The organism is Gracilimonas sp. (assembly GCF_014762685.1).
Taxonomy (GTDB): Bacteria; Bacteroidota; Rhodothermia; order Balneolales; family Balneolaceae; genus Gracilimonas.
On record NZ_JABURM010000005.1, the window covers coordinates 1,211,100 to 1,268,770 of the forward strand.

Annotated in this window: 48 protein-coding genes and 1 tRNA gene (2 of these 49 cut by a window edge); 9 read left to right on the forward strand and 40 right to left on the reverse strand. The window is 40.9% G+C overall.

The features are described 5' to 3' along the window. The 3 genes from HUJ22_RS05415 to HUJ22_RS05425 form a co-directional block, all read right to left on the reverse strand. On the reverse strand, nt 1–1,336 hold the 5' portion of the coding sequence (locus tag HUJ22_RS05415) for an FAD-dependent oxidoreductase (protein ID WP_290875003.1). It extends 215 nt beyond the left edge of the window; 1,336 of the gene's 1,551 nt are visible here — the first part of the coding sequence; the start codon lies at nt 1,334–1,336; its stop codon lies beyond the left edge, outside the window. A gap of 69 nt (nt 1,337–1,405) precedes the next feature. Further along, nucleotides 1,406–2,863, reverse strand: a complete 1,458-nt coding sequence (locus tag HUJ22_RS05420) for an ATP-binding protein (protein WP_290875005.1) — start codon at nt 2,861–2,863, stop codon at nt 1,406–1,408. A gap of 221 nt (nt 2,864–3,084) precedes the next feature. After that, nucleotides 3,085–4,005 carry a carbon-nitrogen hydrolase family protein gene (locus HUJ22_RS05425; protein ID WP_290875007.1) on the reverse strand — a complete coding sequence of 307 codons (921 nt, stop codon included), beginning with the start codon at nt 4,003–4,005 and terminating at the stop codon, nt 3,085–3,087. Nucleotides 4,006–4,306: 301 nt separating this feature from the next. On the opposite strand from HUJ22_RS05425, the gene HUJ22_RS05430 reads away from it, so the two are divergent. Further along, on the forward strand, nt 4,307–5,308 hold the full coding sequence (locus tag HUJ22_RS05430; protein ID WP_290875009.1) for a TIGR00341 family protein: 1,002 nt from the start codon (nt 4,307–4,309) through the stop codon (nt 5,306–5,308). Nucleotides 5,309–5,469: 161 nt separating this feature from the next. On the opposite strand, the gene HUJ22_RS05435 is transcribed toward HUJ22_RS05430, so the two are convergent. The 4 genes from HUJ22_RS05435 to HUJ22_RS05450 all read right to left on the reverse strand — a co-directional run bounded on the left by HUJ22_RS05435 (nt 5,470) and on the right by HUJ22_RS05450 (nt 11,403). Next, entirely contained in the window at nt 5,470–6,069 is a 600-nt protein-coding gene (locus tag HUJ22_RS05435) for a dihydrofolate reductase family protein (RefSeq protein ID WP_290875011.1), read from the reverse strand. Between the two features lie 205 nt (nt 6,070–6,274). Beyond that, entirely contained in the window at nt 6,275–8,113 is a 1,839-nt protein-coding gene (locus HUJ22_RS05440; RefSeq protein WP_290875013.1) for a family 43 glycosylhydrolase, read from the reverse strand. Nucleotides 8,114–8,272: 159 nt separating this feature from the next. Beyond that, on the reverse strand, nt 8,273–8,776 hold the full coding sequence (locus HUJ22_RS05445) for a hypothetical protein (RefSeq protein WP_290875015.1): 504 nt from the start codon (nt 8,774–8,776) through the stop codon (nt 8,273–8,275). Between the two features lie 131 nt (nt 8,777–8,907). Then, on the reverse strand, nt 8,908–11,403 hold the full coding sequence (locus tag HUJ22_RS05450; RefSeq protein WP_290875017.1) for an MMPL family transporter: 2,496 nt from the start codon (nt 11,401–11,403) through the stop codon (nt 8,908–8,910). 549 nt (nt 11,404–11,952) lie between these two features. Here HUJ22_RS05450 and HUJ22_RS05455 point away from each other — a divergent pair. Then, a complete protein-coding gene (locus HUJ22_RS05455) occupies nt 11,953–13,002 on the forward strand; it encodes a hypothetical protein (protein WP_290875019.1) in 1,050 nt (349 codons plus the stop codon). Between the two features lie 51 nt (nt 13,003–13,053). Here the strand turns inward: HUJ22_RS05455 and HUJ22_RS05460 are convergent, their stop codons facing one another. Both HUJ22_RS05460 and HUJ22_RS05465 read right to left on the reverse strand, forming a co-directional pair. Then, nucleotides 13,054–13,803, reverse strand: coding sequence for an NTP transferase domain-containing protein (locus tag HUJ22_RS05460; protein ID WP_290875021.1), 750 nt, complete (start codon nt 13,801–13,803; stop codon nt 13,054–13,056). An 8-nt stretch (nt 13,804–13,811) separates the two neighbouring features. Further along, nucleotides 13,812–15,131 carry an inositol-3-phosphate synthase gene (locus HUJ22_RS05465; protein ID WP_290875023.1) on the reverse strand — a complete coding sequence of 440 codons (1,320 nt, stop codon included), beginning with the start codon at nt 15,129–15,131 and terminating at the stop codon, nt 13,812–13,814. A 200-nt stretch (nt 15,132–15,331) separates the two neighbouring features. Here HUJ22_RS05465 and HUJ22_RS05470 point away from each other — a divergent pair, with 200 nt between their 5' ends. Beyond that, nucleotides 15,332–16,768 (forward strand): lipopolysaccharide biosynthesis protein, encoded by a 1,437-nt coding sequence (locus tag HUJ22_RS05470; RefSeq protein ID WP_290875025.1) that lies wholly within the window; start codon nt 15,332–15,334, stop codon nt 16,766–16,768. Nucleotides 16,769–16,784: 16 nt separating this feature from the next. Here the strand turns inward: HUJ22_RS05470 and HUJ22_RS05475 are convergent, their stop codons facing one another. The 4 genes from HUJ22_RS05475 to HUJ22_RS05490 form a co-directional block, all read right to left on the reverse strand. After that, nucleotides 16,785–17,681, reverse strand: coding sequence for a sulfotransferase (locus tag HUJ22_RS05475; RefSeq protein WP_290875026.1), 897 nt, complete (start codon nt 17,679–17,681; stop codon nt 16,785–16,787). A gap of 28 nt (nt 17,682–17,709) precedes the next feature. Beyond that, complete coding sequence (locus tag HUJ22_RS05480; RefSeq protein WP_290875028.1) at nt 17,710–18,711, reverse strand: sulfotransferase; 1,002 nt, start codon at nt 18,709–18,711, stop codon at nt 17,710–17,712. Nucleotides 18,712–18,746: 35 nt separating this feature from the next. Next, nucleotides 18,747–19,922, reverse strand: a complete 1,176-nt coding sequence (locus tag HUJ22_RS05485) for a CDP-glycerol glycerophosphotransferase family protein (RefSeq protein WP_290875030.1) — start codon at nt 19,920–19,922, stop codon at nt 18,747–18,749. Between the two features lie 248 nt (nt 19,923–20,170). Beyond that, nucleotides 20,171–20,818 (reverse strand): DUF3047 domain-containing protein, encoded by a 648-nt coding sequence (locus HUJ22_RS05490; RefSeq protein WP_290875032.1) that lies wholly within the window; start codon nt 20,816–20,818, stop codon nt 20,171–20,173. A 220-nt stretch (nt 20,819–21,038) separates the two neighbouring features. Between HUJ22_RS05490 and HUJ22_RS05495 the strand changes: the two genes are divergently transcribed. Both HUJ22_RS05495 and HUJ22_RS05500 read left to right on the forward strand, forming a co-directional pair. Continuing rightward, a complete protein-coding gene (locus HUJ22_RS05495) occupies nt 21,039–21,833 on the forward strand; it encodes a glycosyltransferase family 2 protein (RefSeq protein WP_290875034.1) in 795 nt (264 codons plus the stop codon). 12 nt (nt 21,834–21,845) lie between these two features. Next, nucleotides 21,846–22,688, forward strand: coding sequence for a sulfotransferase (locus HUJ22_RS05500; RefSeq protein WP_290875036.1), 843 nt, complete (start codon nt 21,846–21,848; stop codon nt 22,686–22,688). Between the two features lie 2 nt (nt 22,689–22,690). Here the strand turns inward: HUJ22_RS05500 and HUJ22_RS05505 are convergent, their stop codons facing one another. From HUJ22_RS05505 to HUJ22_RS05610, 22 genes are all read right to left on the reverse strand, one after another. Then, a complete protein-coding gene (locus tag HUJ22_RS05505) occupies nt 22,691–24,169 on the reverse strand; it encodes a capsule assembly Wzi family protein (RefSeq protein WP_290875038.1) in 1,479 nt (492 codons plus the stop codon). Continuing rightward, nucleotides 24,147–25,082 carry a hypothetical protein gene (locus tag HUJ22_RS05510; RefSeq protein WP_290875040.1) on the reverse strand — a complete coding sequence of 312 codons (936 nt, stop codon included), beginning with the start codon at nt 25,080–25,082 and terminating at the stop codon, nt 24,147–24,149. Before HUJ22_RS05510 ends, HUJ22_RS05505 begins: the two co-directional genes overlap by 23 nt. Further along, nucleotides 25,072–26,106 carry a hypothetical protein gene (locus HUJ22_RS05515; RefSeq protein ID WP_290875042.1) on the reverse strand — a complete coding sequence of 345 codons (1,035 nt, stop codon included), beginning with the start codon at nt 26,104–26,106 and terminating at the stop codon, nt 25,072–25,074. The genes HUJ22_RS05510 and HUJ22_RS05515 overlap by 11 nt, the downstream gene beginning before the upstream one ends. Nucleotides 26,107–26,150: 44 nt before the next feature. After that, nucleotides 26,151–26,744, reverse strand: coding sequence for a phospholipid-binding protein MlaC (locus tag HUJ22_RS05520; RefSeq protein WP_290875044.1), 594 nt, complete (start codon nt 26,742–26,744; stop codon nt 26,151–26,153). Nucleotides 26,745–26,762: 18 nt separating this feature from the next. Next, nucleotides 26,763–28,148, reverse strand: a complete 1,386-nt coding sequence (locus tag HUJ22_RS05525; RefSeq protein ID WP_290875046.1) for a TolC family protein — start codon at nt 28,146–28,148, stop codon at nt 26,763–26,765. Nucleotides 28,149–28,244: 96 nt separating this feature from the next. Then, a tRNA-Ser gene (locus HUJ22_RS05530) sits at nt 28,245–28,331 on the reverse strand. Next, nucleotides 28,331–29,227 (reverse strand): ATP synthase F1 subunit gamma, encoded by an 897-nt coding sequence (gene atpG / locus HUJ22_RS05535; RefSeq protein ID WP_290875048.1) that lies wholly within the window; start codon nt 29,225–29,227, stop codon nt 28,331–28,333. The genes HUJ22_RS05530 and atpG overlap by 1 nt, the downstream gene beginning before the upstream one ends. A 13-nt stretch (nt 29,228–29,240) precedes the next feature. After that, nucleotides 29,241–30,851, reverse strand: a complete 1,611-nt coding sequence (gene atpA / locus HUJ22_RS05540) for a F0F1 ATP synthase subunit alpha (RefSeq protein WP_290875050.1) — start codon at nt 30,849–30,851, stop codon at nt 29,241–29,243. 32 nt (nt 30,852–30,883) lie between these two features. Next, nucleotides 30,884–31,432 carry an ATP synthase F1 subunit delta gene (atpH, locus tag HUJ22_RS05545; protein ID WP_290875052.1) on the reverse strand — a complete coding sequence of 183 codons (549 nt, stop codon included), beginning with the start codon at nt 31,430–31,432 and terminating at the stop codon, nt 30,884–30,886. Nucleotides 31,433–31,442: 10 nt separating this feature from the next. Then, nucleotides 31,443–31,958, reverse strand: a complete 516-nt coding sequence (gene atpF / locus HUJ22_RS05550) for a F0F1 ATP synthase subunit B (protein ID WP_290875054.1) — start codon at nt 31,956–31,958, stop codon at nt 31,443–31,445. Between the two features lie 13 nt (nt 31,959–31,971). Next, nucleotides 31,972–32,193, reverse strand: coding sequence for an ATP synthase F0 subunit C (atpE, locus tag HUJ22_RS05555; protein ID WP_082894083.1), 222 nt, complete (start codon nt 32,191–32,193; stop codon nt 31,972–31,974). A gap of 34 nt (nt 32,194–32,227) precedes the next feature. Beyond that, nucleotides 32,228–33,304 carry a F0F1 ATP synthase subunit A gene (gene atpB, locus HUJ22_RS05560; protein ID WP_290875058.1) on the reverse strand — a complete coding sequence of 359 codons (1,077 nt, stop codon included), beginning with the start codon at nt 33,302–33,304 and terminating at the stop codon, nt 32,228–32,230. A gap of 9 nt (nt 33,305–33,313) precedes the next feature. Then, a complete protein-coding gene (locus HUJ22_RS05565; protein ID WP_290875060.1) occupies nt 33,314–33,691 on the reverse strand; it encodes a hypothetical protein in 378 nt (125 codons plus the stop codon). Next, a complete protein-coding gene (locus tag HUJ22_RS05570) occupies nt 33,684–33,905 on the reverse strand; it encodes an AtpZ/AtpI family protein (RefSeq protein WP_290875061.1) in 222 nt (73 codons plus the stop codon). Before HUJ22_RS05570 ends, HUJ22_RS05565 begins: the two co-directional genes overlap by 8 nt. Before the next feature lie 4 nt (nt 33,906–33,909). Beyond that, nucleotides 33,910–34,347, reverse strand: coding sequence for a polymer-forming cytoskeletal protein (locus HUJ22_RS05575; protein WP_290875063.1), 438 nt, complete (start codon nt 34,345–34,347; stop codon nt 33,910–33,912). 9 nt (nt 34,348–34,356) lie between these two features. After that, on the reverse strand, nt 34,357–35,211 hold the full coding sequence (locus tag HUJ22_RS05580) for a M23 family metallopeptidase (RefSeq protein WP_290875065.1): 855 nt from the start codon (nt 35,209–35,211) through the stop codon (nt 34,357–34,359). A 143-nt stretch (nt 35,212–35,354) separates the two neighbouring features. Beyond that, nucleotides 35,355–36,842, reverse strand: coding sequence for an IMP dehydrogenase (gene guaB / locus HUJ22_RS05585; protein WP_366870852.1), 1,488 nt, complete (start codon nt 36,840–36,842; stop codon nt 35,355–35,357). A gap of 104 nt (nt 36,843–36,946) precedes the next feature. After that, nucleotides 36,947–37,288, reverse strand: a complete 342-nt coding sequence (locus HUJ22_RS05590) for a hypothetical protein (RefSeq protein ID WP_290875069.1) — start codon at nt 37,286–37,288, stop codon at nt 36,947–36,949. A gap of 84 nt (nt 37,289–37,372) precedes the next feature. Further along, entirely contained in the window at nt 37,373–38,263 is an 891-nt protein-coding gene (folD, locus tag HUJ22_RS05595; protein WP_290875071.1) for a bifunctional methylenetetrahydrofolate dehydrogenase/methenyltetrahydrofolate cyclohydrolase FolD, read from the reverse strand. A gap of 1 nt (nt 38,264) precedes the next feature. Next, nucleotides 38,265–39,641 (reverse strand): sigma-54 dependent transcriptional regulator, encoded by a 1,377-nt coding sequence (locus HUJ22_RS05600; RefSeq protein ID WP_290875073.1) that lies wholly within the window; start codon nt 39,639–39,641, stop codon nt 38,265–38,267. A 12-nt stretch (nt 39,642–39,653) separates the two neighbouring features. Further along, nucleotides 39,654–41,090 (reverse strand): D-alanyl-D-alanine carboxypeptidase/D-alanyl-D-alanine-endopeptidase, encoded by a 1,437-nt coding sequence (gene dacB, locus HUJ22_RS05605; protein ID WP_290875075.1) that lies wholly within the window; start codon nt 41,088–41,090, stop codon nt 39,654–39,656. Continuing rightward, nucleotides 41,091–41,564 (reverse strand): PTS sugar transporter subunit IIA, encoded by a 474-nt coding sequence (locus HUJ22_RS05610; RefSeq protein WP_290875077.1) that lies wholly within the window; start codon nt 41,562–41,564, stop codon nt 41,091–41,093. Between the two features lie 386 nt (nt 41,565–41,950). On the opposite strand from HUJ22_RS05610, the gene HUJ22_RS05615 reads away from it, so the two are divergent. Genes HUJ22_RS05615 through HUJ22_RS05630 form a run of 4 tightly spaced genes read left to right on the forward strand, consistent with a single transcriptional unit; the run spans nt 41,951 to nt 45,949 of the window. Next, nucleotides 41,951–42,616, forward strand: a complete 666-nt coding sequence (locus tag HUJ22_RS05615; protein WP_290875079.1) for a heme exporter protein CcmB — start codon at nt 41,951–41,953, stop codon at nt 42,614–42,616. 51 nt (nt 42,617–42,667) lie between these two features. Beyond that, the gene (locus HUJ22_RS05620; protein ID WP_290875081.1) at nt 42,668–43,849 is read left to right on the forward strand and encodes a DNA polymerase III subunit delta' C-terminal domain-containing protein; all 1,182 of its coding nucleotides are present in this window, start codon (nt 42,668–42,670) and stop codon (nt 43,847–43,849) included. Continuing rightward, nucleotides 43,849–44,673 (forward strand): diaminopimelate epimerase, encoded by an 825-nt coding sequence (gene dapF, locus HUJ22_RS05625; RefSeq protein WP_290875083.1) that lies wholly within the window; start codon nt 43,849–43,851, stop codon nt 44,671–44,673. Before HUJ22_RS05620 ends, dapF begins: the two co-directional genes overlap by 1 nt. Beyond that, entirely contained in the window at nt 44,651–45,949 is a 1,299-nt protein-coding gene (locus tag HUJ22_RS05630) for a type IX secretion system plug protein domain-containing protein (protein ID WP_290875085.1), read from the forward strand. The genes dapF and HUJ22_RS05630 overlap by 23 nt, the downstream gene beginning before the upstream one ends. Nucleotides 45,950–45,951: 2 nt before the next feature. Here the strand turns inward: HUJ22_RS05630 and HUJ22_RS05635 are convergent, their stop codons facing one another. The 5 genes in view from HUJ22_RS05635 to HUJ22_RS05655 are tightly spaced (at most 19 nt apart) and all read right to left on the reverse strand, a layout consistent with a single transcriptional unit that may run on beyond the window. Continuing rightward, nucleotides 45,952–49,290, reverse strand: coding sequence for a peptidase MA family metallohydrolase (locus HUJ22_RS05635; RefSeq protein ID WP_290875087.1), 3,339 nt, complete (start codon nt 49,288–49,290; stop codon nt 45,952–45,954). Between the two features lie 19 nt (nt 49,291–49,309). Next, nucleotides 49,310–51,475: a ribonuclease R gene (gene rnr / locus HUJ22_RS05640; protein WP_290875088.1), complete on the reverse strand. Its 2,166-nt coding sequence runs from the start codon at nt 51,473–51,475 to the stop codon at nt 49,310–49,312. A 10-nt stretch (nt 51,476–51,485) separates the two neighbouring features. Continuing rightward, nucleotides 51,486–56,195, reverse strand: coding sequence for a hypothetical protein (locus HUJ22_RS05645; protein ID WP_290875091.1), 4,710 nt, complete (start codon nt 56,193–56,195; stop codon nt 51,486–51,488). Continuing rightward, entirely contained in the window at nt 56,195–57,286 is a 1,092-nt protein-coding gene (gene aroB, locus HUJ22_RS05650; RefSeq protein ID WP_290875093.1) for a 3-dehydroquinate synthase, read from the reverse strand. Before aroB ends, HUJ22_RS05645 begins: the two co-directional genes overlap by 1 nt. Beyond that, nucleotides 57,279–57,671, reverse strand: partial view of a shikimate kinase gene (locus tag HUJ22_RS05655; RefSeq protein WP_290875095.1) — the 3' portion only. 171 nt of this gene lie beyond the right edge of the window; only the last 393 of its 564 coding nucleotides appear in the window; its start codon lies off the right edge, out of view — the gene reads right to left on this strand; the stop codon is at nt 57,279–57,281. The genes aroB and HUJ22_RS05655 overlap by 8 nt, the downstream gene beginning before the upstream one ends.

Here is a 57,671-nt window from a genome sequence, read left to right on the forward strand (position 1 = left end):
TATCAAACTGAAGAAATCCTTCTTTCAGGCTTTTGTGAATAAAATCGGGGAGTACAGAACCGAGTTCGACAGAAGTAATGCCGGGGGCATAGGAAGTATTCGGTAAGTCTTCGGAGACTTTCCCTTTAATAAAATCACGCAGTCGTTGGGCCGGAGCGGTTTGTGTCTTCCCACCTTCCAGCCAGGCTTTTTGTTCGATGGACTTCTGAAATTCCATCGCCGCCAAAGGGCCGTGTTTGGCAAATGGTTTGAAATCTTCGGGACTTAACTCCACAACGATGCCTGAATTAGCCGTAGCACGTGCCCGCCGGGAGGAAGACCAACCGTTGGTCACAATCTCACCGGGGGCTGTGGCACAAGGCGCAATCACCCCGCCGGGACACATACAAAACGAATAAACCCCGCGATTCCCTGCTTGCTTGGCAATACTGTAAGCCGCCGGAGGCAGATAGTCTCCCCGGGATTCACAATTGTATTGAATGGAATCAATAAGTGCCTGTGGATGCTCAACCCTGACCCCAATCGCCAGCGGCTTCAGTTCAATGGCTATTCCTTTACGATGAAGCAGCTTGAAAATATCCCGCGCAGAATGCCCGGTTGCCAGAATCACATTATTAGCATAGAATTTGGTGCCATCTAGCGCCACTACTCCTTTGATTGCCGATGAATCAGTTATCAGGTCCGTAACCCGCGTGTTGAAATGAATTTCTCCCCCATTCTGCAAAATACATTCCCGCATATTGCCAACGATACCCGGTAATTTATTCGTCCCAATATGAGGATGCGCTTCCACCAAAATTTCTTTCACAGCTCCAAAGCCGACAAACAGTTCCAGCACCTTTCGGGTATTTCCCCTTTTTGTGGAACGGGTGTATAGCTTGCCGTCCGAATAAGTACCCGCTCCTCCTTCCCCAAAACAATAGTTCGAATCTTCGTTTACCAAATGATTTACGTTGATTCCCTTCAGATCGGCGATGCGTTCTTTGGCATCTTTTCCACGCTCAATGATCACCGGCTTCAGTCCTCTTTCCATCAGCTCCAATGCAGCAAACAGCCCGGCCGGACCGGCTCCGATGATAATTACCTCCTCCGCATTACTTACATCTGGATAATCCGGGAGCGATATTTCTTCCGACTCATATTCCTCATTGATATACAGGCGGATTTTCAGGTTTATATAAGCCTGCCGGGCCCGGGCATCAATGGAGCGCTTGAGGATTTCGATATGGTGAATATCTTCCGGGTCAAGCTTCTCTTTCTGAATAATGTAATCACGTAGCAATGGGCTTTGTCCGGCTACTTCCGGCAGCACCCTGATCTGTATTTCTTTCTGCATGTCCTGAAAATAAGGAATTGGATACTGCTAATTCACCCGGTTATGCCATTTTTATTTTCTCTAATCACCTTACTGACTCTCCTTGTTTTTGGGTAGTGTAAACGTAAAAACACTTCCATTGTCAGGCTCACTATTTACCCAAATCGTTCCCCCGTGCATTTCTGCAAAATCAATACACAGATCTAACCCAAGACCGGAACCTTTTTCTCCCTCAGTCCCGGGAGTCGTGTATGTACTTTTTTTATTTAATATTTTTTTCAGTGCATCCTCTTCAATTCCCACTCCCTCATCAATCACCGATATTTCTACCTCCTCACTTGTTTTCTTTGCCTGAACAACAACTTTACTCCCGGATTGAGAAAACTTAATACCATTTACAATAAGATTTCTCAGGATCGTTTTCACCATGTTTGCATCTGCATGTACGTAAATGGTATCAGGAACTTGATTTTCCAGCTCGATTTCTTTGGACTCAGCATTTGATCTTATAACATTGAATACGGAATCCGTAAGATCGGAAAGAGATAAATTTTCAAGATCCGTGGTTACTTCCTGGAATTGATTTTTTGACCAAGCGAGCAGATCCTCCAATAATTCATGAGTATTCTCTGTTCGTTTCTTCACTAATTTCAGGTATTCAAAAACTTCTTCTTTAGAGAGACCCTCAAAGTCCTCGAAGATCATATCATAAACACCCCGGGCACCGGCAACGGCATTTCTGAGATCGTGGGATATTACAGAAAAGAGTTTGTCTTTTTGCCTGTTCAATTCTTGTAGTTCTTTATTTTTCTCGGCAAGCTTATTTTCCGTTTGTTTCTGTTCTGTGATATCCATGAAGGTACTAACTACCCCATCTCGATATTTCACAACTTTGCTGTGATACCAGAATACCTCCCCCTGCTCATTAATGTGCTGATATTGAAACTCTACAGGAGAACCTTCAAGCACTACGGTTTTAAATTGATTCAATATTTTTTCTTTAGCCCTATCAGCAACTGCCGAAGTTATCCTCTGCCCAACAAGCTCTTTCTCCGATGCACCGGTTAAAATTTCCGCTGATTTATTAATTTGGGTAATTTCAAAATCAATAATGATATCCTCAGAATCCCTTACCGCATCAAACACCATAATTCCTCCCGGAGAGGTATTTAGGACGCTTCGAAGAAGCAATTCATGGTTTTTTCGATCTGTTATATTTCTTACGGCTCCTAAATATCGAGGAGCATCTCCGTTCTCAAACTTTGATAACACCGCATTATACCATTGAATTTTCCCCTTAGTCTCAATGCTATAGTCAAAATTATATTGTTTTTGACCTTGATCTAATTTGTGAAAAGCCTCATCTAGCTTTTTAGTTACATGAGGCGGCAATACTTCTTTATAGCTTTTTCCTAAAAAAGCTTCCTTAGGCAGAATTAATTCATCCTCGTGATTCGTAGCTATATAATCTTCTATTATCCCATCCGCAGTGAATACAAAGAGCAAGTCGTGAAAAGCATTCAATATGGATTTTAAATAATCAGTCATAATTAACCAATCTTTGAGGCCCTTCAACATTTCGCCCTTAAATAAATTCAAATGGATACTATCCTATATCCTACGATCCAATTTATTAAGAAGCTCAAGACCCGACCTTAAAGCAACCATCAGGCCAATGCTGAAATTGTTCTAAAATGTACCACGGAAAAGGATCATTTCGAAATCGGCAACCAGAAATCATTCTATACCGACGCTTTACGGTATTATTATCACTTGCCTCTATTTTTTACTCTAAACTCGAAAACATCCGGCCTTGCATAATGACCCACCACGTCAAACATTCGCTTAGCCGCTAAGATATCCTGAAGATTGATATCGGCGTATAAAATACCTTCCTCAGCTTCCAGAGGGCCTGCCAGCAATTGTCCGTTAGGTGCTACAATACAGCTGTTGCCCGTATTGATCCATTCTCTGCCTTCCGGGTACAGCTTTTTAAATTCGTATTCATCCGGTATATCCTCCATTTTCAGCGCCATGCAGGTGCTGATCACAAATAGTCCGCCTTCTCTTGCTACGTGCTGCATGGTTTGCAGCCAATTGGGGCTTTTATCCCATGTCGGGGAAGCTAATATCTGGGTTCCGCTTTCATAAATGGCATTCCTGGCTAAAGGCATAAAATTCTCCCAGCAAATAAGGCCGGCTATCGTTCCGGCTGAAGTGTCATAAGAACGCAAGCTGTCTCCTGCCCCCTGCGACCACACCAGTCGCTCCCCTCCCGTGGGAATAAGCTTTCGGTGTTTTCCTATAATCTTCCCTTTATCACTGATAAATAGCAGGCTGTTGAATAAGCTGGCACCGCTCGTTTCAGAATTCCGTTCATGCAGGCCCATCACCACATTGATACCGGCCGATTTAGCGGCCTTACAGAGCTTATCGGTAGTTACTTCGGGAATGGACACTGCATTTTCCACCAGCTTCACGTACAATTCATTCAAATCAGCACCTTTGCTGTTTGGGATCAGCCAAACCCAATCCGGGTATCCTGAAATAAATGCTTCGGGAAACACAACCAATTTCGCTCCCTTTTTGCCGGCCTCTGAGATGGCATTACATGCTTTTTCTACTGTTTTTCCCTTATTTAGGAATATGGGCGTAAGCTGTGCCGCAGCCACTTTTATATTTTGGATCATATTTTCACCTCTAATGATGATTATAACCGATCTTTTATGCCAACTATAACGGAGGAATAAACGTAAAGATGAGGATATAATGGAGAATTTGAACCTGACATCCTAATAGAAAAAGGTTCTTCAGACCGGTGTGTTATTAGGAATAATATCGTTTCTCAGTGCCCTCAATTAGAACGGGGTTATGAGTGATCTCACTGCCGGGGCAAGTTGATTGCAGCCGAAGTACATCGGCACTATTTATTGTTTCAATGACAAGGTTTTATATGTTATTATTATTGGACTAAATAATATAATTATACAGATGGCTTTACGACTTATAAAAATTTTACCGCCAAAGGGATTTAATGATCTTAAAAGCCTCATTAATGAGGATGATATTCTTGATTCCTGGATTGATAAATCTGAAGGAGATAAAACGGTCATCAATCTTTTGGCTGATGTAGAGCTCACAGAAAAAATTCTGGGAGATCTTGAAACAAAATTTACGGGAGAAGAAGATTATAGAATAGTCCTTCTCCCCATATCAGCTACACTTCCATCAAGAAAGGATGAGGAAAATGAAGACAAAACAACTGAGAAAGAAAAAGACGATGAACGGGTGCACCGAATTTCGAGGGAAGAACTGTACGAAGAGATAAAAAAGGTTGTTGATTTTTCCTGGGTATATCTTGTGTTAATTGCCTTGTCCTGCGTGGTGGCAGCAAACGGTTTAATCCGGGATAATGCAGCTATGGTGATTGGTGCCATGGTGATTGCACCTATTTTGGGGCCAAATGTAGGGCTGGCCCTGGCAACCACACTTGGAGATAAAGCACTCCTTAAAAGATCTCTGAAATCAATTTTATATGGGTTTTTACTGGGTTTAGGCCTTTCTTTTCTAATGGGGCTCGTCATTGATATTAATCCGGAGGTCTCAGAAATCAGTTCCCGGACCGTTGTGAGTTATGCAGACATAGCCTTGGGACTTGCAGCCGGAGTAGCGGGGTGTTTATCGTTTACCAGGGGGATTTCTGCCGCAGTGATTGGGGTTATGGTAGCTGTAGCATTACTTCCGCCGATGGTAACTACCGGGTTGCTATTGGGAAGCGGGATGTATGGACTTGCTTATGGTGCAGGATTATTAACGGTGACCTACATAATCTGTATAAACCTGGCAGGAGTACTTACATTTTTACTTCAGGGAATTAAGCCCCACAGTTTTACTGAACAAAGAGAAGGAGAAGAATTAAGCCGTTGGGCTATTTATATCTGGGTTAGTCTTTTAATTCTACTCTCTGTTATTATCTATTTTGAGTTTTTATGATGAGATGAAATGATCGCAATAAGAGGTTAGTAGAGCAACTTAGGTAAGAGGAAAAAAAATCCCGGAGTGTTATCAACACATAGCCACGCAGCTTCAACCCGTGGTGATAGTGGAATCAAGATCAGGCAAAGAATAATTGGGCCGGGTTGTTGGAAACGTGATTAACGTTTAGGTTCGGCCGTGCCTGTCTTTACTTTTCCGTCTCGCTTGTAATTGGCGATAATCACCCCGCTTGGGGTAACAGAACTCTCTGTTAATGTAAAAGCTGCCGGAACCGTGCCATTATCAAACAACTTCTTTCCGTAACCAAGAGTCAACGGATGAATTTTGAGGCGGAGTACGTCCACTAAATCATGCTGTAGCAGTAACTGAATGAGCTCACCACTACCCCATACTTGAATATCAGAACCTTCTGAATTTTTGAGGTCTTTAATTTCGGCCACACTTTTGAGGAACACCGAGTTTTTCCAATCTGACTTTTCCAAGGTCCTGGACATGACATATTTGGTACCGTCATTAATCCCCGGCCACATGTCCGCATGTTCTGGCCAGTAATCGGCCCATATCTCAAATGTTTTTCGGCCCAAAAGATAATCTGCAGGTTTCATCTCTTTTTCCAGGATCTTATCGTACACTTCGTCTCCATAGGGCGCAACCCAACCGCCATGCTCGAAACCGGCTGATGGATCTTCCTCCGGCCCGCCCGGTGCTTGCATTACTCCATCTAATGAAATCATTGATATGACGGTTATCTTCCTCATAATTTATACCGTTTTGTTTAATAAGATATCTCTGATATCCGAGTATATTGACTAAATAAATCCTCCACACGGTGGAAATGCGACATTATCACAGGGCATTTAGGACGTAAAATTCTTATTGAACATAATTCGGGTTATATAAAGACCCTGCGTATAAGCTGCGGTTCTCAAAATTACCACTCGATCATTTCACCTTAGATCCTTTCTATTCTGTAAAAACTATTTCACTTTTTTCTGATATGCCATTTTCATTAAAAGCTTCCACCTGGTAATAATACCCCTGGCCTGTATTAAGGGCCCTAAGTTCATAACCGGTTTCGCCATATATCATGGCCGATAGATTCAGGCTTTCTTCCTCAATCCCCCAATAGATCACATAGCCGGTAGCGTCGGGTACCGCTTCCCAGCTAAGCATGGCATTTCGAGCGTCATCCATTCTATTGACCGTAAAATTACCGGGGGTAACCGGTTTTTCCCCCTTTCCTTTCCCAAAAACCCGGAATTCTGAAACTGCCAGATGTTCATTCGTCAGATATTCATGATCGTAACGAATATATCGAGCCTCGACCGGCTCTTCCAACTCAATATAGGCATGGGGCATGTCTTTTGTATTCTCAGAAAAATCGGCTGCCGTTTGCCACTCTTCACCATCCGTAGATGTCTGAATCACAAATTGCTGTCTCAAGGTATCGGGGCGTCCGAAAATTTTACTGTTATAATCCTGAAAATTAATCTGTAGTGCATGGACATCCATGACCTCTTCCAAATCCACCTGAAAGTAAATGGAGTCATGATTGGCAGCCGATACCCAATAGGACCGGATTTCTTCATCATTGATCTTTCCAATATCAAAATCGACGATCTGTTCCTGCATGTAGCCGCTTTCACTTTCATCCACAACATTGATGGTGCCATCCACCGGGGGAGAATTTGTGGAAACCGGTTTTTGGTACGAGAGTAGCATCCAGCCGGTAAAACGCTCTTTATGATTATCTACATCGGATTCGGGTAAATAATGCGGATAATCACCGTAAGCGGTATTCACCCACATTTGTCCGTCATCTTCAAATCCGGCCGGATACATACCGATGCGGCGTTCAAATTTATAGTTGACCGAGATAGCCATGGTGGCATAATGCCAATAGTTGCCCCTATTGTCTCGGACGGTGCTGCCATGGCCACTGCCCTTGAGAAAGCCTCCCGGTTTATATGAAATCGGGTTGTAGGGAGCGTAGGTGAACGGGCCCAAAGGATTTTCACTGGTGTAAACCCCATCGGCATACACGTTCCATTGCGTCCCCGGAGCACCATACTCCAGGTAATACGTGTCGTTGTGTTTCATCATCCAGGGGCCTTCAATGTAAGGTTTTAAATCTGAGCGATGGTCCTGCCCAAACCTCTCCCACCCATGTTCTTCCGGCTTCAGATTGAAAAGATCTGTCTGTTCACCCATGGGGACAAAATAATTATCCGGATCCAGTTCTACCCCGCGAATCGGCCATAGGTTGGAGGATTCCTCATAGAGATAAACACGCCCATCATCGTCCACAAACAGGTCAGGATCTTGAATACCTCCCGGCGGATTAAGTACGGCATAGTTTGTTTGCCAGTCGCCCAGCCCGGGATTATCCGTTTCGATGACGGGGCCCCGGCCCGAAGGATCACCGTACGCGATGATCTTGTCTGTGTAAACGGCAGCCGCCGGGGCATTTGAGCCCTTAAAATACCAGCTTTGCGGATCAATAAACTGCCAGTTACTCATATCGTCAGACACCCAATAACCGTGAGAGCGGGTCACGAAGAGATAATATTTGCCTTGATAATTGACAACCGCCGGATCAGCACCGGAACGATATGAAACATTGCTCCGCGCACGATAGTGCGACATGTAGGAATAATCTATATCAATGGGATTACAATACGTTTCGTAGCTTTTAACATGACCGGCCTCCGTTACCGGGTTATCCATTCCCTGTTGTTCAGGCGAACAGCTTTGCAAAAAAAACAGGTTCGTTAATAAAAAGAAGAGGAATATTTTATTCATGAGCATCTCCTGATTTTTTATAACTAACTGATTCTCCGGATTTATTTCAACTATTGCCCTTAAACTCTCAGACTGTCAAGGAACATAAAGGCATATGGGGTACTAAATGGCAGGTAAGTAAAGTGACATGACGGCCCTCCCGTAGATAGTTTTATGTGATCAGTTAATTGTTACAGTATTTGCATGAACAGTGATGGGTTTTCCTTCCTCTGTTTTGGCTTCTATTACAAACTTCCATTTGCCATGCGGAACACTCCAATGCCAATTATTCCCACTTATATAAAGTTGATCATTGAACTGCATGGTATCATTTGGGGAGATACTATAGGTAATCAACTCATCCGGACAGATATAGTTCTCTGGCATTTTATTGTACCAAACCAGCTTTCGATCCTCTTCCGAAGTGGTGTACGCCATAACATTAAAAGCACATGGTCCGGTTTCAATTACTGCGGTTTCGGAGCCGGTATTTACCACCCATATCTTAGTTTTAAGTTTATCGGATGAATCTACCCAAGAAACTTCGCGGTGAAGCTGTAGCTCTCCTTCAGCGTGTAAACTATGGCGAGGCGGTGAAGGATAATCAAGTGTATTTCCAGACTTTTTGCATCCAGTTATTAAAACTGCAAAAAATAAACAAATCAACAGAAGCTTTCGTAGCATGATTTTAAGCGGTCTAATATAGTATTATCCAAACGGCCGTTCGCATTAGGTGTTCAGATAACATCCACTCAAGAAAGTGCAGAATTTCTCTCTAAAAAGAAAAATCAATTGTTTAGGGAAAAGAATAGCTCTTAAAACCGGATCCAGTCTTTATCTTCCAGCCATTGAATGAGGGCGGGCAAAAAGGTGATGGAGGTAAGCAGGGTCATCCCAATGCCAATAACGGCCATGACTCCGATAGATTGCAAGCCCGGATGATTGGTGAAGAGTAATCCCGCAAAACCCAGCATGGTAGTCACAGACCCCATGGTGATATGCTGCCCAGTACTCGAGAGAACCTGCCACATACTGTTCCTGCCCTCATCACGGTAGCGGTGAGCCAGGTGAACACCACTGTCCTCTCCTATCCCCAGAATAGCCGGTAACACCACCAGGTTGTAGAAGTTGAATTGCAGTCCAAAGATCATCATGATCCCGAACAGCCAGAGTAACCCCACCAGCAACGGCAGCATGGCAATCATAGACCAGCGAAACGAACGAAAAGAAAACAGCATAAAGAAGTAAATAAAAATGAAGGTAGCAGCAACCATATAGGGGCTTTCAGTCCGCATTAAATCCAGCATGGAAGCGGCCACAATGGAGGTACTGGAAGCATAGAACTCAGTTCCGCTATCCAGGGTAACTACACTTACATCATCTTTAAAAGCAATGGATTGCCGGCCGTCTGAGAGTCCTACTGACGGGTAAATAATCACAAATCGCCCCACTTCCCCGTCTTTGGTTATAAACCGGGATTTCAGGTAGTCCGGTATTTGGTCGAGTGAAACAGGTTCGGTGGTTTGAGAGGCACGGCGCAGTTTGTCAAGCTCTTCATCTTCGCGATCTACCAAAAACGGATCCTGCAGCAATTCTCGAACTTGAGCTATCTTCTGAAGCTTTTCCTTCTCTTCGGCCTCCGTAGTCGGAAATCGCTCTTGCAGGGTTTCTACACTTTCGATGGTCGGAGAAACCGTATCCACGCGGGCACGTTCTTTCAGGATATTGGCTATTTCTTCCACCTGCTCGTTGGTCTCGGCTACAATATAGGCGGGATTTCGCTTGTTGGAATCTTCAACCTGCCGGGCAAACGACCGGAATTCTTCATACTCAGGAAATTTAGGTTCCAACTCTCCGAAGTCGTATTGGAAGCTCAGGTTCCCGCTGAATCCCACTACAAAAGCAGAGGCTACCAATCCTACCGTGACTATAGTTCGTGCAAAGGGATAGCGGTGCACTCCGTCATATTCTTTCTTTTCTTTGTCACTGATCAGGATCCAATTCAGTCGTTCATCAAAAATAACCAGCAGCGCCGGGAGGATGTACAACATTCCGAAGAGGGCAAGTAAAATGCCGGTTCCGGAAATAAAGCCAAACTCTGAAAACCCGCGAAAGTCAGCAAACATCAGGATATAAAGAGCTGCAGCGGTAGTAAATGCTGAAACCACAATAGCCTCGCCTGTTTTCTCATTGGTTTGCACAATTGCTGCTTGTACGCTCAGGCCGGTGGAGCGCAACTCAATATATCGCGCATAAAAGTGGATGCCGTAATCAATACCCAAACCGAATAAAATCACAAACAGTACCGATGTCATTGTGTTCAGCATTCCCAGGTAGAAATAGGTAATGCCGAAAGTCCATGCCAAACTTATCAGCAACGGTAACCCGATAACAAGTACGGGCACGGGCATTCTTAAAATATGTGACCACACCGAATATTTGCCGCGACCGCCCGTGCCTTTACGATAATGCAGGTACTTCTTAATAAAGAAGTAGAACATGACCAATAAAATCACACTGCTGATACCTGTAGCAAAACTCCCTAAAACATCATTCATAATGGAGGTCAATTCTTCCAGATGACGCTTTAACCGTCCGCCGAAACGAACCTCCATTTCAGGATGATAAGCCGCCGGATTTAAAGAGGCCAACAGCTCATCATAATCTTTAAACATATCTTCAAGATACTTGATGTCGCTTTTGGACCCGGTGGGGAAAAATTTAACCACCATGATGGTGCTGTCTGCATTTACCGGATATTCGGATGGAACCAGGGTATTATAACTTTCTTCAAAATTCTCGGCCCTGTTATCTTCCTCTTCTTCATCGTCTCCTAAATCAAAATAAAAAGGATTGGCTTCTTCTTTAGCTTGTTCAATTTCATCCTCAAGCCAGCTGATAACGTCATTCAGCTCCGATTCACTGGCTAAATACAAAGCATTGTTTTGAGTGAATTCGGTTTCGCGGCGGAACTCGGCCCTATCAAAATAATAGTCATCATGGCGTGGATAGTAGAGCTCCAGGGTTTTTTCAATCAGGTCTTCCGCAAATACCTTGTTGGCTTCAAAGCTCGGGGAACTGATTACTACCTGCATTTCAGTCTCTCCCCCAACGGTTTCATTCAGCTTATCCAGGGCCATCACATTTGGATTATCTTCCGGAAGAAGATTTGCAATATCCGTGTCTACCCGCAGCTGAAGGGCATAAATACCACTTAACACGGCGAGAGAAATACAAACAAAAACTACCCAGAATGGATGTGAATAATTAAAATTGAGGACAGGCTTTAACAGCCTTAAAAGATGTGCCATGCAGTTAAGAAATTCTTATAAAATTATGATAATGAAATAGTAAATTTTGTTTTGAAGCCGTGGGTAAAGCACTTAAAAAATAATGAATTTGTCATTTGTAAACGGAATCTAAATAAGGAAATTATTTTCACGAACAAAACATTCATATACTCTGAAAATAATCCTACAACTCTACGCTGCTGTAGAATCAATTCTTTCAAAACTAATGTATTTTCGATTAAGTTTGAATCAGATTTTTAAAATTTCAGTTTCATTGAAAATATTATTATTTGAACTCATCCTTTAATCTATGTGTATTAATTTTTTTGAGATGAATTTTCAAACAACAATAGCTCGGATTTAGTGTTATGAGTTATATTTGCTTTAAAAAACAGTTCTAAATAAAAATTTTCGAAATGCCTGACTTCCTTCCCCGATCAGTTAATTCCGGCAAGGCTTTTTAATTATTTAAAACAAACAATATACCCCATTTGCAATAATTCAAAATAAAACCATGTGTGTAAGCTGCTTTAACTTAGCTCCCATTTGACAAAATTATTTTATTATTTAATGAATACAACAATTATTAAAATCCTGATCGCCTTTCTATTAATGTCAGCCGGCATTCAGGCTCAAAGTATTTCTTCCCCCAGCGGTCCTTTTCGGGATACAAATTCCGAAGATTTCCGCGCTAAAAACTTGTCTTCTAAGTTTTACAATGAGCTCTGGACCTATCACATAAACCTGGATAATGGTGTCCAGTTAATTTATACATTCTCGATTAATGATTTCGGTTCCTTCAAAAGCCGTGCTACCGGCGTGAAACTGTCTGTTTCCTGGACCGATGGTAAAACCTATGTGGTAAACAAAGAATATAGTCCTGAAACTTTCATTAACGAACCGGACAGTAATTACATGCGCCCCCACCCGGAACGGCCTTATTACGCAAAAGGTAATTTTAACAACAAACACAGGCTCTTTTTTCATAATACCAAAGACGGGGTTCAATACGATTTAGATCTTACTTTCTTTGATATTGCCCAGGGGAAAACAATTGGTGACGGTGTTTATAAAGTAGGAAACCATGAGATTGGTATATCTATACTTATGCCTCAAGCAAAAGTTAAAGGAATGGTAGCCATTAATGGGGATACCTTGAAGGTTAAAGGAGTGGGCTACATGGACCATATTTACCAAAATAATTTATCGACTAAACTCATTGACCGGAGCTATCGCATTAAAACCGGTGACGATGAAAATGGAATGTATATTCATTTTCTGATATTGAGAAATTCGGGATCCGATTACCCTATCGGCTACGGGGTTGGCTATAAAAACGGACTCGAATATATGCTTACTCCGTCCTCAATTAACCGGATCACCCGAGATAATAAAGTTCATCACCTAGATAAAGAGGTGGTGATTAAACCCTACCAAACCGATGCTCTTAACATAAAGGTTGACAAGCATTTTAATACTTATTCCTTACTCGACGAACTGGGTGGCATTAAAAAGTTTTTTGCTAAAAAAGCATTGGGAGGAGAGCTTATAGAAATGAATGGTACCGTTCAAATTAACGATGAGCAACCCGGATATTTTTATTACCTGGTTACAGACTAATCATATTCTAAGGGTTTAACTCTTATATTGAACCATTTCCTATAAAACGTGCTAAACTTTAGATACTTCCGAGCTTAGCATTTGCTCGGCATGATCAAGCATTTCCGGTGTGTCAACGTCTTGCCAAAAAGCATCTCCGATATTTAGTGTATTCATTTTTCCTTTTAAAGCAAGTGCTTGCACCCCATCAGATAAAGAAGCGTCCCCTTTTTTTTCAAAAACTCGCCGGATTTCAACCAACAAACTTTTTGTACAGACAAAAACACCGGTATCTATACAGTTATAATCGTTTATCTCCTTCCCGATTGATTTGATCTTCCCATTTTCCGAGTACACTTTGGTGGCATCTTCCATATCAAAAATATTTTCCACCTTATAATCTACCAATAACGTAGCACCATCAGGCTCAGGAACGTGCTTTTGAGCCAGTTTCATCATTGCATCAGAAAGAATATGATCTGCCATAGTGAGAATAAAATTTCCTTCAATAAAAGGTTCCGCAGCCAAAACAGAGATGCCGTTACTCAAATCAAAGTGTTCATTATGAGCAAATTCAATGGGGAGGTCACCGGTATAAGAATCCAGGATATCCTTCTTTATTTCTTCAAAACCAAAACCAAGAACAATCACCACCTTACTGCAGCCGGCTATTTTCAGGCTGCGAATGGTTCGATAGATAAGTGGCGTACCATTAACAGATGTGAGTGGTTTAAGGTCAGTATCGGTATCTGTTCCGGCCAGGCGTGAACCGAATCCAGCTGCTAAGATAACTCCTGTACTGTTTAAGTGACTGCTTGCCATAAAATAACTTATTGATAACTGTCGTAATTCTCGGAAAGATGCGTCACCGGCTCTTCTCCACCCATAACACGCAGCGTATTTTTAAGGCGAAAGTGTTGGATAAAAATATCATGCTCTTGAACATGACCGTCTTCAACCTGAGGGCTCTTGAAATAAAAACTCAGCCACTCTTGTATACCACCGTTACCCCTGCGCTTGGCTAAGTCCAGGAAGAGTGCCAGATCAAGTACAATGGGAGCAGCCAAAATGGAATCACGGCAAAGGAAATCTACCTTAATCTGCATGGGGTATCCCATCCATCCAAAGATATCGATATTATCCCATCCTTCTTTTTCATCCCCCCGGGGCGGGTAATAGTTGATGCGTACTTTGTGATATAAGTCCTGATATAAATCCTTGTAAGTTTCAGGTTGAAGGATGGTATCCAAAACACCGGACTTAGTAACTTCCTTCGATTTGAAACTTTCGGGGTCATCCAATACTTCACCGTCACGGTTTCCTAAAATATTGGTAGAGAACCATCCGCGAATGCCCAGCATTCTTGTTTTGAATCCGGGTGCTAAAATGGTCTTCATCAATGTCTGCCCGGTTTTGAAATCCTTACCCGCAATAGGCACTCCTTTCTCTTCGGCCAACTCAATTAACGCCGGAAAATCAGCAGAAAGGTTTGGAGCGCCGTTTGCATAGGGTACGCCTTCCATGATGGCAGCGTAGGCATAAAGCTGAGACGGGGCAATAGCTTCATCATTGTTTTCAAGTCCCTTTTCAAAAGCCTCTATTGACATATGGCACTTCGCCGGCGATTGATATACCTCGGTGGAACCGCACCAAACCATAACTGCCCGGGATGATCCGGTTTCTTTCATCTTATTACGAATGTCTGCTCTCAGTTGCTCAGCAAGATCTTTCTTTGTTTTAAATTCTTTCACATTAGGGCCATTCAACTTCTTCACATACTTTTGTTCAAAAGCAGCCGACATAGGTTTGATTTCTTTCAAAAAATCAGCAATAGGATCAATGTCCTGAGGCTTAAGCACTTGTGCATGAACGCATGCATCATATACGTTATCAGGTTTTACATCCCACCCGCCAAAAGTAAGATCATCAAGATCAGCTAACGGAAGGAAGTCTTTTATAAGCGGGCTTCTGTTTTCTGAGCGTGCCCCCAAACGAATGGTTTGCATTTGAGTTAATGAGCCAATTGGCTTTGAAAGCCCCTTTCTGATAGACTCAACTCCGGCAATAAAGGTGGTTCCTACCGCACCCATGCCCGGTGTTAAAACTAATAGTTTGCCATCTGCTGCTGCATTTTTACTCTTTGTAGACATTCGAAACTTTTTAGTGAAGATTTTTGCTGCGCAAAGATAATTAACTTGCCTAAGTTATGTTAGCATTTAATTATTAATTATGTAACAATCTGATAATAAGGTATTGATCCTTTCATTTCTATTCCTCTGAAGTTCTCCTATATTTGCACTCGCCTAAATTGAATCAATGAAAGAAGCTAATCCGATGATTTTCCACAGCTATGAGTGAAAATTCTTTTGCCAGAAGAGTGGCCTCATCGGTGCTTTATAGTGGTGCAGCCTCTGTTACTGCACGATTACTCAATGCCGGGGCTCTTTTCTACACCCTGAAAGTTATATCTGAAGAGCAATTTGGAATTGCAGCTCTTGCGCTCGCTTTTTTTAGTACCACAAAAGCATTGACTGAGCTTGGCCTGGGAACTGCCCTTATTCAGGAAAAAAGAATTGGTCGCATCCAGGTTGATTCTCTTTTCTGGACCAGTTTCTTGCTTTCTGTTGTGGTATATGCCCTGATTTACCTTACCGCTCCTTTTGTAGCCAATTTTTATGACACCCCGGTCCTCTCCTCCATGATTCGGGTATATATGATTGCGATCATCGCCTTTAGCTTTTATATGATATCAAGTAAGCTGCTGATGAGAGATCTTGAATTCAAGAAACTCGCCATTAGTGATAATGTGGCGTTGGCTTCTTCGGCAGCATTGATGATTTATCTTGCTTATGCCGGATGGGGCGCGTGGGCTATCATCTTAGCAGAACTGGCCAATAAAATAGGCCAAATGGCTTTTAGTATGCTTTACAAGCCCTATTTCCCCCGTTTCCAATACAGCTATAAGCAGGTGAAGCACCTTATTGAGTTTGGTTTATATACTACCGGCTCCAACTTCTTTCAAAAATTCTATATGAATGCCGACTACCTGATTATAGGAAAATTCTTTTCTATGGAACTCGTCGGTATCTATTCCTTTGCATACCGTCTTGTTTTTGATACCGTGAAAGAGTTGGCTAATGTAATAAATCGGGTCGCCTACCCGGCTTTTGCCAAACTTCAGTTCGACAATCCCAGGCTTAGAAACTACTTCTTTACAATGTCGAGAGCCAGTATGCTATTGGTGGGAACCGTTATGGTAATTATTGGAACCTATATTGATTGGTTTTTACCGTTAGTCGGTTATGAAAAATGGATGGATGCGGTTCCCTATATACGAATTTTTGTAGCCGTTGGTATTTTCCAGTGCTTGGTCACCTTATTGCCTAAGCTCATCAATGCCAAAGGAAAAGCAAAGTTTATCTTTTACTATATGTCGGCAAATGCCCTGTTGCTGCCCGTCGGGTTCCTCATTACTGCCCAGTACAGTATGATGGCTGTAGCTTTGGTATGGCTTACCATTTATCCTTTAGCTTCCATTGTAATCATCTATTTCGGAGCAAAACTTACCGAAACCAACGTATGGACCTTTGCATTTAAAAGTATTGCTGCCTTTGCAACTTTAATTCCTCTGGCCGGCTTTGCCTATGCCGTTCGTTATGCCATCACTTATACCATGGGGGAAGCAAATGTCTTAAGCGTGGCATTGGCCTCACTTTTTGTATTCAGTGTTACTGCCGTAGTTATTTGGTTTAAGGAAAAAGACGCGATTCAGGCTATCCGAAAATAATCTAAGTATTCAAGATTTAAACTTTGAATTCGTAATCCTTCAGGAAATCATATTTTTGACTTCTTTCAGCCACCTGATCAATCATCTCCTGCGTCCACTCGATTTTATTCCTGCTGTTTGAAGGTGATTTAAAAACTTTTTCGGCCGCCGCTTCGATGTAATCATCATAAGGCTCCACTTCCAAAAAGTTTATCAAGGTGGTCAAAGATTCTTTTGGATTATCTATAAATTCTTCGTGCGTCAATTCACACCATTCATCTTCTGCTACCTCACCCTTCAATCTGGCATTAGCTTCCACTCGCTTAAAATAATCGTCAATGGCTTCCTGAAGATTAGGCTTTACCGAATATTTTCGCTTATGGGTTGCGATATTATCCAATGGATGGCGCACAATGTGTATCAGTTTTATAGGCACTTGCACCTTCTCACGCAGCTTATCAATGATATCGGGCCTGGCTTGTAGATGTCGGGAAGAACCCCCTCCTTTTTTATCTCCAATCACCCTCAGTCTTCGGTAACGGCCTTGCCACAGCCCTTCCAGGGCATAGTCATAGCCGGTCCATTCGCGTCCTTTACCGGTGAATACTTTATCCTGATGTAAAATCAGGCTAAAAATCTGTTCCCGGCTAAAACCTGCCCTCAAAAACCGAAGGGCATCCAGCTCATGAGATATCACTACATCGGGATGAGCATCCAGTAATGAACCAACCAGGGTGTGTCCGCTTCGGGGGTAGCCTATAAACATACAATACCGTTCAATCTCATCATAATCCCATTTGAAATGAGTATTCAGCACTTTGCTTTTAACATAATCCCAAGGTACTCCAATATCTGCGCGTAAGTCTCTTCTTTCAAAACCAAGTGCATCGGAAAGAGCCGTTATTTGCTCACCGATTTTATTGAATACCGCCATATTATTTTTTCCTAACTAACTATTTTAATTAAAATTTAAATGTTTTTGAGTCTTTATAACCTTCATCTCTTTCATTACTGAGTGTGGCCCAAATTGACTTGCTGAAATCTACGCATTGATAGAACAATTTTTTTATAAAAGGAAGCGAATCTCCTTTTGATTGATAACCCATCTTATTCAAATACTCTCCTGCGATATCTTCAATTAAACTAACTTGCCATTTCTTCAATGCAAATTTCCATTCTTCATTTTTATCTTTCTGAATAGGTTTCAACGTTCCTTTTTTCCATGACTTCTCCCCTTTTGCAAATCCTTCTTCGTCCCTTTTATAATATTCCAGCATTTGTTTCTCAAAACTGACTCCGAGAAACGAGCAAATTTTATTAAGCACCCCTTCTGTATCTTCGATCAGGTCCGAGTATCGAAGCATCATATACTGATTTTCAGGTAATCCCGCTTTGAGTCGCTCATGTTTCTCAACATAGCTCCGCCATCTTCTGGTGGTCACAATTACAGATGGTGACCCGAAGCGTGCTTTAATCTCAGAATTGGCCGCCGCTCTCGGGTCCCGAAACATCGAAATGATTTTAGCTTCCGGATAAGCCTCTAAAATCTCATCGGTGTTCAAAATATGACGTGGGGTTTTTTCTCCTATAATCTCCTTCTCTCGTTCTTTTCGATACATTGTGAGTTGAAGATTAAACAATCCCACCGGATCCGTTATTTTCTCCCTCTCCGCCAATTCAAGAACTTGCTCTTTCGAAAACCCTAAATCCCGTATTCGGGTTTTATGATCGTACCAGAAATCAATCAGCATTCTGCTAAAATCTCTCTTTTCAACAGCTTTCCGGTATTTTTTTTGAATAGAATTGACAAAATGGAAAAAATGGGTTTCAGGGGGAACTACAACATCACTATGCACGCTCAACATACTTTGCAAAAGCGTAGAGCCGGACCGGCTGGTGCCCACGATAAAGAATATGCGGCTTTTTGTATCTCTGATGTCTTTTGAAGTGATCTCAGTACTCAAGAGTTAAGCATTTAGTTTGATTTGTTGACAGGAAGTTAACCTTCGCTTTCCACAAGTTTATTTATCGCTTGCCAGATTCGTTCACAGTTTTTGCCGTCTGCAGAAAGCATATGCTTATCTAAGTATTCCTGAGCGGCCTCTTTACAACACTCGGGGTTCTCAAGGCCGGTAATAATTTGATCTAACATGGTATCAAAATCCCGTGCCATCATCCCCCCGTTATCTTCCGGAGGATATTTCCAGATGAACCTGATAGAATCCACTTTTTTCTTACGGATTCCGAACAAAGTTTTATTTAACCACATAAATGATTCATCCTTACTTTTAACCGGATACACATGTACTGTGGGACGCTTTGTGGCGTAAAATAAATTGGCTATGCTGCTAAAATTAGTCACCAGCAAATCCGAAACCTGTAAATCCAAAAAATTATCAGGGTGATGGTCTTTAAACTTCAGCAGCACATTACTGTATTTCGTCTCCAGGTTTTGCAAAAACTCGAGGTAATGATGTTCAAATCGATACGAATCATGCAGGCGCAAAATCACATTTACATCACGCTCCTCAAGCTCCGAAAGAAGGGCGTTAAACAGTTCATCTTCATCCCCCCAGTGCGAAAACACCTCTCCATAGTGCCAGGTTGGAGCAATTAATACCGTTTTTTTATTTACCACGTCAAAAGGATAATATGGCTGTAAATCTTCTTTTGGCACTTCTCTCTGCAGATAATCGTGGCTAGCCGACCCAAGAGTGAGACAATTATCCGGGTGGAATCCACTGACTTTTGACCGATGTTCAAAATCAATGGGGCCAAAACACTGCCATTTTATATTTGGATTGGGCTCTTTCATATTTCCCCAGGTAAGACGGATATTCCGATGAATCCACTTAAACTCAACTTCATCATTTGGGCCTTTCCAGCCATATCCATGCCATAAAATTAACGCCTTGGGGCTGAGTTTGCGCAACGGTATGTTGTTATCCATTATCGTTAAATCCGGATCGAACCCTTTAATACCCCTCAACAAAGTTATATTATTGGTGCTGTGCAATTCAACATCCAAATCCCAAAAATCAAAAATGCCCTCAGCCTTAAATTTCTCGACGTCTTCCAATAACACTTTTACTTCAGAATCCGTCTCTTCTATTAAATATTTAGTAAAGCTCAACAAGTCTGCGCCAAAAGTAGTGGCGTAGATCAGTATTTTCATAAAATGCCCTTAAATTATAGTGCCTGAAAAAAATAAATGTAAGAAATAGAGCTGTCACCTAAAACCATTTAGATAACAATAGTTCGATTAGCTAAACTCATAAGTAATAGCAGAATGTCGAAATTTAATCTATAGGAATCCAATTCAGATAATCAGTGCTTATGCTAATTTTATTCTGAATTTTTCAACATCTTTTCAAAAACACAAAAAAATACAGCTCTGCAAAATGGTTCCTGTGTTAGCAAAGCTCACTTGGCAGGCTTTAGCATGATATCATCATAACCGGCAACTGCCGTTGATTTGGTTTTATCAGCGTCACTCAAAATTAATATGGCCATTGGCCTTTTTGGGGGCTTGTCTCCAAACATTCGTTTATAATCTTCTACAATATTACGCTCAAACCGAATCCATTTTCCCATTTCATCTTCCCCCGATTCCACCACTATAATTTTTTGATTTCCAAAAAATTTAGACAATTCAGTGCCTTTGGGAAGCGTACTGCTCCATGTGTAACGGATACTTTTGGGAACTTTCTTAAACAGTGCCACTCTTCCCATGTCGAATACAACATAAATACTCGCAGCCACATCATTTGGACCTTTGTCTTCATTGCCGCCCTCCGGAATTTTATCCACTCTCCATTTCCATGATAAAATTGGAGTTTCGCGAATATTGAGTCCTTCTCGTTTCAAAAGTGGGATATTCAGGTGTCGGGCATTGGTATCCTCATAATGCAGGTACTTATTCCCATTTTCTTCTTCAATGGTATAATCAAAAAGCTTTGCTTCTTCCGGGTGATTGGCTTTGCGTTCTACATCTCTGTTGTACCATCTTAACGGCAGCTGGCCAACGGTGTCTTGTTCAAAATCCTCAACAAGCCAACTGCCGTCAGGCATTTTTTCGAACGGCTCACTAACTTCATCTTGCTTAATTTGTGTATAAGCAGTTGTAAAACATAAAACAAAAGAAAGAAGAAAAACTAATCTCAATAATGATGAATTCATAAAATGATAAGTGAAAGGATATAAGTATCTAATATTTTATAATCGAGATTTACACCTCTCGTAATTTAACGGTATTTTCTGCTAAAATATTCCATTAATCCCCTGTTTTTAAATGCCTGAAGCAAGCCTTAGAGATCAACCAACTTTACCAAAAGTCAGCTGCCTTATGGTAACTGCCAATCGAAGAAATTTAGCCAGGCGTTCCGTTCAATGTTTTCTTAATCAAACCTATGGAAACAAAGAGTTGGTTATTGTTGATGACGGTGAAGAGGATTACAGTCCTATCCTGAAAGAAATCCCAAGCGAACAAGTAAAGTATTTGAAGCTGGAAAAAGAACCGGATTTTGTTTTGGGGAAACTCAGGAATCGGAGCCTGGAAGAAGCAACCGGTGATTACCTGGTTCAATGGGATGATGATGATTGGTATCATCCTGATCGTATTAAAATTCAGGCCGAAATTTTAGACAGCGGCTACGATGCTTGTTGCCTTGCTTCTGCCCTCATGCATCTGGATACAGATGAATTCATGAATCATCCCTATGTGGGAATACTTCCCGATGGCATTCCCGGCAGTATTATGCACCGCAGAAGTAATACCATTCGCTATCCTGAAACCCGCCGTTCCGAAGATACCGTATACCTTGAAGAGTGGATGAAACTGCGATATCATAAATTAGATCATGCATACAACTATCTATTCCTAAGAGCTTACCATGGAAATAATACCTGGGAACAAGACCACTTTAAACGCCGAATTCGTAATTCCCCTATTGCCCTGATTCAATACATTTGGCATGCGAAAATAAAGGGGGATCTGTTTGGCCATCCCCGGTTTCAGTTACATTCCAAAGCCGAAGATGCGTTTCAGCAATACATGGAAGAATCTAAGAAATTGGATCTTTTCTAAAGCCCCTGAATCATGAATAAGATATTTATTGTTGGATGCCCGCGTTCCGGAACCACCCTGCTGCAAAGCCTGTTGGCTTCCCATTCTCATATCGTTTCATTTCCGGAAACGCATCTCTTCTCCAGAACTGTTTCAATTAATCCTTTGGTTCAGGCTTTTACTGTTTATCGTAAGAAACATTATGAAACGGTAAACCGGATTCTTCATGATTTCGGGGTAGATTCAATAATTGAGCCTCAACAACAAATACCGATTTTCAGAACTAAACAATGGGTTAAGTATTTATTACCCCAATTAGATAAGATCGGAGAAGCATACCGAAGCGGCCATGAAAGTTTTCTGCTCGAAAAAACTCCCCGACATCTTCATTTCATAGACTTTCTCCACCAAGCTGACCCTTCTGCCTGTTTTATTCACCTTATCAGGAATGGAGAAGATGTGGTGGCCAGCTTGAGTGAGGCAACCGCCAATCATCCCGGAGACTGGGCCGGAAAAAGGTCTGTTAAAAAATCGGTGTTTTGGTGGAACCGTAGTATTCAACTATCTGAAAAATATATCGGAAAGAACCGGAATATTCACATTCGCTATGAGAACCTGGTAGATGAGACAGAAGCTGTGCTTAATTATCTCTGTGATGAAATTGGCATTCATTATGAAAAAAATATGACCGAGCAATATCATAATGTTGCAGCCTCATTAATCAATCAAGATGAAGCCTGGAAAGCTAAAAACACCAGAAAGGAAATCAGCACTACAGATAAATTCGCCGGTCTGCCCAAAAATGTGCGGCAGACAATCCAAAAAAGCTTACTTAACTTTGATTATCGTCGGATAGATATCAATCAATTTAAATAAATCTACTTCAACAGTTGGTATTCAAAGTTAAAGCCGACACCAAAACGATTTCCATAGAATTCTCCCAAATCCGAGGAGAGCGTCAGGCCGTAACTAAACCTTTCGTTTTGCGGCAGTACCGAACGCAGCTCCATCAGGAACGAATGGTTTAATTGTTTTACATTACTTAGCGGACGTAATTCGGCACAGATTTGCCCTTTTACAGCTCCGCATTGTTCCTGTGGCAGTCTCTGAATTATCTGATCTTCCCATGTCCCATAATTCCTGGAAAAGGTGTACAAAAATTTGTAATCAAGATTTGATAAAAGCTCGCCGGATAAACCCAAATGATGAGCAACAATAATGTTGTTATAAATCGGCCGGTTAATGGTTCCATCTGTGGTAATCATAGGATTCCCGATAACTCTTCCCTGATACGTCCATCCTGATCGATATAAAAAATTATTATAATAACTGGCTGACCCACGGGGTTCAAAATCGAAAGAATCTTGTCGTTTGGTATTTACGTGTTCCCATGTAATATTTTTCACCAGTTGAATATTCTTCGGCTTGATTGTCAACCCCCAAATACCATCCCACGGACTTCGGAATTGCGTGGAAACTTTGTCTTCAAGATAAAACAGGCGATAGGCCCGCAAATCAAACCGGTCGAAAAAGAGTCCAAGGCTGAAATCATAAGCTGCTACAGCGTTACCTACCGCATTTGACCTCTCTCCTCCCGGAGCATCAGCATCACTTGAACCGGTAGCTGTTATTACTTCCCAATAGGTCTGCCATCCTTCAGGTAACGCCCCCAGACTTTGGCTTTCCCCTGCCCACTGAACATTATGGACTATTCCTCCTACGGCATCAAAAAAATCGTATTTAATACTCAGGTAAAAATATTTTTCATGGAGATAGGCATTTTGCACATAACGGTCATTCTCAAGCCAACCATGAGCAAATAACCCATTGTATCTAATAATACCATTGGTTCCGGGCACCTCTGCAAAACCATCCGTAGAAAAAGCTATTTTTGGGATGGGAGTAGCATTCCGGCTGTACATAAATGACCCCGTAGATAGTTCCTCTTCTTTTTCCGCCAGCGGGTCAATATACCGTCCTGCCATAAATTTAAAATCATAGATATGAAGTTTTAAGTAGGCTTTATCAAAATATGATACCTGGGTATCTGCATAATCCCTCGACACAAAACTTGCCCCGGCTTCCACCTCAAAAACCGAGTTTTTAAAAATTTGCGAATAGCCTTCAACATAATGTAAAGCATTAGCCGAGTTTTGGTCGATTCGGCCGTCATTGTTTGCATGCATCCAAAAAGGAAGATCCTGGTCTAATCCTTGTGGATTCATGAAAAAAGTTGCTCCGGTTTTTAAATCTACAGTAGGTTTTTGGGTATCCTCCTGAGCCCAAAGCTGTAAGGGGGTAAAAGCTACAATAACAAGTAACAGGAATGCTTTCCTAAGTATGTTTATTAAAATCAATTTCTTCCTCTGTAGGTGTTAATTCATTTTTCTTTGCAAAAAAACGTGATATAAGATATGAAACTACATTTAAAATTCGCTTTAGTATAAGATTTGCTGTTAAAATCCCTACCAAAGCTTCTTTTGGCACTGAAACCATGCCGGACATTTCAAGTGCCACAGTCACAAATAAAGCATCTGTACTTGGCAGAAACGGTATTCGCGAAGCCAATATTTGTACGGCAGAGAAAGTGAACCAAACCGGGATTGCTATATCGGGGCGCGCTACATGCCACTGCAAAATCTGTATTACATTTATAAAAATAATTCTTCCGGCGTGCAGTGAAAAAATCTTCAGGCTATCTGATTTATTAAGAGATATAATTGCCTTCCGAAATCGATACACCAACCCCCCTGCAACAAGTACCCCAACAATGATTAGCAGCCACCCCAAGCGGTTAATTTCACCGATATAATCTGAAATGTTAATATATCCTTTAGATATAAAAAAGATCAGTAAAAATATAGTAACGATGCCGGAGGCCAGAGACGAAAGTACATTATTATCTTTGATAAAAATAAAAATCTCTTTTGCCGGGACACCAAAATACTTTTTGGCCCACAAATAAAGATAAACTTCCCCTGAATAACCCACCACGTCTGTGTTCAATACTTTCTTTTGGATAAAAACCGGCAAAGAATCTTTAAAAGAAATGGGCCATTTAATTTTATAAATAAAAACCTCTGCCAGAGGAAGTGAAAAATAAATTACAAAATACAAGAAATAGAACAGAGGGATGCGGGGCAGAGAGTCTAAAATCTCCGAAAGGCCAATTTCATATAATTGATACAGTAAATAGCCAATGATTGAGAACTGGATAAGAAACCGGACTGATTTCTTTACTATGTCTATCCATTTCCCGCTAAACTTCATTTGATGGAGATTCCCCCAATGAAGAAGTTTTACCGTCTTGCCGACTGTTAGCTTCGGTCAGACTTCTCTCCCAAATCCGTTCCGAAAATTCTAAAAAAGGCTGCTTCTCGTGGTACCATCCGAAGTGAAGACAAAAAGGAGTAACAATCATAAAATCCCCGTTTCCCGGAAAAATTGAAAAAAATCCAATCAGGATTTTCTTTATAAGATCACTTTTTAATCCTCTAAGGGAATACACAAAACGGTGGGAATAGTACTTACAGCTCACATATTCAAACTCTTCATCATGATCAGTAAGCATGCTTATAAAGTCCAGTTGTGGGCTGTTGTGTCCCTGAAGCCAGGGATAAACCGGTATTTTTAATTTTGCCATGGCCATTGCAAGACTCCATTCGCACGATTCTTCTGTACGGCCTTTCTCTTTTTTTCGGCTTTGAAAATGAGTTTCGGCTTTACGGTTCAGCATATCTTTTGCCAGTTCACAGGTTTTTTTGGTCAGAGCATAATCAGAGGCATACATAATTCCTGTTTGAGCCCGGCTGAGATAAGTAAGGCCAAATCGGTTTAAAGTTTTTCTGCGGCGACCCAGTATCATATCTTTTGCTACACCGATACTTTTGGGAGCACCAAAAAAATTATCTGCAGCAAGATTACCTGTTACTGTAAAATCAAAAGGTTTTAAAGACTGCCAGAGGGAATCAGGGTTTTTACACCAAATAATATCACTATCCAGAAAGAGGTTATTTTCGTAAAACAGGTAGTTATAGAAATTATGTTTAAACCCGACAATGGAAGCATGTTCTTCCGGCAATTCATAAATCAAATCAAAAAAACCGGAAAGGTTATTTTTTTTAATCAGACTTTGATGCTTTTTGGTACAAACAATTGCTACCGGGCGTTCGGTATCATACCGCCGCAAAGTTTCAACTGAAGCGATGACATGCTTCAGATATTTAGGGTGGCCGTAACTTACATATACGTACCCTTCTTTCCCAAGTTTTTCGTTTTTAACAGAAGTAAGCACGGTTTCCTTTTAGGTTAAAAGTATCCTTAAAAAATATAATAAGTTTATTCCCTTGCTGCTCTTTTTCTCAAGCTTTCCAGCAAGGCATCAAACCCTTTTTGATTGATAATACGCTGAAACTGACGGTGATAAGATGAAGCTGTAGAAACATCATCAATTTCCATATCCACTATAACCCATTCACCGTTTTTGAATTCCATTTCATAGTTTACAGGGGTACGAATATTATCCAATTCTGCAAGGGTTTCCACTCTTGCCTGATCTCCTTCTGTTTCTATCAGACGGTAGGTTATTTTGGCACGATAGATGTCCAGCTTATTTAAAGATTGGTCTCGAACAATGGTAGAAAATAAATCTACAAACTCGGTTCTTTCTGCGGAGGGTATGGTATCATAAGTAACGTCCAAAGCCTCTTTAGCCATGGCTTCAAAATCAATAATGCCATTTATAATTTCTTTGAGTTCGGCCCTCTGCCCTTCAGAATACTCTGTACCTTCCGGTCCCATCAACTCTTTAATTTGCTCATCGCGTTGTTCCAACATTGATCGAATTTCCTCGTCTGTCTGCTGAGCTAAACCTTGGTTTAAGCTAAAAAAGGTAATTAATAATAAAAGAGATGTAATTCTAAATAATTTCATAATTAAGTTTGTTAATAATCAGTTGGTGATCATAGTAGTTAACGGAATACCTGCCGATTTATTCAATTTAGCCAGTGAGGAATTGTATTCAAAAATTCGCTGCTTAAGCTGCAATTTCAGCTCGAGCTCTTTTTTCATAGCATCAATCAGGTCTTTTGCATCCCCCATACCAAAATCATGGTCGAGTTGTTCTTGCCGCAGCCATCTTTTCGAAGTTATTAACGCTTTATCGGTTTGTTTTACCTTTACATCAGCCAAAGACGCTGCCCTGTAATTATTATTTACTTCAAGTAAGATACCATCTTTAGCTGCATCTTGAGCATACGCAACTTTTCTCAACTCAATCTGACTTCGTTCCAAGGATGCCTTAATCGAAAAGAAATTCAGATTCTGGCGAATGGTAAAGCCAAAACCTCCGCTGAAAAGATTGGTATTATTCTGTATAAAAGGGTTTGACTGTCGAGGCCTGTTGGGAGTATTTGCAAAATTTACATACCCGCCTAAATATAAGCCGGGAAGGGTCTGTTTTTTTAAAGATGATATATAGGTCTCCGTAGCCTCTTCACCTGCTTCAAGAGCTTTTAGCTCCGGGCGATTATTAAATGCAGCCTGCTGATAAAAATCCACCGATTCAATTTCAGAAGCAACAGGATCTAAAAATCGTACTTCAGGTTCAAAAATTATGTCTTCATCATTTCGTAACACGTAATTCCATGTTTCCCGCACAAAAGCCATATTCTCAAAAACTTCAGCTTTCTGAATTTCAAACTCAGATTTAAAGATCTCAAATTTAAATACCTCCGAATCATCCAGACTGGCATCTCCCTCTTCCTGCATTTTGTTAATCTGACGTTCTACCTGATTAACTTTGTCTTGAGCCTCATTCAGTAATCGTTCTATCTCAAGGGCAAGTACATAGCTGAAGTACAGTTCAAACAGTCGTATTTCTAGATCAGCTTTCTTGGCGTCAAAGCTATGTTCAGCCGCTTCTGCACCTAATTTGGCTGCCTCTACTGCTTTATTAATAGCCCCCCACGTAAAAACCGGCTGAGCTGCAGATAGCTGGAACTTGGTATATATGGCCCAATCCTCCCAGTCGTTTCTTAAATTCGGATCCAGGTAATATTCATCTTCGGGTAAATTGGGGTTATCACTTTTCACTCCGGGAACCAATCCGTGCTGACTTTCAAATCGCACATTAGGCAGAATCCGTTGCGCCTTGGCTTGTGCTACCCTGTTCTCAGCCAGATCTATATTTTGTCTTTCATAGTCAATCTGCCCTGAATTATTAAGTGCTTTACTCAAGAATGCATCATAATCGATACTAAGTGTATCCTGAGCAATAGCTCCTGTATTTAAGGTAAATAAGATGAGTGCGGCTATATAAAAAATCCGTGCTGTCATAAAAGTTAGTTGGTTTGGAGCGTAAACGAATGCACGATGATAATATTTAAAACTGTTTTATAAAACAGAAATAGCCCCATATGGGGCTATTTATTGCGGAGAGCGAGGGATTCGAACCCCCGGAGACCGTGAGGCCTCAACGGTTTTCAAGACCGCCGCATTCGACCACTCTGCCAGCTCTCCTAATTTTCACTCAGTGCTTGCGCACCTGATACAATTTCAGAAATTTCAGTAGTAATTGCACTTTGACGAGCCTGGTTATATTTCAACTTCAGCTCTTTTTCTAAATCTTTCGCATTTTCGGTTGCACTGTCCATTGCCGTCATTCGTGCGCCCTGTTCAGAAGCATTCGACTCTAAAACTGCACGCCAAAGCTGCATGTTTAAATGCAAAGGCAGTAACCGATCTAATATTGCCTGTGAATTAGGCTCGTAAAGGTAATCAATAGCTTGTTCAGATGCATTATCAGAATTCTTTTTCGAAAATTTTTCAGTGTCAATAGGCAACACTTTCTGAACTTTTCGCTCCTGAGCTATAACCGACTTAAATTCATTGTAAGCAATATAAACTTCATCAAATTCATCGCTTATAAATTGTCGTATAGCAGTTTCCATAATTGATGATGTGGCATCATATTGAATATCATCAAAGAATCCCGGGAAACTTTCGATTACATCATACTTCCGTTTCTTAAAATATGCAGAAGCCTTTTTCCCGATAGTAACCATGGAAAGATTATCACTATCTAAATAATTCTGAAAATTATTATGCAGTTGTTTTTCAACCTCTTTGAACAAGTTATTGTTGAAACCACCGCACAATCCACGATCGGAACCGATAACTATAAACAAGACCTTCTTAACCGTTTCAGGCTTACGCATTACCGGGTTTGATACTTCACTGTACTCAACCAATCGTCCGGCTACTTCAGCAATTTTGGAAGCATATGGCCGGGTTTCAATCATGCGGTCCTGAGCTTTCCTAAGCTTCGCCGCAGCAACCATCTTCATAGCTTTGGTAATCTGCTGTGTATTATTTACAGATGAGATCCGGTTTCGTATGTCTCGGAGGTTAGCCATCGATACTTATTCCTTAGTTAGTTGCCGTAATTTGGTCAATTACTGATTTGGCAATTTCAATGAGCTTATCACCAAAAGTATCAGTTAATACTCCACTGGCAGCCAAGTCATTCATTTCTTTTTCGAATTTAATACCCACTGTTTCCAGGTATTGATTTTCGAACTCACCAATTTGTTCTACGGCAAGTTTGTCAAGTAAACCTACATCGTTAATCTTAAGCAATGCAATTTGCTGCTCTACCGGCAAAGGCTGGTATACATCCTGTTTCAGCAATTCTACCGTACGTTCACCTTTTCTCAGTTGAGCTTGGGTAGAAGCGTCAAGATCGGAACCGAATTTAGCAAAAGCTTCCAGCTCACGGTACTGAGCCAAATCAAGCTTCAATGTACCTGAAAGTTTTTTCATTGATTTCACCTGGGCAGAACCACCTACACGTGAAACAGAAGTACCTACATCAATTGCCGGGCGAATACCCTGATTGAATAAGTCGGTATCAAGGAAAATTTGTCCGTCAGTAATAGAAATTACGTTTGTGGGGATGTATGCAGAAACATCACCTGCTTGTGTCTCAATAACAGGAAGTGCTGTTAATGACCCACCACCCTTAACTTGTGGCCGGAGTTCATCCGGAATATTATTCATAGCCTGAGCTACTTTATCGTCATTAATAATTTTGGCAGCACGCTCCAATAAACGACTGTGCAGATAAAATACATCACCTGGATAAGCTTCTCGACCGGGGGGGCGCTTCAGCAATAATGAAAGTTCACGATAAGCTACCGCTTGTTTAGAAAGGTCATCATAAATCACCAAAGCATGACGACCGGTATCACGGAAATACTCACCGATAGTGGCACCCGCAAAAGGAGCAATATAGCGCATCGGAGCTGTGGCACTTGCCGGAGCAGCTACAATGGTAGTGTATTCCATGGCTCCGTTTTCTTCCAGTACCTTACGGATATTGGCTACTGTAGAACCTTTTTGACCTACGGCTACATAAATACAGTGAACAGGCTTATCAGTGTCTTGAGTGGCCTTTTGATTAATTATCGTATCAACCGCTACGGAAGTTTTACCGGTTTGGCGGTCACCTATAATAAGTTCACGCTGACCACGGCCAATAGGGATCAAAGAGTCAATAGACTTTAAGCCGGTTTGAAGAGGTTCAGCTACCGGTTCACGGTAAATAACACCCGGAGCCTTACGCTCAAGAGGCAAACGGATGGTTTTACCGCTGATCGACCCTTTGCCATCAATTGGCTCCCCAAGAGGATCAATTACACGACCAAGCAGGCCTTCACCCACATTGATTGATGCAATATCATTGGTTCGTTTCACCGTATGCCCTTCTTCAACAGCACTTGATGAACCGAAAAGAACAATTCCTACATTATCCTCTTCAAGGTTAAGTACCATGCCGGTTACAAATTGGCCTTTTTCGTCTTTTGAATCCGGTAATTCAACCAATTCACCTGCTTGTACTTTTGATAGCCCATAAACACGAGCAATACCGTCTCCTACCTCAAGAACGGTACCTACATCATAGGTATCAGCTTCGTTATCGAAGCCTGATAATTGTTTACGTAGTATGGCTGAAACTTCGTCTGGTCTGACTTGACTCATTGTATATATATGATTAAAAAAATGTTGTGATTTTATTCCCTGGCCGAGCTCAGGAATACATCTTCAAGCTGTTCTAATTTATGCTTAACTGTACCATTGATCACGGTATCGTCAATTTTAATGGCCATCCCGCCTATTAAATCTTCTTGCACAACCGTTGAAACATTCACCTTTTTGTCAGTGATTTTCTCCAACTTTTGCTGTACTTCAGCGAGTTGCTTGTCATCTAATTCTTTAGCTACAAACACTTCTGCTGAAATGATGCCGGCATAGTCATTGTATTTATCAACGAATGCAGTTACAATTTCATCCAGCATATTTTGCCTGTTTTTACGGGCAATCAACGTGATGTATCTATGCACAAGCTCGCTTACCTGATCAGCAAAAATGGCTTCAAGTGCAGCAACTTTTTTATCCGGCTTAATAACCGGGCTTCTCAGGAAAACCAGTAAATCACGAGAACTTTCGATCGTAGCCTTAATAAAAAAGACATCCTTAAGCGTCTGCTCAACAACATCATTTTCTTTGGCAAGCTCTAAAAGTGCAGTGGCGTAACGGTGTGCCGCTTTAGATACCAGCATAAATTATCGGTTAATTTTTTGAAAGGTCGGATAGAAAACTATCCACCAGCTTGTTATTCTTTTCATTATCAAGCTCAGCATCAATGATGATAGAAGCTGATTTTACGGCAAGTTTTGCCACTTCCTCTCTCAATTCAACTAAAGCTTGGTTCTTTTCTTGCTCAATAGAGGCTCTTGCCTGCTCAATAATTTGCGCAGCTTCCTCTTTGGCCTTGCCAATACGTTCAGTACGTATCAGTTCCGCTTGTTCAACGGCTTCCTTGCGTATTTGCTGAGCTTTAACTTCAGCTTCCCGCAGAGCTTTTTCATTGTCTTTAGAAATTTTTTCTGCTTTGGCTATAGCCTTTTCAGCAGACTCTAAAGATTCTTTGATGTTTTGCTCTCGTTCCTGGAGTGCCGTCATAATTGGCGGCACGGCATACTTCATCATCACATAAAGAAAAGCGATCAACGATATTAAAATCCAGATCGCAAATCCCGGATTGAATGACAGTAAGCCACCACCACCTGCTAAAAGAAAAGTCATAGATAATTACCTATTATTGACCAATTCCAAGAGCAAGAAGAATACAAATAACGGCACCAAGAAGGGCAACACCCTCAATAAAGGCTGCAGTTAAAATCATAGCACCGCGAATGTCTCCGGAGGCTTCCGGTTGGCGTGCAATACTTTCAGTAGCGCCTTTACCAATCATTCCGATTCCGATTCCGGCACCAAGTGCTACGATTCCGGCTCCAATACCAGCTGCTAATAATCCCATAGTTCTATACGTTTAGTTTATTATTGATTTATATTTAGTTAGATAAAGTTTCTTCGGCAATATGCTCAGTGTGATAACCTTCCTCGGAATGCTCATGATCTTCTGCTGCCATACCGATGAAAACGGCTGATAACAACGTGAAAATATATGCCTGCAATAAAGCGACGAACACTTTCAGGGCATATAGCACCACGGTTAATGAGACAGAAAATGCACTCACACCAACGCCTGCTACTGATCCAAACAAATCAGCAAAGATAAAAATCAATCCAAGGATGGCGATGATCATTATTTTTCCTGATAGCATGTTTGCAAAAAGACGAATAGCGAGTGCGAATGGCTTGGTGAAAATTCCAAGAATTTCTACCGGAGTTAAGATAAAACGAACCCACGTTGGGACTCCGGGAAACCAAAAGATATGCCCCCAATAATCTTTAGTCCCACTGAATTGAGTTACCAAGAATGTAACAAATGCCAGTGTTGCCGTCACTGTAAGATCTGCCGTTGCCGTTGCAGCCCAGGGCAACAATCCAAACAAATTCATAAATGAAATCCCCATGAACATGGTAAACAAGAAAGGCACGTACTTATCTGCCTTGTGGTCATCTATGTTTCCACGGGCAACATCATCACGGATAAAAACAAACAATACTTCAAAAAGATTGTGAAAGGCACCTTTTGGCTCTACGTTTTTACCAATTCCACTGTTATAGCGTTTAGCAGCCATTACTGTAAGAATGACTGCCAAGCCCATACCCATCCAGAAATATACCAAGTGGGAAGTAATGGAAAAATCGATAATCAGGTGCCCCCCTCCTGCAGGTACAATTGCACCTTCCTCATTTTCAATAAATTCACCTGACTCAAGAACAGATGGTGTACTTACAAAAGCACTTAAACTTTTTTCACCTTCAACATCTTCCCAGTAAAAAATCCGGGGCAAATATAATTTTCCAAAAGGTGTTTTAAAATAATCGTGATCTGCAACCGTACCCAAAACATCGAGTACCTGCCCATCATCTTCTTCAGAAGCATCAGCTGCGAATGTATTTGAGGTGCTAATCGATAAAAATAAAAGAGTTAGAAAAACTCGACGCAGGGTTTGAATCATTTTTAACCGCTACTCTTTTTGTAGAATTTTGTTAATAAAAATCATTTCCGTTACAGATTGGCAAAGATAGGAAATTATAAAACTAACTGTAAAGTAGAATTCATCAATTTTTGTTACTCCCAATAAAATTCCGAAGAGAGCCAGCACCAATAAAAACCTTATTCCCGTAGAGAAGAAAAAAACCTTGATGAACAAGCTGTTTTCAGCATTTTTAAATGCATCGAATATCCAGGCACTGCTGCTTACAAATATAGAACTGAGCATCACCCCTGCCAATACAGCAACCCCTACCTGCTCTCCCAACAAAAAAAAACCGACAGACATGAGCATTAACAGAGCAGAGAACTTTATCGTCCCTTTGAGAACAGAATCTCTTGATTTATTCATTGTTACCCTGATCGAGTTTTTTTGTAATTCGTGTTACCGTAAACCCAAAAGCAATCATAGCCAAAAGTACGCCAATCAAAATCAGTATAGGAGAAGTATCAAAATACTCATCCAAATAGTACCCGGTCAAAATTGGAATGATCAGGGATACCGCTATTTCGGCTCCCAGCCCCAGATACTCGGCATATTTTTCGGGAAGAAAATTATTCGACAATGAATCAGGAAGAGCTCTTTACTTTAGTATCGTTTGCGTAATCAACATCGCTTTTACCGGAAAGTGATTTGGCATCCGAGCCCATGCGACAAGATCCGTTGATTTGAGCACCTTCTTCCACTACCAAAGTTTTAGTATAGATGTCTCCATCAATAATTGCACTTTCTCTCAGGGTAAGTTTACTTGAGACTTTCAGCTTCCCTTCAACCCGGCCGGCTACATCAGCTTCAGAAGAAGTAATATCTCCTACAACTTTTCCATTCCCGGTTACAATAATTTTTCCTTTGGAGCTGGCTTCGCCTTCCACCGTACCGGCAATTCGAATATCGGTCTGGGAGTTAAGATCTCCCTTAAGTTTTGAACCTTCACTTAATATATTTACTGCAGGAGAGTGATTTGATTGATTAGACACGTTATTTGTATTTTTTTTTGAATTAAGCATAATTCGTTTTTATTTGATTAAATAGATTTCAGGGTTTTGAGGGACGCCATTTTTCCAAATTTCAAAATGAAGATGGGGTCCTGTACTTAATACTCCGGCATTTCCAATTTCACCCAGAATATCTCCTTTTAACACAAGGTCGCCTTCCTTCTTATTTAATTTTGAGAGGTGCTTATAAGTAGTTACCACACCCCCGCTATGTTGTATGGATATTACATATCCATTGTTAATTGTCCAACTACTATTAAAAACCGAACCATCCGCAACATTTATTACCGGTTCATTATTTTTAGTAGCTATATCAAGACCATAATGTTCCTCATCAGGAAGATACCTGCGGGTCAAAGATCCTTGAACAGGGTATTTTCCGGGGAAGTCCGGAGCTGAGTTGGATATATTTGAAAATAAAATTTCATTTTGCGTGAGTCGGTTAAATGAACCCGATTCTTCAAACGTTATAAAATCACTGTTTTGAAAATTCTCCTCATTAAAATAATCATCGAATCTCTGATCCATCGCCAGGGTCGTATCCACATTTAGGCGGATTACATCTTTCATCTCACTCAATTGTTGATCGCGTTGTTTCAGTGAGTCTTCAAGAGAAATAACTTTTTGAGTTACATCCATTATTTGAGCTCTTATTTCAGCGTCATCCGCACTGTATAACAACCCTCCCAATGGGGTTAGCATAAAAGCTAATGCAACAATGAGTGCGAAGGTACAAGAAATTGCCAATATCAAACCAAAAAGTCCATTAGGATAAACATGGTAGGAATTATCCTCATCAGGTTTGGAATCATCCAGTAACATCACCGTGATTTTTCTACGGCGTTGTTCAAATAATTTTTTTAGCAGTTCAATCATTATATCTCAAGTTAAACAATACGATCAAATTTTTAGGATGAAATTTCATCAAAAAAATTTGAAAGAGCATTTCGGGTCGCTTTCATCCTTTGGCAGAAAAATTAATCTCTAAAATAAGTGATTTTCTGTACTATAAAAGCGGATTAGGATACTGAGTAATTCGGTGCTTCTTTTGTTATTTGCACCGAATGAGGATGACTCTCTCTATAAGCAGCGGCAGAAATTTGTACAAATTCTGCTTTTTTCATCTCATCTATATTTGATGCTCCGGCATATCCCATGGCAGCTCTAAGTCCGCCGGTCATTTGATGAACGACTTCACTTAAATATCCTTTAAACGGAACCCTGCCTTCTATTCCTTCCGGAACCAGTTTGTTAATATCATCTTCCACATCCTGGAAATAGCGGTCTTTAGAACCTTTGTTCATCGCACCTATACTTCCCATTCCACGATATGATTTGTACTTACGGGATTCGTAAATAATGGTCTCGCCGGGACTTTCATCCACACCGGCAAACATAGATCCCATCATTACGGCATCGGCACCGCCTGCTATGGCTTTGGGGATATCTCCTGTTTGTTTGATCCCACCATCTGCAATGAGCCCAATTCCTTTTTCACGGGTATATTCTGCTACTTCCATAACTGCACTTAACTGCGGAACCCCAACTCCGGTCACCACTCGCGTAGTGCAGATAGATCCCGGGCCCACTCCCACTTTTACCACATCGGCACCGGCTTCCACCAGGGCCTCTGCCGCAGATCTGGTTGCAATATTTCCACCAATAATATTTAAATCAGGATAGGCCTTTTTAATTTTTTTAATGGTATCCAACACTCCTTGAGAATGCCCGTGAGCTGTATCTACTGTGATAGCATCCACACTGGCTGCAACCAAAGCTTCCACCCGGTCCATGGTATCAGGAGTTACCCCAACGGCAGCTCCTACTCTCAATCTTCCCATTTCATCCTTGCAAGCATGGGGAAAGTTCATCTTCTTCTCAATATCTTTAAAAGTAATAAGCCCAACCAGTTTATTGTTTTCATCTACAATAGGAAGCTTTTCTACTTTGTAATGCTGAAGGATTTGTTCAGCCTGCTTTAAATTGGTGCCTTCTTTGGCGGTTACCAAATTTTCATGCGTCATGATATCACCCAGTTTTTTACTCATCTCTGATTCAAAACGCAGGTCCCGGTTCGTAACAATCCCTACCAAAATTCCCTTGTCATCTACTATAGGAATACCCCCTATTTTTTGTTTCTTCATCAACGCCCGTGCTTCGCGAACCGTAGCACCTTCTTTAAGGGTCACGGGGTCAACAATCATACCGCTTTCACTTCTTTTCACTAAACGAACATGTTCAGCCTGATCTTCAATACTCATGTTTTTGTGCAACATGGCAATACCGCCTTCCCGTGCAAGTGCTATCGCCAGGCGATACTCAGATACGGTATCCATGGCGGCACTTATAATAGGCACATTCAGTTTGAGCGTGGGTGTGAGCTGCACTGTAGTATCTACATCACGCGGCAGCACTTGTGAGTAATTAGGAACCAAGAGCACATCATCATAGGTAAGTCCTTGGCGGGTAATACGTTCGAAGGGGGAAGAATTGTTCATTTTATACATCAATGAAAAAGTTTGGCTTGCAGTTTTTCAAAGATACGAACTTTCCCTTGGAACTACTTAATGAGATTTCTCAATTTTACGCATTCATAAAAAACAGAAATTTCTTAGAGTGTTTTAACCTTCAAGGCTTTGATCGCAGCTTCTAAACTGCAAATTCCATCCTGAAAACAACTTACCCAGTAGTGAATAGATTCACGGCGGCGCTTTACAAAGGGATCGCAGGATGAAAAACGGCCTTTCAGTTCTTCTACCATGAACCTGACATCATTATGAATCTCGATTTTCAGTTCATCGGGAAGCTCTGACCAACCCATCAGGTCGAAGGCCTGCTGCATTTCAGTATATTCTTCCCGGCTTTCTTTTTGGATACGCTTAAGTACCGGAACAGCGAATAGGGCCTGAGATTTACTGCGTTTTGGTGTAATTGAAAATGCGTTACTTGTCATGATCGTGTGGTTTTGTTTTTTGATTTACCCAATAATAATGACAAGCAGTGACAGCATAGTGTCACTCCAAAATAAAAAAAGATATTATTCCGGATAGATGCTCTTTTTAGCCGCAAGAAGGGTATTTTTCATCAGCATGGCAACCGTCATGGGACCCACTCCTCCCGGAACAGGGGTAATCCAGCTGGCTTTTTTGCTTACAGACTCAAAATCTACATCTCCGACTAATTGATATCCTTTTTTGGCCGTCTCATCTGCTATGCGGTTAATTCCTACGTCAATAACTACGGCTCCTTCTTTTATCATTTCGGCTTTTATCAAATGAGGCTGACCCGCTGCTGCAATTATTATATCTGCGGAAATGGTATGCTGCGTAAGGTCTTTGGTATATTTGTGGCAGATGGTAGTTGTAGCTTTTCCTGACGCATTTTCGCGGGATAACATAATTGCCATCGGAGAGCCTACAATATTACTGGCTCCCACCACCACGGCGTGCTTGGCCTTCACCGGAATGCTGTAATGCTTGAAAAGCTCCATGATACCGGCAGGTGTACAGCTTCGAAAGCAAGGCTGGTCAACAGTAAGCCGGCCCACATTCATAGGGTGAAACCCGTCCACATCTTTTCGGTGGTCAATGCTTTCTATCACATCGTGGGAAGAAAGGTGTGCCGGTAATGGAAGCTGTACCAAAATCCCATCCACCGAATCATTCTCATTGTATTTGCGGATGATAGACTTTAATTCCTTGGCAGAAATTGTATCCTGCAAAATTTCAGTATGCGTTTCGATGCCCACGTCTTCGCAAGCACGGGTCTTGGCCCCGGTATATACTTTCGAAGCCGGATCATCACCCACCAAAATCACTTGTAAAAAGGGAGCCCGGTTTCCTTTGGCTTTCCAATCATCCACATCCTCTCGAACTCGATTCCGAACCAATTCAGCTACTTTCTTTCCATCAATAATTTCTGCACTCATGCTATCGCTCTATATTATATTTTTTCATTTTATTGTAAATATGACTTCGCTGTATACCAACGGATTCGGCGGTCTGAGAAATATTCCACTCATTTTTTTCCAGTTGTTTAACCAAAAACAAACGTTCGGCGGTTTCCTTGAATTCCTGAAAATCGTTGGTTTTATCTGCCAGTTTTTCCAAATTATTGGTTTCTATTCTCCGGGACGTCAGTATATCTTCTACAATGTCTTGATCTATCACCCCGTCATCCCCGGCCATGATTCCAAGCCGTTCCACCGCGTTTTGAAGCTCCCGTACATTGCCGCTCCATTCTTTTTTCTGAAGGGCTTTGAGTCCATCCTTCGAAAATGAAACCGAAGAAAAACTGATATCCCGTTCCTGAAGATTTTTAAGACAGGCTTTAGCAATGGGCGGAATATCTTCCTTTCGGTCACGAAGCGGGGGCACTTTTATGGGTATCACGCTGATACGGTGAAATAAATCTTCCCGGAAATTACCTTCTTTAATTTCAGATTCCAGGTCTTTATTCGTCGCGGCTAAAATTCTTACATCCACTGAAATCGACTCACTTCCACCCACCCTTGTAATGGTGCTTTCTTGTAAAGCCCGCAACACTTTAGATTGAGCTTCCAAACTCATATCCCCGATTTCATCTAAAAATAATGTCCCCCCATCTGCCTGCTCAAATTTACCAACACGCTGACTTGATGCTCCTGTAAAGGCTCCTTCTTCATGCCCAAACATTTCACTTTCCAAAAGTTCAGTTGGGATGGCTGCGCAATTTACTTCCACAAATGGACCTGAATTCCTTGGGCTTTTTTCATGAATCCATTTGGCTACCAATTCTTTTCCGGTTCCATTTTCACCGGTAATAAGCACCCTTGATTGTGTAGGAGCAACTTTCTCAATTAAGGATTTAATTTTGGAAATAGCTTTGCTTTCTCCAATGATCTCCTGAATCTTCGGAAGCTTTTTCTTGATCTGTTTGTATTCCTTTTTCAGGTTTTCCTGAGACAAGGCATTGCGTACCGCAATTAGCAGGCGATTTAAATCCGGGGGTTTTTCAAGGAAATCATAAGCTCCCATTTTTGTAGCCTCTACTGCAATTTCAATGGTTCCGTGGCCTGAAATCATGATTACAGGAATTTCATGACCGGCCTCCCGAAGTTTTTTGAGCGTCTCTAATCCATCCATTCCCTGCATTTTAATGTCCAGAAACATCAAATCAATGGGATTTTCGGAAATGAAATCCAAAGCAGCCTGCCCGCTATCTACAGTGGAAACCTTATAGTTTTCAAATTGAAGAATTTCTTCCAGTGTATTTCGGATAGCCCTTTCGTCATCCGTTACCAAGATATGTGCTTTCTTTTCAGACATACGGGAAGCTAATCAATATTTATTATACAGATACATCAAAATCTGTTCATGAACCGAATCAACAGGCCGTACTTTTTCTGATATAAAATTATTGGTAGCAAGGCTTACAATAAGCTGCTTGCCCGACCTCGCCTCAAAATAACCACTTAACGTCCTCACTCCGGTCACAAATCCGGATTTACCTTTAAAATTATTATACAACGGAGTTCCTTTCATCCGGTGAGCCAATGTTCCGTCAATGCCCGCTGTCGACATGCTGTTATAATAGGCGTCGAATTCAGGATGATCCATCATTTTAAAGAGCAGATCCGAAATTAAGGACGTTTTGTTGAAGTTTCCCCCTGCCAAACCGGAACCATCCTTCATTTGCACAAAAGTTGTATCTATACCTATCCGAAATAAAAAACTTCTGATTTGGTCTATGCCGTCTTCAAATGTCCCGGGTTTATCATCCTTTGCTGCTGAAAGTGTTTTTGTCAACATTTCCGTATAAAAATTATCACTCTCTTTATTTGTCCATTTGATTAGCTCGGACATTGGTTTTGATCGATGGGTTGCCAATTCTTCCAGTACTTCTATGTTCTGTTCATCTTCTGAAACCACCAAAAACCCTTCCACTTCTATTCCATTACTGACCAAGAAATTTTTGAATGAATCCAGGAAAAACATAGGGGGGTTATTCACGGAAAGAGATTCGTCTTCGTAATAAGCTTGAGGAAGGGTACTTCCCAATACAATTCTATTTCCTCCCAGTTCACGACGATAATATTCATCGTAATCAATCCCGGGATGGGTAATTACTTGCTCATTAACAAATTCAACATAGTCAGTATTATCGGGAAACCAGGTAATTCGGGGTTTATCCCCAATCTCTCCTTCTGCAAAAACTTCTAAATCCACTGCATTATTGTTAAAAGAAAGCGGACTGATTTGTACTCCATAGTAAAATGAAAAATCATACCAATCCCACCCCTTCGGATACATTTGATCATCAAATAATGATACATCTGCAATCAGGTTACCCTCTATTTTCTCAATTCCTTTTTGCTTGAGCTGATCCAGGAATTTATTAAAAATGTAATACCGGTCGTCTTCGTACAAATCGCCACTTATGGATGGGTCACCACTTCCTTTTAAAATAAGATTGCCATTCCATAAATTTCCCTCAAGATTACCTTCTCCGTAAATTGTTGTTTCGTAGCGATAATCAGCTCCGAAATAATCAAGGATTGCAGCTGTGGTTATCAGTTTTTGATTAGAAGCAGGTATAATCACTTTTTCCCGGTTCATACTTTCCAGGATTGCTCCGTTTTTGTCCCGAACAGTTACCGACCAAAAAGCTTCCTGATTTGGTGCATCATTGACAATAGTTTGAATAGTTTGAGCATGGAGAGGTTCCGCAAGAATTGCGAGCAGCAATACAATAAAAATGCGGAATACGTTACTCATTTAACTGACAAAATATTTTTCTTCTTCATCCTGAAAAGCCGAGAGAATTTCTTCAGTTGTTGTACAACCTAATATTTTCTCACGAAATGAACCGCTGTTCATTAAACGGGAAATTCGGCTTAATAATTTGATATGCTGACTATTGTTAGACTCCGGCCCCACTAACAGAAAAACCAATCGAACCGGGACATCATCAATTGAATCAAAATCCAGTGGTTCTTTTAACAGGGCAAAAGCAGCTAAATTCTTTGTCACCGCTTTGGTTTTCGCGTGTGGTATTGCGAGGCCTTTACCCACTCCCGTAGACATGATTTTCTCACGTTCAAAAACTGCTTTACGTACTTCTTCGAGTTGTTCTTCAGACTCAAGTTTATCTTCCAAAGCATTTACTAATGCATTAATAAGTTCTTCTTTGGAACCCACAATAAAATTGGGCAGCACCGTAACTTGATCTAACAACGAAAATAAATTCATGCAATATTCCTAATCAACTATAATGGTTTAAACAGCGCCCGAATATAGGCACCGAAGAGACAATCAATCAAAGATTAATTCTATAGAAGTTTATTTAGTTTTAAATAAAAGCTTTGTCCCTCTAATTCCCCAACTTTATCATGCCTCTGTTGAAGATTTAGCATTTATAAATGTTGAAATCCATCCAGGCAATTACCTACCTGGGTGGATATTAAAATGGTATGCAGAGTTGCCGTACATACTTTTCCAATCCGAAACTTGTGAACGAGCGTACATTCCAAAAATTTTATTCTCAGCAGATAATAACTGATTAAACGTACCATTTTTATTATCTCATTCACTTTAGAATATTCTGCAATAACCAGCCAAAATCCTTAAACTTGGTCATGCAATGGATTCGAAGCACCCTTACCGTTTTAAAGAAAGATCTGCAGATTGAACTGCGTACTCGTTTTGCATTCAATATGGTGTTGGCTTTTGTAGCAGCTGCCATGCTGTTGGTTCTTTTCACCCTGCGTGCAGATCAGCTTGAGCCCGGACCAAAGGCCGGTTTGGTTTGGATCATCATTTTGTTTGCTGCACTTTCTGCACTCAGCCGCAGCTTTATATCCGAGACTGACAAGAAAACGTTTGACCTCCTCCGTATTTATGCAGAAGGAACAACCGTGTATTCCGGAAAACTGCTTTATAATTTCTTATTTACCCTTTTCATCAATATAGCCACCTTTGCCGGATATATTTTTCTAATGAATCTAACGATACAATCCTGGGTCGCTTTTTTTGTTATGCTATTTATCGGAACGGCCGGTCTATCCGGGGTAGCTACCATGACGGCAGCCATAGTTTCGCAAGCTGATCGAAAAGGAGCAATTTTTTCAGTGCTTAGCATTCCCTTATTTATGCCACTGATGCTATTGCTTGCCGATATCAGTAAAACCGCTTTTGTCAGTGGTGGAGACGGCTCCTTAAATAATATTACGGCTCTGGTCGGCTTTGCCGGCGTGACCATAACTGCAGGAATTTTACTTTTTGACTATATCTGGGAAGAATAAAATTGACCACTGACTATCGACAAATGACAACAGATCCAATTTTCTACAATTATGCCATTTAAATTCGGAAACCGACGTATTATAGGGCAACACCGTGCTAAGGAGCAAGTAGAGCGTATGCTTGCCTCCGATCGGATCAGCCACGCTTACCTTCTTTCAGGTCCCTCGGGCGTTGGGAAAACGGCATTTGCCCTGGCTTTGGCAGAAGCAATAAACGGTATTGATCACTTGAGCGACTTGGGAGAACACAAACATTCAAAGAAATCATCCTGGTTTACCCATCCCGACATACATGTATTCATCCCAAAACCGACGTCAGCAAAAACAGAAGAGCTCAGAGATCGATTAGAGCTGCTTGCCAAAGATCCTTATGAGATCATCAGTTTTTCACAGCGGCCTTCTTTGGATGATGAATCCTCCAAGAACTTGCAAGCCTTCTACCCCATCGACTATTTCAGAGAAGATATTCGGCCCATCGCAAAGCTGAAGCCCAATGAAGGAGACCGGATCGTGATCATTCTTACCCAGGTTGAAACCATGCGAAAAGAAACGGCCAATGCTTTTTTAAAACTTTTGGAAGAACCTTCAGACCGTCTGATGTTTATTCTAACAACAGAGAGTTATGAAAGTCTCCTTCCTACCATCACTTCCCGTTGCCAACATATTCCCCTTGGTACTTTAAAGGATAAAGAGGTGGAACAGGGATTAATTGAAGTCGATGGTTTGCAAGCCGATGAAGCCGCTTACCTGGCTCGTGTTTCCGGAGGAAATTATGCCATGACCCGCTTTTTTGATGTTGAGAAACTGAAGGAAAACCGGGAAGCAGTAGTTCAGTTTATGCGCATGGCATACAGCCAGGATGCTGTTGGGTTGTCGAAGCTGATTCAGGACTGGCAGAGCTCGAATAATATTGAAGGCCTTATTTCCATTACTAATCTCATAGAAATGTATATCCGGGATTTAATGGTATTTCGGGAAACCGGGAATAAGAAATTCATAACTAATATTGATCAATTAGAATCCATAGAGAAATTTGTTAAATCACTCGACGATGCACGCCTGGAAGAAATGATCAAACATCTGGATTCTTTCCGACCGGCACTGCGTCAAAATGTAAATCCCAAACTGATTTTGATAGTACTTGCATTACGATTCTCTCCCCTGATGCGAGGACTCGACCCTGTCATATCTGAAGAAGAAAACTGGAAACACATACCTGCGTTTGTAGAATAATGGCTGAAATTAAATTTCATAAAATGGAAGGCGCAGGAAACGATTTTGTTGTAATCGATAACCGGAAGTATGGACTTTCGATTGAAGATATTATTGAAATCACTCCAAAACTATGTGATCGAAGATTTGGTATTGGGGCGGATGGATTACTAATGTTGCAACCTGCTCAAAAACCTGAAGTGGACTACACCATGATTTATCGTAATGCCGATGGCAGTGATGCCGGTATGTGTGGGAATGGAGCTCGCTGCCTGGTTTTGTTTGCATTCACACATGGTTTTGGGGTTACACAAACTTTTAACGTCCACGATAATGTATATGATGCTGAGGTGCTTAAAGATGAAAGCGTAAGCGTTCATTTTCCGGTACATGTTAAGCCGGAACAAGTTGAATTGGATGAGATGAAATTGGTAAGAGCAGATGCAGCAACAGAACATCTTATCAGTTTTGTTAGTGAACAGCAGCTGGAACAAGAAGATCAGCTTGTACAAACAGGCCGGAAATTACGTTATCATGAAAAAGTAAATCCACCGGGTACCAACATAAACTTTGTGCACTGTAATGATGAGTCTTCTATTTCGCTTCAGACCTATGAGCGGGGAGTAGAGAACCTAACCCTTGCCTGTGGAACCGGAGCCCTGGCATCGGCTATTGCAGCCCATCACCATCAAAAAAACAATCGGCAACACGCTACTTATAAAGTTAATGTAAAAGGTGGAATACTGCGGGCCTCTTTCGATTTTGATGCCGCAGCTAATACCTATCATCAGCTAATTTTAACCGGACCCGCCCATTTTGTATTTGAAGGTTCTATCACTGTTTAAAGTTTTACTGATCTTGTTGGCAGGATTATCTATTAAGGGTTGCTCTGCAAGCATTTCAAGCCCTTTAGGTAACCAGGAAAATACGGCAGACTATATCAGCCGCTACATGGTTTCAAATCAGTTGCCGGCCCCTGAAACCATCAATAGCATCCAGCTATATAGAAAAGGGGACACTAATAATCCTCCAATCATTGAGTTGGGTTCAGCTCAAAAATTGATACTGGCTTTTGATGAATTAACTGATATTTCCGGGCAATTCAGAATTACTTTTACTCACTACGATCAAAACTGGGACGAAAGCAATATACCTCAAGACTGGTTTTTAGAAGGCTTAAATGAAATCATATTAGGCGAAGGAACTAAAAATCAATCCTCCCCTCCAAGCTATTTCCATTACCGTACCGAATTCCCTAATAATCAGCTGCGGTTTGCTACAAGTGGAAATTTTATGCTTCATGTATCTGATTTTTCTTCCGGTGTGCGATTATTTTCATTACCCTTTTTTGTAACAGAGAATGCAGGGGAAATGACCTCATGGATAGAAACTGATTACAATGCCGGACCGAGATTTGAAGCCCGGGATCGTCCATTCAGTAATTTCACGTATCCTGAGTTTATCGATTTCCCCCAATTTGACCTAAGCTTCTACTTTGTTCAAAATCGATTTTGGGGAGATGCCCGAAAAACCGAAAATTATGATTTCTCTGAAAAAGGCCATACCCAATTTTACTTATCAGGTGAAAATGCTTTTCCGGCTAATTTTGATTTCATTGGGCTAAACCTGGAGACTTTCTCAGTTGATGGCCATCAAATTATAGATTGGATACCGGGAGAAAATCCCCCTGAAATTATCTTGCGTGAAGATATTCTGAATTTTACTTCCAATCCATTAACCGCCTGGGGTTCAACCTTTGGGAATCCCAAGACATCTGCAGAAGCTCGCTATGCTAATATTCGGTTCAGGTTTCAGGACGGAGGAGCCTTTACTTCAAAGCAAGGCGTCTATTTGGTTGGAGATTTTAACCAATGGATCATTTCTGAAAAGAATAAGCTGGAGTACAATCAGAATTCAGGCTACTGGGAAACTTCGGCGCTGATCAAACAAGGCACATATACCTATAAATATGCCATAAAAGATGGCACCGACATAGATGATTTGATACTAAGTGACTACATTACAAGACGTAATCAGGAATATGTAAGCTTTGTTTATTTCAATGACCCTGAATACAGGTATCAACGATTGATCCATATACAGGTTTTCAGATCCGACTAAATCTAAAAATCTATTCCTATTGAAAAATAGTGAATAGGTTTGCTCTTAAAGCCTTCTCTTTCATAAGGCCAGCCAACATCATACCTGAAAGGTAAGCCAAACACAATAGTTCTTAGCCCAAAACCGGCTCCTATTAACAAATCGCCATCAAGATAAGGAGCCTCTCCGGTTCCTACTACGTTTCCGTTCTGATCCCTTAGTTGATATATTCCAATTTCTTCCTGTGCTACTTTAAAATCTAATTTAGCATCGTTGACGATAGAGTTTCCTTCTCCATCTACCAAATCATAATTTATTCTCTCTCCCCAGGCCGACCCAACATCAACAAATGCTGTTCCGGTTATATTATACAAGGGCAAAATAGGAATGGCTCCGGGGACTACGGCCGCAAAAAGAGGAAACCTGAATTCGGCATTAACCAGTGAAAAATTACTGCCGTAAATACTGTTATAAGCATACCCTCTTACCGGTAAAGCCGGTACGGTAAAAAAACTATCCGTCAACTTATCATAGGAAAGGCCATTTTGATTAAAGCGCTGATTGATCCAGCCCAATCTACCTCCCATAAAATAAGTTTGTTTATCCGGCCCCACAGAAGCGGCTCCTGAAGCCCTTACTGCAAAGCTATAACGGGAACCAAGATTGAAATACTTCCTAAAATCTGCCAATACGGATGCAAATTGTGGAGCATTGTCGCCTACACCAGGACTTCCTGAAAATCCAATGGAATAGCGATTACCGCCCCGGGGTGTAATAAAACCAGGCAATGTCTGATCATTCGTATATATTAATTCAGGGTATAAAAAGATACTTCGTTCATTGTCAAAATCCCCTCCTCCAAATGAATACCCGGCATAGAGATCGCTAACTGAGCTATAATCTCTTGTAATACCCATGGCAGAAAAACCGGCATCAACCCGTTTGAATTTATTAATTGGATATTGGACATTCACACCGCCTCCAAAAGTTCTAAAGCGAATATTTTCTCCAAAAAACGTTTGATATTGACGGGAAGAATGAAAATAGGAAAAATACCAATTGGTGCGATTCTTAAGGTATCCGTACTGCAATGAATAGTCACTGTTACGCAGGTCTGTAACAAAATTCGTACCTAAAGCAATCTGATGGTCACCCAATAAATCACTTATAATAAACTGGGTCAAAGCATATGAACCATACGTTGAAGCTACAATAGACGGATTGTATGAGATGTCAGTAGAAAATTTAAGGCGGTATCTTTTTGGCTGAAACCGGCCGTCTTCTGTAGTGTTATTTTTCGGGTTAAAATTTTCAATATCCTCCAACACCAGCGTCGTATCTTCAATAACCTCAGTACTGAATACATAATTTCTAAAGTCAATTTCTGATGTATCAGCTTCCTCTTCTTCAACCTGACGCTGACCGGCTCCTGTTTGGGCAACACTATCTGCTACAGCTACATCGTCTAATAACCCTTTCTCATTAGAGCTAAGCCCTGTAGCAGACATTTCGCGTGCATATTTTGTAGCTGGCACCCGGACCCCGAGTGGCTCTGAAGCCCGTCGCTGTGCCCAATAATTTTTTGAAAGCTCGGATTCCTTTTTTCGGTCAAACGGAGAACGAAGTAAGAAAATATCCAAATAACCCTCATTCACAGAGTTAAGCGCTATTCGCGAACCATCTCCGCTAATAGAAATTTGTGAAGCTCCGGTCTGAAAATTAGTTAACGGCGATGAGGTTCGGGTTTCTAAATTAAATTCATAAATATTTTGAATCCCATTTTTATCTGAAAGAAAAACCAGCCTTCCGGTACGAGTGGTTTTAGGGGCTTGTTCATTCCAAAGAGGAGTATTCGTAAGTTGAGTAGCTGTTCCGGCTCCTAATTTTACCCGGTAAATATCAGTTTGATAGAGACTTTCATCACTTAATAAATCATAATCTACGGTATAATTATGCAACCGGTTTTTTTCTCCCCTGTCCGAAACAAAATATATGTATTCCGAATTCTCACTCCAGGCCGGTTGCATATCAGAAAAGAAATCGCCGGTAACATTGGTTACTTTCTTCGTATCAAAATTGTAAACAAAAATATCCTGATATGGCCCTATATTACCGTCAAAAGCAATTTTATTACCATCCGGTGACCAAGCTATGGAAGCAATAGCATCCAAATCCGGGAATTCTATTTTTTGTACGTTTCCGGTTTCATAGTCAATAATAGCGATATCATCGCGGCCTTTTGACTTTGTTGAAATAGCAATTTTTCTGCCATCCGGCGACCATGAAATATTCGGGTTTAAGATGTTCAGCTCTTCAAATTCCGGATCGTCTTCTCCCCGAATTATTGTTTTCAGATATTTACCGTCGATTGCACTGATGGCTACAATATCAAAATAACCTCGTTTATTAGTGATAAAAGCCACTTTATCGCCTTGGGGAGAAATGGAAGGGCTGGTATTATGGCTTCCAAAATCACCTCGTTTTGTAAGCTGAGTGGCAATCACATCAGTGCGTTCGCGTTCAGCTACCTCAGGGTAGTAACGTTCTTGCAAGGCATCTTGCCAAACCTCTGAGAGGTCTTCAATACTTAGGCCCAATGCTTGTTGAAGACCATATTCAACACTGCGGGATGATTTTATGCGCTGAAGTATCTCTGCTATTTTCTGGCGCCCGTACTCTTCCACAATATAATTCCAGATAGATTGTCCCGCTCGGTATGAAGTATACCCGCTGATATATTGAATTGGTGGAAGATAATTATTTATAATCGCATCCCTGATAAACATATCCGTGTAAGTATCCCACCCCTGAGACGTATATTCTGCAAGACCTTCCTCAAACCAAAGCGGAAATTGGAGCTGAATATTATTTCGGATGATAGAATTCAATGATCCGCCATAAAACATGTCATTGAATACCGCATGCACCAATTCATGTTGCAGGGTATGACGGAAGCTGGCATAGTCTCCGGTAAAAGGAACCGTCATGCGATTCTTCATTTTATCGGTTACCCCACCTATTCCCTCAGTATTCACCGGCAGGTTCACGACATTTGTTTGGGAAAAATCATTATGTGAATCATAAATAATCAGCGTTATACGATTGGAGATCTGATGATTGAAATCTTCACTCAGTTGTTTATAGGCTGATTCAATACTTTTAGCTGAAAACTCAGCGAGTTCATAATTTTTTTCTCCATAATAATACACGTCAAAATGTGTCGACTGAATGTATCTCCATTCAAAATCTTCATATTGTACTCTGTTTTTCCCAAATGGATAATATTGAGCCATTACAGAAGCTGTACCAGAGGCTAAAAAAATAACCGTATAAGCTAAAACCGAGAGTATCTTTACTTTCATAATTACGATAGTTTACTAGTTACCGGGCTAATCCAAAATCAATTTGTCGTTTTTGCATATCTGTGCTTTTTACCCGTACACGAATTTCATCACCCAGCTGGAACTGTTTACCGCTTTTCCGGCCAACCAATGCATGGCGTTTGTCGTTGTATACAAAGTAATCGCTTTTCAGGTCGCTCATTCTAATCATTCCTTCACAGTAAATGTCTTTTAGGGTCACAAAAATTCCCCGCTCCATCACACCACTGATAATTCCATCAAATGTTTCACCGGTTTTCTTACTTAAAAACTCTACCTGCTTTAGCTTCACGGAATCTCGTTCAGCATCTACAGCCACACGTTCGCGTTCACTGCAATGTTCGCCGTCTTTCTTCAGCTGATCATGCGTATAAACTCGAGCACCAGCATTATAACCTTTCAATAACCTATGTACAATCACATCCGGATAACGACGTATGGGGCTCGTAAAGTGTGCGTAGTGTCCGAATCCCAAACCAAAATGGCCGATGTTATTCGGAGAATACTCTGCTTTGGCCATAGCTCGTAACATTAATCCGTTAACGATATACTCAAGGCTAGTATTTTCCACTTGTTTTAAAAGATCGTTAATTTTTTTCGGGCTGATTCTATTCCCTACTTCAAACTTGATTCCTATGGGTTTAACCTGTTCGGCAATACCTGCTAATTTTTCTTGATCCGGCTTATCATGCACGCGATAGAAAAACGGATACAGATCTTTTGAGCGTTTCTTGCCCGATTGCTTACGGAGTTCATCTACGTGCATGGCCACTGTTTTATTGGCCATCAACATACATTCTTCAATCAAACGGTGCGCAAAAATACGTTCTTTAATGATGACTTTGACCGGAGTACCCTTCTCGTCCAATACAAATTTAGGTTCAGGATTATCAAAATCTATAGCCCCTTCCCTGAATCGTTTGTCTAACAAAGTTCTTGCCAGCTCCGCCACCATCGTAACTTCTTTGCTGTACTTATGTTTTTTTCCATCCACCACTTCCTGGGCTTCTTCGTACGTAAATCGCTGTTTCGAGTGAATAACGGTTTCTTCAATAGAGTAATCAGCCAATTTGCCATTTGGAGTTATTTCCATGAAGCAACTGTAGGTAAGTTTATCCTCGTTAGGGCGTAAGCTGCACACACCGTTGCTTAGTACTTCCGGCAGCATAGGGATAACCCTGTCAACCAAATATACACTGGTTCCGCGTTTATGGGCTTCTTCATCCAATACAGATTTCGGGGTAAGATAATGGGTAACATCCGCTATATGCACGCCCAGGTAATAATTACCATTGTCCAGTTTTTTGATACTTAAAGCATCATCAAAATCTTTGGCATCTTCGGGATCAATAGTAAATATATTTTCATCCCGTAAATCACGTCGGCGTTTACATTCTTCGTTCGGTATTTTCAGTGGTATCTGATTGGCATATTCTTCCACTTCTTTCGGAAACTCCGCGACCATATCATTCTCCGCCAGTATTGACAGGATATTGGCATCGTTGGAACCGGATTTTCCTAAAACCGATTTAATTTTTGCTTCCGGAAGAGCTTTTTCATGCACCCAGTTTTCAAGCTCAAAAATAACTTTATCACCATTTTGAGCGCCATTTAAAAATTCAGGCAACACAAAGAAATTGGTGTGAACTGATTTCGGATCAGCTTCAATAATGTAATTTTCTTTACTAACCTTACTGAGGGTACCTACATAAAAATCTTTACCCCGGTCTACAATTTCCAGGATTTTACCTCTGGGTTGTCCGCTCTTTTTATTGGAGCCGGTAATTTTTACCCGAACGAGGTCATCGTTAAGGGCAGTGCCAACATCTTTTGAAGAAATCATGATATCCTGATCCAGGTTTTCTGTAATCACATATCCTGTCCCCCGAACTGAAATATCTATTTTACCTTCAACAATATTCGGGTCTCCCGAAGATTTCCTCGTCTTTCCTTTATTATTGTTTAGAAATACATAGTTATCTTTTCGGTTAATTGTATTTTTGTTGGCTAACCTGTTTAGTGACTTATCCAGTCGTTTTACTTCATTCTTACTCTCTAAACGGAGAACACTTATCATTTGCTCTCTCGTTAACTTATTATCCGGGCTGTTCTTGATTAAATCAACAATCAGCTCTTCAAATTTACTTAGTCTGTCTTTTTTACTCATTCAAATATCTTTATTCGGGATCTTCTTCCCGTCTGTTTTCTGTTAAATCTTCTTGATTCTGTTCTTTCTTTTTTATTCCAAACAATTTCCTGAATGGCGAGAATAATCGGCTAAAAAATTCTTCCCAGGTATTAAAACCAACTTTGGCTTCAAGCCCTACTCCATTAATATCTTGAGATTGTTGAGATTGTTCGGTACTGCTTAATGTCCCAAAGGTAAGATCCTGACGATGAAAAGCCGTTAATGCAAACGTTCGGTTAATTCTATAGGTAGCACCAAGGTCTCCTATATTAGATTGCCGGCCGGTAATTTGTCCTTCTCGTCGCAGTATTAATTTGTCGTTATATAATCTGAGTGCTACCCCAAGATCAACCTGATTATAGGTATTTAAATTAAAATCTACATCTAAACTACTCAAATCGCTATTCAATAACGAATTCACCTGATTTGATAACAATGGGTTAATAACCTGACTGGAAAGCAAAGGGCTTAAAACTGCCGCACTCCCGGATATGTTGTCCCCAAAAAGATTTCCCTGGGTATCGCCGGTAGATGAAACCGGGATAAAATCACCCATAAGCATGAAGTTAGCGGCCTGAATCAGCTTCATATTTTCATCCCGGTTTATGGAAGCAAGCTGAGTAGAAAGGGTAGAACTTTGTTGAGACTCGAATGTATTAGGCAACCGGAAGAAAAAATCATTTTCGAGGCTATAGATAGTACCTCCGATATTATAAACCAGCTCTACCGGTACACGTTGGGCGTTATCAGGATCACTGGCACGAGAAGCACTCAGGGTATTGATATCGGGCCGGGCACTATAAATTGCATTCAGGTCTAAACGCGCATTTGCCGGGTCTCCTTCCCAAATTATTGATCCCCCGGGCTCAAGTTCAAATCTTCGGGTAAAAATATCGCCACTCACAAATTGATATCTCCCACCTTCTATATCAAACCGCCCAAACATGGATACCTGCTCATCTTCCAAGAGAATCCTTAAGCGACCCGTACCTTCCGCCGTTACAATGTCTCCCGTAACGGGGTCAAAAATCAGACGAACGGTCATAGGATTATTGGCTACAAACTGCAGATCAAGAGTAAACCGCTCGGCAAATGATAAATCTACTTCTTCCCCCGAATCTAGCCCATTTCCCCTGTTTCTTCCTCTCGAGGTATAATTTTTATTAGTAATATCAAAAGTGTCAAATGACTCTACAAAGCGAATAAACCGGTTATCTTCATTAAATTCTGTTTCTTCCATTAACGGGATGGATATTTCCGAGAAATCTGAAATTCTAATAGGGGTTTCCGTGCGCAAAACAGGATTAAAATTTGTCCCTGATATCACAACCGTACTTGAGCCGTATGCTTTTCCAAAAAAGGCCAATGTTGGGTCAAATGAACTGTTTAAAAACTGAAATTCATCCATTTCAAGCCGTATGTTCATGTTATTGGTCGGCTCAAAATCATTAAAATCATAGAATCCGCTCAGTATAGCATTACCCCCTGAAGGATCTATTAAATAAATATCCTTAAAGGTTAATCCGTTGTCTCTGGTAAAAGAGAGTTCCCCCTGGGCATAGTAGTAAGTATCCAGAAATTGAGGACGCAAATAGGCCGCATCCTGAGAACCTACCATAAAGTTTGCTTCAAAATCATAGGTTTCATCATTGCCCCAAATTTTACCTGTACCATTCGCAAGGCCTGAGCCATCAGCAAAAACCTTTGGACCGATAAGAGGGAGAATCCACAAATCTATATTCTTAAAATCTATATCAAACTCGTACAGTCGTTCTTCAGAAGGGAAATCGCCATCCTGTGGGGCTAACACATAACCATCAATTTCAAATTCCTGGCCTTGCCGATCGCTATTAGCAAAGTATTCGGGGTATTTTGCAGAATCTGTGCTTACTGAAATGTGGGTATCAAACCGATCATACTCGGAATTATAGATACTGTTAAGAGTAACATCACCTACCAATAATTCGTCAATATTAAACGCTTCAATATCCAATCGACCCTGCACTGTGGGAATGGTAGTCAGCGTTCGGGTCGTAAATCTTCCATCTAAGGTTCCTCCAAAATTCAACCGGCCCGCTAACATGCTTGAGATTTCATGAAGATCTACCGAATTAATATTATAATTCACAGAATCTTCCGGTGATGTACTGAAAGTTCCATTTACTTCCAGCATTTGTGCCTCATTCTTAAACAAAAAATTCTCCACCACCAATTTTTCATCAGACTGATATGTAATTACTGGCGTTCCTCGACTTGCCCAATTATAGATATCGGTACCTAAACTAAAATTCAGAAGACGGAAGGTCAGTGCCTCATCCATAAAAATACCTTGGCCTTCTAACACAAATGAGGCATCATCACCCAATTGAGCAATGATACTGCTGACCCTAAGTGAATCCTGTTCCAAGTTTGCAGAAAAATTGAATCTCTGCCCCTGAATGAAATCCAGATCAACTTCGGCAGCATTAGCCTGTACCTGTAGCCCGGAAAAGTTCTTAAAAAGTTCGCCATACCTGAAACTACCCGTAGCTTGTAAATTCAATGAATCGGCATTAAAACTTCCGATATTAGTTTTCGAATCATTAAATGTTGTATTAAACAACAATTGCTGGGAATTCACATTCACGGATGAATTTATTCTTGCTGAAGATACCATTGAAGGCATACCCTCAAAATAAAAGTTAACAACTCCCGGATTCTTAACGCGGCCGGTAAGGGCAAGACTTTGGTTTCTTATGTTCTGCACAGAAACGCTTGCAGTTGTATCCGGTTCGAATAGAATTTCTTCTTGTATTTGTTTTCGAAAATACCCGGACCATTGAGATGATAAAGATAAAAGCGCTGCCGGATCAAAATCCCCTTCCACAGTAGCATCAAATGCAGTAGAGGTAAATCTAAAAACCCTGTTTTGAGAACCGGGAGCATTTAAATCCAGGTACATTTGGTGTCTACCAAGGGTATCATTCCCTGCTACTGCCTGTAACACATCCAGACTTAGCCTGCCATAAACTTCATCTAGCGATTGCCCACTTGCCTGTAAATCATATACGATATCAGCTTGAATCTGCCGCATGTTTGGATGTTGAATTATTTCATTCAACTGAATTTTTTCAGCTTTTCCCTCAAGCGAATATTCAGGAATAGTTTCCCGGATATCTATCCAACCCGTTGAAGTAACTGACGCACCCTGGATATCTGCTCTGAATTCAGGCTCAATAAATCCTTCATCCCAATTCGCTAAAATGTAAAGTCGATTAAATTTTCTATTATCAAGATCTCCGGCATCTGATTCTATGATCAATCCTCCTTTAGCCTCCCTAAAATCAAAAGATGAACTTTTTATCTCACCTCTTAAGCTTAAATTTGTTTTTTGAAATCTAGGATTAAACAAATATCCTAAATCCAAAGAGTCGGTAGCAAAGGTAAAATCATAGGCTGTTTGTTCACCCCAATTTAAATTACCGGCCAATTCAATCCCCCCTCTTTCACCTTCTGCCAAAAATTCTACATTGGTTGTTTCAGAGGTTCCATAAACTTTGCCCTCATATCGATTTGATGCAACAGCTTCCATTTGGCTGCTCTTGAGCATGGATTGAACTGCCCTAAGCTCTCCCTCACTTACAATCAACGATTCAATATTTGCTTCGTATTCAATTAAAGAAGCCGAAGTAAGGTGTTTTAAGTATCCATTTAAATTAGTATAACTTTCTCCCAGAATAAATTCCGCATCACTTATATAAAGAGAGTCGGCCGATCCTTCTGCATTCAAAGAACCTTGTAAATTTTCAGTTAAAGCAGGCATATTTGGGAAGAAACGATCAAGGTATTCCGGCTCAACCGTCAGCCTGTCCATAATGAAACTCAAATTGGAATTTTCAAATTGAGCCGCAATGTTTCCCTCCAGAATATTAACACCATCTGCCTCTCCGCTAAAACGTACAGAAGAATTACCCGTACTTATATTGACGGCATTCAGTTCAAAAAACTGGTCATCGTTATAAATCTGTCCATATATTTGTACATCATTTAAATCAACCCCTGGTGCATTAAAACTAACCGTATTGATATCCATGAAACGTTGTTCTTCGGTAAACTCAAAGAACATATCCATTTGTAAATCAGTTAATTGTAAACTGTCGGCTGATGAAAAATCATTGGGTTGTTTGAATATATTTCGAAAAACTACATTTCCATTCTGAATTATTACCGATGGAATAATGATTTGAAAATCAAAACCCGACATTGAAAGATCACCTGCTTCCTGAAGTGCGGCATCTTCTTTAGTCTTAAAAGCATGATGAATGGAGAAATCTGAGGCTGCATCAAATGTGGCTTTAGGATCATTAACCTGCAACGAGTTAACTACCAAGCGGTTTTGGAAAAGAGACCAAACATCAATCCCGGCTGTAATATCGGTCGTTTCCAAAACAGGAACAAATGATGCTGAGTCCGGATAAATTTTAACCTCATTTAAATCCAAATAGAAGGGTAAAAAACCGTTAATAGACCCAATACTAACCACCCCTTCATATTTTTCGTTAAATCGTTGTTGTAATTCTACTGCTATCCGGTCTTTTACGGGCTGGATTTGAAGAGCTCCAAAAATACCTCCGAAAACAATAGCCAAAGAAAGCACCAAGACCCCAATAAAGGTCCAAAAAATATTCCAAGATTTATGTAACCAACGTAAATAAGACACTATCGAAAAATCTTTAAAGTATGTTCCCAGGTTTGCTCTACAAATTCAGTTTCCAACACTTTATAAAGGTAAGGCGAGCCCGGTTCTTTTAGCAGTATCAACTGAATTTGTTCATCTTTTACTTTTTTATCAGCTTTCATTCCTTCTACCAATTCAGCCGGTGAGACTAAAATCGTATCTAATGAGAGATCATATAACGATTTAAACTGCAATAAATTGGAAAGCTCAATCCTTCCTCCAAGCTTATTAGAAGCATAAACCGCTGCAATCATGCCTGCATAGACAGCCTCGCCGTGTGAATATTCACTAAAATTTCCTTCCTTCTCAATTACGTGGGCAAAGGTATGTCCAAAATTTAAAAATGCCCGCTTACCGGCCTCCAAAACATCTTCCGCTACAATATCCGTTTTGATTTGGGCGCTTTGCCGGATGAGCGACAGCCATGCTTTTCCGTCTGTAAAGCTTTCATCATCTATCAACGTATTTATCTGTTCCAGAATTTCGGGGCTGTGTATCATCCCATATTTTAGTACTTCACTTAATCCGTTCACCCATTCTTCTTGCGGTAAAGTTTCCAAATATTTCACATCCGCAAAAACAGCATCCGGCTGATAAAAACTGCCAATCAGGTTTTTTCCAACACTGTGATTGATTCCCGTCTTTCCCCCGATAGAGCTGTCTACCATAGCAAGTAAAGTTGTCGGGATGTGGATCAAAGGAATACCGCGTAAAACTGTTGCCGCTACAAAACCTGCCAGGTCTCCGGTTACTCCCCCGCCGATTGCAAAAAGAGGAGTTGCTCTTTCTACCCCCTTTCCGAGCACAAAATCAACGGCTTTATTATATATCTCAAAGCTTTTTGCTTTCTCTCCCCTGGGGACTTCAAATATTTGTAACTCCGGAAATTTCTTTTTTAAAACCTTTTCAAAATGCGCACGATGGTTTTTCAACACAAAAGCATCAACCAGCACAAATGCTTTTTTAGCACTGTAAGAACTGATATACTCCTTCAATACTTCACTGAGGTCGTAGCCGAAATGAAGGTTATAATTTTTTTCTGTAGATGTTTGAACAAATATCTTATCAGACATGCCTGGTAATTTTATCGATAGCGGCCTTTGTCATTTCCTGAATGGATGTAAATAACGGAGTTTTAATGGTAATTTGCGCCTGCTTGTAGAGTTTTGCACGCTTCAAATATAAGGTTTTCAGCTCTGTAAAGAGAGTTTCTTTCGATTTTATTTTTCCATTATCATCAAACAAAATTGGTCGTTCTTCACTCTTGTGAACTCTTTCAACAATTACCTCCATTGGAGTATCTACAAAAACCAATAAACCATACTTTTTCAGGTTATCTACTACCTCTTGGTTTAACAATGCTCCCCCACCCAATGCAACAACTCCTCCCTTGAACCCCCGAAGTAAAGCTCCCAGACATTCAAATTCAATTTTACGAAAATAGCTTTCCCCATTTTC

What these genes read in the sequence shown, in the direction of transcription:
- HUJ22_RS05420 (WP_290875005.1), bottom strand. Translation starts at nt 2,863, where the DNA reads ATGACTGATTATTTAAAATCCATATTGAATGCTTTTCACGACTTGCTC.
- HUJ22_RS05425 (WP_290875007.1), bottom strand. Translation starts at nt 4,005, where the DNA reads ATGATCCAAAATATAAAAGTGGCTGCGGCACAGCTTACGCCCATATTC.
- HUJ22_RS05430 (WP_290875009.1), top strand. Translation starts at nt 4,307, where the DNA reads ATGGCTTTACGACTTATAAAAATTTTACCGCCAAAGGGATTTAATGAT.
- HUJ22_RS05435 (WP_290875011.1), bottom strand. Translation starts at nt 6,069, where the DNA reads ATGAGGAAGATAACCGTCATATCAATGATTTCATTAGATGGAGTAATG.
- HUJ22_RS05440 (WP_290875013.1), bottom strand. Translation starts at nt 8,113, where the DNA reads ATGAATAAAATATTCCTCTTCTTTTTATTAACGAACCTGTTTTTTTTG.
- HUJ22_RS05445 (WP_290875015.1), bottom strand. Translation starts at nt 8,776, where the DNA reads ATGCTACGAAAGCTTCTGTTGATTTGTTTATTTTTTGCAGTTTTAATA.
- HUJ22_RS05450 (WP_290875017.1), bottom strand. Translation starts at nt 11,403, where the DNA reads ATGGCACATCTTTTAAGGCTGTTAAAGCCTGTCCTCAATTTTAATTAT.
- HUJ22_RS05455 (WP_290875019.1), top strand. Translation starts at nt 11,953, where the DNA reads ATGAATACAACAATTATTAAAATCCTGATCGCCTTTCTATTAATGTCA.
- HUJ22_RS05460 (WP_290875021.1), bottom strand. Translation starts at nt 13,803, where the DNA reads ATGGCAAGCAGTCACTTAAACAGTACAGGAGTTATCTTAGCAGCTGGA.
- HUJ22_RS05465 (WP_290875023.1), bottom strand. Translation starts at nt 15,131, where the DNA reads ATGTCTACAAAGAGTAAAAATGCAGCAGCAGATGGCAAACTATTAGTT.
- HUJ22_RS05470 (WP_290875025.1), top strand. Translation starts at nt 15,332, where the DNA reads ATGAGTGAAAATTCTTTTGCCAGAAGAGTGGCCTCATCGGTGCTTTAT.
- HUJ22_RS05475 (WP_290875026.1), bottom strand. Translation starts at nt 17,681, where the DNA reads ATGGCGGTATTCAATAAAATCGGTGAGCAAATAACGGCTCTTTCCGAT.
- HUJ22_RS05485 (WP_290875030.1), bottom strand. Translation starts at nt 19,922, where the DNA reads ATGAAAATACTGATCTACGCCACTACTTTTGGCGCAGACTTGTTGAGC.
- HUJ22_RS05490 (WP_290875032.1), bottom strand. Translation starts at nt 20,818, where the DNA reads ATGCCTGACGGCAGTTGGCTTGTTGAGGATTTTGAACAAGACACCGTT.
- HUJ22_RS05495 (WP_290875034.1), top strand. Translation starts at nt 21,039, where the DNA reads ATGCCTGAAGCAAGCCTTAGAGATCAACCAACTTTACCAAAAGTCAGC.
- HUJ22_RS05500 (WP_290875036.1), top strand. Translation starts at nt 21,846, where the DNA reads ATGAATAAGATATTTATTGTTGGATGCCCGCGTTCCGGAACCACCCTG.
- HUJ22_RS05510 (WP_290875040.1), bottom strand. Translation starts at nt 25,082, where the DNA reads ATGAAGTTTAGCGGGAAATGGATAGACATAGTAAAGAAATCAGTCCGG.
- HUJ22_RS05520 (WP_290875044.1), bottom strand. Translation starts at nt 26,744, where the DNA reads ATGAAATTATTTAGAATTACATCTCTTTTATTATTAATTACCTTTTTT.
- HUJ22_RS05525 (WP_290875046.1), bottom strand. Translation starts at nt 28,148, where the DNA reads ATGACAGCACGGATTTTTTATATAGCCGCACTCATCTTATTTACCTTA.
- atpG (WP_290875048.1), bottom strand. Translation starts at nt 29,227, where the DNA reads ATGGCTAACCTCCGAGACATACGAAACCGGATCTCATCTGTAAATAAT.
- atpA (WP_290875050.1), bottom strand. Translation starts at nt 30,851, where the DNA reads ATGAGTCAAGTCAGACCAGACGAAGTTTCAGCCATACTACGTAAACAA.
- atpH (WP_290875052.1), bottom strand. Translation starts at nt 31,432, where the DNA reads ATGCTGGTATCTAAAGCGGCACACCGTTACGCCACTGCACTTTTAGAG.
- atpF (WP_290875054.1), bottom strand. Translation starts at nt 31,958, where the DNA reads ATGACTTTTCTTTTAGCAGGTGGTGGTGGCTTACTGTCATTCAATCCG.
- atpE (WP_082894083.1), bottom strand. Translation starts at nt 32,193, where the DNA reads ATGGGATTATTAGCAGCTGGTATTGGAGCCGGAATCGTAGCACTTGGT.
- atpB (WP_290875058.1), bottom strand. Translation starts at nt 33,304, where the DNA reads ATGATTCAAACCCTGCGTCGAGTTTTTCTAACTCTTTTATTTTTATCG.
- HUJ22_RS05565 (WP_290875060.1), bottom strand. Translation starts at nt 33,691, where the DNA reads ATGAATAAATCAAGAGATTCTGTTCTCAAAGGGACGATAAAGTTCTCT.
- HUJ22_RS05575 (WP_290875063.1), bottom strand. Translation starts at nt 34,347, where the DNA reads ATGCTTAATTCAAAAAAAAATACAAATAACGTGTCTAATCAATCAAAT.
- HUJ22_RS05580 (WP_290875065.1), bottom strand. Translation starts at nt 35,211, where the DNA reads ATGATTGAACTGCTAAAAAAATTATTTGAACAACGCCGTAGAAAAATC.
- guaB (WP_366870852.1), bottom strand. Translation starts at nt 36,842, where the DNA reads ATGTATAAAATGAACAATTCTTCCCCCTTCGAACGTATTACCCGCCAA.
- HUJ22_RS05590 (WP_290875069.1), bottom strand. Translation starts at nt 37,288, where the DNA reads ATGACAAGTAACGCATTTTCAATTACACCAAAACGCAGTAAATCTCAG.
- folD (WP_290875071.1), bottom strand. Translation starts at nt 38,263, where the DNA reads ATGAGTGCAGAAATTATTGATGGAAAGAAAGTAGCTGAATTGGTTCGG.
- HUJ22_RS05600 (WP_290875073.1), bottom strand. Translation starts at nt 39,641, where the DNA reads ATGTCTGAAAAGAAAGCACATATCTTGGTAACGGATGACGAAAGGGCT.
- dacB (WP_290875075.1), bottom strand. Translation starts at nt 41,090, where the DNA reads ATGAGTAACGTATTCCGCATTTTTATTGTATTGCTGCTCGCAATTCTT.
- HUJ22_RS05610 (WP_290875077.1), bottom strand. Translation starts at nt 41,564, where the DNA reads ATGAATTTATTTTCGTTGTTAGATCAAGTTACGGTGCTGCCCAATTTT.
- HUJ22_RS05615 (WP_290875079.1), top strand. Translation starts at nt 41,951, where the DNA reads ATGCAATGGATTCGAAGCACCCTTACCGTTTTAAAGAAAGATCTGCAG.
- HUJ22_RS05620 (WP_290875081.1), top strand. Translation starts at nt 42,668, where the DNA reads ATGCCATTTAAATTCGGAAACCGACGTATTATAGGGCAACACCGTGCT.
- dapF (WP_290875083.1), top strand. Translation starts at nt 43,849, where the DNA reads ATGGCTGAAATTAAATTTCATAAAATGGAAGGCGCAGGAAACGATTTT.
- HUJ22_RS05635 (WP_290875087.1), bottom strand. Translation starts at nt 49,290, where the DNA reads ATGAAAGTAAAGATACTCTCGGTTTTAGCTTATACGGTTATTTTTTTA.
- rnr (WP_290875088.1), bottom strand. Translation starts at nt 51,475, where the DNA reads ATGAGTAAAAAAGACAGACTAAGTAAATTTGAAGAGCTGATTGTTGAT.
- aroB (WP_290875093.1), bottom strand. Translation starts at nt 57,286, where the DNA reads ATGTCTGATAAGATATTTGTTCAAACATCTACAGAAAAAAATTATAAC.